This window comes from Escherichia sp. HH26CH (assembly GCF_009820205.1).
GTDB lineage: Bacteria > Pseudomonadota > Gammaproteobacteria > Enterobacterales > Enterobacteriaceae > Escherichia > Escherichia coli_F.
Window position 1 is genome coordinate 1 of the sequence record NZ_VNXM01000019.1, and the last position, 57671, is coordinate 57671.

Annotated in this window: 53 protein-coding genes, 1 tRNA gene and 1 pseudogene (1 of these 55 running past the window's edge); 32 read left to right on the forward strand and 23 right to left on the reverse strand. The window is 51.2% G+C overall.

Annotated features, from left to right (window positions below):
- Positions 1-171: 171 nt before the first annotated feature.
- Both eco and FQ015_RS07010 read right to left on the reverse strand, forming a co-directional pair.
- Positions 172-660 (reverse strand): serine protease inhibitor ecotin, encoded by a 489-nt coding sequence (gene eco, locus FQ015_RS07005; protein WP_000849212.1) that lies wholly within the window; start codon positions 658-660, stop codon positions 172-174.
- A gap of 133 nt (positions 661-793) precedes the next feature.
- Positions 794-958, reverse strand: coding sequence for a hypothetical protein (locus tag FQ015_RS07010; RefSeq protein ID WP_032303389.1), 165 nt, complete (start codon positions 956-958; stop codon positions 794-796).
- A gap of 108 nt (positions 959-1066) precedes the next feature.
- On the opposite strand from FQ015_RS07010, the gene napF reads away from it, so the two are divergent.
- From napF to ccmH, 15 genes are read left to right on the forward strand one after another with little or no spacing between them, the layout of a single operon-like run.
- Positions 1067-1561, forward strand: a complete 495-nt coding sequence (gene napF, locus FQ015_RS07015; protein WP_000686723.1) for a ferredoxin-type protein NapF — start codon at positions 1067-1069, stop codon at positions 1559-1561.
- Positions 1551-1814 carry a chaperone NapD gene (gene napD, locus FQ015_RS07020; RefSeq protein ID WP_000557378.1) on the forward strand — a complete coding sequence of 88 codons (264 nt, stop codon included), beginning with the start codon at positions 1551-1553 and terminating at the stop codon, positions 1812-1814. Before napF ends, napD begins: the two co-directional genes overlap by 11 nt.
- The gene (napA, locus tag FQ015_RS07025; protein WP_000778067.1) at positions 1811-4297 is read left to right on the forward strand and encodes a periplasmic nitrate reductase subunit alpha; all 2487 of its coding nucleotides are present in this window, start codon (positions 1811-1813) and stop codon (positions 4295-4297) included. Before napD ends, napA begins: the two co-directional genes overlap by 4 nt.
- Positions 4298-4303: 6 nt before the next feature.
- Complete coding sequence (gene napG, locus FQ015_RS07030) at positions 4304-4999, forward strand: ferredoxin-type protein NapG (protein ID WP_001567742.1); 696 nt, start codon at positions 4304-4306, stop codon at positions 4997-4999.
- Complete coding sequence (napH, locus tag FQ015_RS07035; RefSeq protein ID WP_000013499.1) at positions 4986-5849, forward strand: quinol dehydrogenase ferredoxin subunit NapH; 864 nt, start codon at positions 4986-4988, stop codon at positions 5847-5849. The genes napG and napH overlap by 14 nt, the downstream gene beginning before the upstream one ends.
- Positions 5846-6295 (forward strand): nitrate reductase cytochrome c-type subunit, encoded by a 450-nt coding sequence (gene napB, locus FQ015_RS07040; RefSeq protein ID WP_000835174.1) that lies wholly within the window; start codon positions 5846-5848, stop codon positions 6293-6295. Before napH ends, napB begins: the two co-directional genes overlap by 4 nt.
- Positions 6296-6304: 9 nt before the next feature.
- Positions 6305-6907: a cytochrome c-type protein NapC gene (gene napC, locus FQ015_RS07045; protein ID WP_000528376.1), complete on the forward strand. Its 603-nt coding sequence runs from the start codon at positions 6305-6307 to the stop codon at positions 6905-6907.
- Positions 6908-6919: 12 nt separating this feature from the next.
- Positions 6920-7543, forward strand: a complete 624-nt coding sequence (gene ccmA / locus FQ015_RS07050; RefSeq protein ID WP_332218553.1) for a cytochrome c biogenesis heme-transporting ATPase CcmA — start codon at positions 6920-6922, stop codon at positions 7541-7543.
- On the forward strand, positions 7540-8202 hold the full coding sequence (gene ccmB / locus FQ015_RS07055) for a heme exporter protein CcmB (RefSeq protein ID WP_000971730.1): 663 nt from the start codon (positions 7540-7542) through the stop codon (positions 8200-8202). The genes ccmA and ccmB overlap by 4 nt, the downstream gene beginning before the upstream one ends.
- Before the next feature lie 41 nt (positions 8203-8243).
- A complete protein-coding gene (gene ccmC / locus FQ015_RS07060) occupies positions 8244-8981 on the forward strand; it encodes a heme exporter protein CcmC (RefSeq protein WP_001295447.1) in 738 nt (245 codons plus the stop codon).
- Positions 8978-9187, forward strand: coding sequence for a heme exporter protein CcmD (gene ccmD, locus FQ015_RS07065; protein WP_000186540.1), 210 nt, complete (start codon positions 8978-8980; stop codon positions 9185-9187). The genes ccmC and ccmD overlap by 4 nt, the downstream gene beginning before the upstream one ends.
- Complete coding sequence (gene ccmE, locus FQ015_RS07070) at positions 9184-9663, forward strand: cytochrome c maturation protein CcmE (RefSeq protein ID WP_001026418.1); 480 nt, start codon at positions 9184-9186, stop codon at positions 9661-9663. Before ccmD ends, ccmE begins: the two co-directional genes overlap by 4 nt.
- Positions 9660-11603 (forward strand): cytochrome c-type biogenesis heme lyase CcmF, encoded by a 1944-nt coding sequence (gene ccmF, locus FQ015_RS07075; protein ID WP_160523889.1) that lies wholly within the window; start codon positions 9660-9662, stop codon positions 11601-11603. The genes ccmE and ccmF overlap by 4 nt, the downstream gene beginning before the upstream one ends.
- Positions 11600-12157, forward strand: coding sequence for a thiol:disulfide interchange protein DsbE (dsbE, locus tag FQ015_RS07080; RefSeq protein WP_000824443.1), 558 nt, complete (start codon positions 11600-11602; stop codon positions 12155-12157). Before ccmF ends, dsbE begins: the two co-directional genes overlap by 4 nt.
- The gene (gene ccmH / locus FQ015_RS07085; RefSeq protein WP_160523890.1) at positions 12154-13206 is read left to right on the forward strand and encodes a cytochrome c-type biogenesis thiol:disulfide oxidoreductase CcmH; all 1053 of its coding nucleotides are present in this window, start codon (positions 12154-12156) and stop codon (positions 13204-13206) included. Before dsbE ends, ccmH begins: the two co-directional genes overlap by 4 nt.
- Positions 13207-13418: 212 nt before the next feature.
- Here the strand turns inward: ccmH and narP are convergent, their stop codons facing one another.
- Positions 13419-14066 carry a nitrate/nitrite response regulator protein NarP gene (gene narP / locus FQ015_RS07090; protein ID WP_001113637.1) on the reverse strand — a complete coding sequence of 216 codons (648 nt, stop codon included), beginning with the start codon at positions 14064-14066 and terminating at the stop codon, positions 13419-13421.
- Between the two features lie 318 nt (positions 14067-14384).
- Here narP and yejO point away from each other — a divergent pair.
- Positions 14385-16978 (forward strand): annotated as a pseudogene (gene yejO / locus FQ015_RS07095) (autotransporter YejO).
- Between the two features lie 101 nt (positions 16979-17079).
- On the opposite strand, the gene FQ015_RS07100 reads toward yejO, so the two are convergent.
- The 3 genes from FQ015_RS07100 to FQ015_RS07110 form a co-directional block, all read right to left on the reverse strand.
- A tRNA-Pro gene (locus FQ015_RS07100) sits at positions 17080-17156 on the reverse strand.
- 74 nt (positions 17157-17230) lie between these two features.
- The gene (gene yejM, locus FQ015_RS07105; protein WP_160523891.1) at positions 17231-18991 is read right to left on the reverse strand and encodes an LPS biosynthesis-modulating metalloenzyme YejM; all 1761 of its coding nucleotides are present in this window, start codon (positions 18989-18991) and stop codon (positions 17231-17233) included.
- Between the two features lie 19 nt (positions 18992-19010).
- Positions 19011-19238, reverse strand: coding sequence for a YejL family protein (locus FQ015_RS07110; RefSeq protein ID WP_001135667.1), 228 nt, complete (start codon positions 19236-19238; stop codon positions 19011-19013).
- A gap of 181 nt (positions 19239-19419) precedes the next feature.
- Here FQ015_RS07110 and yejK point away from each other — a divergent pair, with 181 nt between their 5' ends.
- Positions 19420-20427, forward strand: coding sequence for a nucleoid-associated protein YejK (gene yejK / locus FQ015_RS07115; protein WP_000050789.1), 1008 nt, complete (start codon positions 19420-19422; stop codon positions 20425-20427).
- Between the two features lie 140 nt (positions 20428-20567).
- On the opposite strand, the gene rplY is transcribed toward yejK, so the two are convergent.
- Together rplY and FQ015_RS07125 are read right to left on the reverse strand one after the other, a co-directional pair.
- The gene (rplY, locus tag FQ015_RS07120; RefSeq protein ID WP_000494197.1) at positions 20568-20852 is read right to left on the reverse strand and encodes a 50S ribosomal protein L25; all 285 of its coding nucleotides are present in this window, start codon (positions 20850-20852) and stop codon (positions 20568-20570) included.
- A 124-nt stretch (positions 20853-20976) separates the two neighbouring features.
- Entirely contained in the window at positions 20977-22737 is a 1761-nt protein-coding gene (locus FQ015_RS07125) for a DEAD/DEAH box helicase (RefSeq protein WP_000578096.1), read from the reverse strand.
- A 149-nt stretch (positions 22738-22886) separates the two neighbouring features.
- Between FQ015_RS07125 and rsuA the strand changes: the two genes are divergently transcribed.
- The 3 genes from rsuA to FQ015_RS07140 all read left to right on the forward strand — a co-directional run bounded on the left by rsuA (position 22887) and on the right by FQ015_RS07140 (position 25477).
- Complete coding sequence (gene rsuA / locus FQ015_RS07130; protein ID WP_088541301.1) at positions 22887-23582, forward strand: 16S rRNA pseudouridine(516) synthase RsuA; 696 nt, start codon at positions 22887-22889, stop codon at positions 23580-23582.
- A gap of 27 nt (positions 23583-23609) precedes the next feature.
- The gene (gene bcr, locus FQ015_RS07135; protein WP_000213385.1) at positions 23610-24800 is read left to right on the forward strand and encodes a multidrug efflux MFS transporter Bcr; all 1191 of its coding nucleotides are present in this window, start codon (positions 23610-23612) and stop codon (positions 24798-24800) included.
- A 332-nt stretch (positions 24801-25132) separates the two neighbouring features.
- Entirely contained in the window at positions 25133-25477 is a 345-nt protein-coding gene (locus FQ015_RS07140; RefSeq protein WP_000202798.1) for a YejG family protein, read from the forward strand.
- Positions 25478-25480: 3 nt separating this feature from the next.
- Here the strand turns inward: FQ015_RS07140 and yejF are convergent, their stop codons facing one another.
- The 10 genes from yejF to yeiP all read right to left on the reverse strand — a co-directional run bounded on the left by yejF (position 25481) and on the right by yeiP (position 37921).
- The gene (gene yejF, locus FQ015_RS07145) at positions 25481-27070 is read right to left on the reverse strand and encodes a microcin C ABC transporter ATP-binding protein YejF (RefSeq protein WP_160523892.1); all 1590 of its coding nucleotides are present in this window, start codon (positions 27068-27070) and stop codon (positions 25481-25483) included.
- A gap of 1 nt (position 27071) precedes the next feature.
- Positions 27072-28097 carry an ABC transporter permease gene (locus tag FQ015_RS07150; RefSeq protein ID WP_000088899.1) on the reverse strand — a complete coding sequence of 342 codons (1026 nt, stop codon included), beginning with the start codon at positions 28095-28097 and terminating at the stop codon, positions 27072-27074.
- Positions 28097-29191: a microcin C ABC transporter permease YejB gene (locus FQ015_RS07155; RefSeq protein ID WP_000501604.1), complete on the reverse strand. Its 1095-nt coding sequence runs from the start codon at positions 29189-29191 to the stop codon at positions 28097-28099. Before FQ015_RS07155 ends, FQ015_RS07150 begins: the two co-directional genes overlap by 1 nt.
- Positions 29192-31006 carry an extracellular solute-binding protein gene (locus FQ015_RS07160; RefSeq protein ID WP_039020516.1) on the reverse strand — a complete coding sequence of 605 codons (1815 nt, stop codon included), beginning with the start codon at positions 31004-31006 and terminating at the stop codon, positions 29192-29194.
- Between the two features lie 81 nt (positions 31007-31087).
- A complete protein-coding gene (locus FQ015_RS07165) occupies positions 31088-32644 on the reverse strand; it encodes a cyclic di-GMP phosphodiesterase (protein WP_039020517.1) in 1557 nt (518 codons plus the stop codon).
- A 180-nt stretch (positions 32645-32824) separates the two neighbouring features.
- Complete coding sequence (gene mepS, locus FQ015_RS07170; protein WP_000241011.1) at positions 32825-33391, reverse strand: bifunctional murein DD-endopeptidase/murein LD-carboxypeptidase; 567 nt, start codon at positions 33389-33391, stop codon at positions 32825-32827.
- Positions 33392-33803: 412 nt separating this feature from the next.
- Entirely contained in the window at positions 33804-34517 is a 714-nt protein-coding gene (lpxT, locus tag FQ015_RS07175; protein WP_001354773.1) for a Kdo(2)-lipid A phosphotransferase, read from the reverse strand.
- 38 nt (positions 34518-34555) lie between these two features.
- On the reverse strand, positions 34556-35542 hold the full coding sequence (gene yeiR, locus FQ015_RS07180) for a zinc-binding GTPase YeiR (protein ID WP_000198827.1): 987 nt from the start codon (positions 35540-35542) through the stop codon (positions 34556-34558).
- Between the two features lie 117 nt (positions 35543-35659).
- A complete protein-coding gene (locus FQ015_RS07185) occupies positions 35660-37126 on the reverse strand; it encodes a mannitol dehydrogenase family protein (RefSeq protein WP_160523893.1) in 1467 nt (488 codons plus the stop codon).
- 222 nt (positions 37127-37348) lie between these two features.
- On the reverse strand, positions 37349-37921 hold the full coding sequence (gene yeiP / locus FQ015_RS07190; protein ID WP_001136827.1) for an elongation factor P-like protein YeiP: 573 nt from the start codon (positions 37919-37921) through the stop codon (positions 37349-37351).
- Positions 37922-38075: 154 nt separating this feature from the next.
- Between yeiP and FQ015_RS07195 the strand changes: the two genes are divergently transcribed.
- Positions 38076-38330 carry a YkgJ family cysteine cluster protein gene (locus tag FQ015_RS07195; RefSeq protein ID WP_000389030.1) on the forward strand — a complete coding sequence of 85 codons (255 nt, stop codon included), beginning with the start codon at positions 38076-38078 and terminating at the stop codon, positions 38328-38330.
- On the opposite strand, the gene setB is transcribed toward FQ015_RS07195, so the two are convergent.
- Positions 38327-39508: a sugar efflux transporter SetB gene (setB, locus tag FQ015_RS07200; protein ID WP_000551977.1), complete on the reverse strand. Its 1182-nt coding sequence runs from the start codon at positions 39506-39508 to the stop codon at positions 38327-38329. The two genes, FQ015_RS07195 and setB, sit on opposite strands and share 4 nt — an antisense overlap.
- A 367-nt stretch (positions 39509-39875) precedes the next feature.
- Between setB and fruB the strand changes: the two genes are divergently transcribed.
- The 6 genes from fruB (at position 39876) to FQ015_RS07230 (ending at position 47287) form a co-directional block, all read left to right on the forward strand.
- Entirely contained in the window at positions 39876-41006 is a 1131-nt protein-coding gene (gene fruB, locus FQ015_RS07205) for a fused PTS fructose transporter subunit IIA/HPr protein (RefSeq protein ID WP_000487253.1), read from the forward strand.
- A complete protein-coding gene (fruK, locus tag FQ015_RS07210) occupies positions 41006-41944 on the forward strand; it encodes a 1-phosphofructokinase (RefSeq protein ID WP_000091263.1) in 939 nt (312 codons plus the stop codon). The genes fruB and fruK overlap by 1 nt, the downstream gene beginning before the upstream one ends.
- 16 nt (positions 41945-41960) lie before the next feature.
- A complete protein-coding gene (gene fruA, locus FQ015_RS07215; RefSeq protein WP_000854458.1) occupies positions 41961-43652 on the forward strand; it encodes a PTS fructose transporter subunit IIBC in 1692 nt (563 codons plus the stop codon).
- A 423-nt stretch (positions 43653-44075) separates the two neighbouring features.
- On the forward strand, positions 44076-45017 hold the full coding sequence (locus FQ015_RS07220) for a pseudouridine kinase (RefSeq protein WP_039020520.1): 942 nt from the start codon (positions 44076-44078) through the stop codon (positions 45015-45017).
- Positions 45005-45943 carry a pseudouridine-5'-phosphate glycosidase gene (gene psuG, locus FQ015_RS07225; protein WP_001292440.1) on the forward strand — a complete coding sequence of 313 codons (939 nt, stop codon included), beginning with the start codon at positions 45005-45007 and terminating at the stop codon, positions 45941-45943. Before FQ015_RS07220 ends, psuG begins: the two co-directional genes overlap by 13 nt.
- A 93-nt stretch (positions 45944-46036) precedes the next feature.
- Positions 46037-47287: a NupC/NupG family nucleoside CNT transporter gene (locus FQ015_RS07230; protein WP_039020521.1), complete on the forward strand. Its 1251-nt coding sequence runs from the start codon at positions 46037-46039 to the stop codon at positions 47285-47287.
- Between the two features lie 68 nt (positions 47288-47355).
- Here FQ015_RS07230 and FQ015_RS07235 read toward each other — a convergent pair whose 3' ends face one another.
- Positions 47356-48054, reverse strand: coding sequence for a transcriptional regulator YeiL (locus FQ015_RS07235; protein ID WP_000658615.1), 699 nt, complete (start codon positions 48052-48054; stop codon positions 47356-47358).
- 129 nt (positions 48055-48183) lie between these two features.
- Here FQ015_RS07235 and rihB point away from each other — a divergent pair, with 129 nt between their 5' ends.
- A complete protein-coding gene (gene rihB / locus FQ015_RS07240) occupies positions 48184-49125 on the forward strand; it encodes a ribosylpyrimidine nucleosidase (protein WP_000415429.1) in 942 nt (313 codons plus the stop codon).
- 99 nt (positions 49126-49224) lie between these two features.
- On the forward strand, positions 49225-50475 hold the full coding sequence (locus FQ015_RS07245; RefSeq protein ID WP_160523894.1) for a NupC/NupG family nucleoside CNT transporter: 1251 nt from the start codon (positions 49225-49227) through the stop codon (positions 50473-50475).
- A gap of 55 nt (positions 50476-50530) precedes the next feature.
- Here the strand turns inward: FQ015_RS07245 and FQ015_RS07250 are convergent, their stop codons facing one another.
- From FQ015_RS07250 to FQ015_RS07260, 3 genes are all read right to left on the reverse strand, one after another.
- A complete protein-coding gene (locus FQ015_RS07250; RefSeq protein ID WP_039020522.1) occupies positions 50531-51619 on the reverse strand; it encodes a sugar kinase in 1089 nt (362 codons plus the stop codon).
- A gap of 2 nt (positions 51620-51621) precedes the next feature.
- A complete protein-coding gene (gene nfo, locus FQ015_RS07255; protein ID WP_039020523.1) occupies positions 51622-52479 on the reverse strand; it encodes a deoxyribonuclease IV in 858 nt (285 codons plus the stop codon).
- A 73-nt stretch (positions 52480-52552) separates the two neighbouring features.
- Complete coding sequence (locus FQ015_RS07260) at positions 52553-53602, reverse strand: YeiH family protein (protein ID WP_000182053.1); 1050 nt, start codon at positions 53600-53602, stop codon at positions 52553-52555.
- A 98-nt stretch (positions 53603-53700) separates the two neighbouring features.
- On the opposite strand from FQ015_RS07260, the gene yieE reads away from it, so the two are divergent.
- The 3 genes from yieE to cirA form a co-directional block, all read left to right on the forward strand.
- The gene (gene yieE, locus FQ015_RS07265) at positions 53701-54582 is read left to right on the forward strand and encodes a DNA-binding transcriptional regulator YeiE (protein WP_032218944.1); all 882 of its coding nucleotides are present in this window, start codon (positions 53701-53703) and stop codon (positions 54580-54582) included.
- Positions 54583-54786: 204 nt separating this feature from the next.
- Positions 54787-56256: a lysine-specific permease gene (gene lysP, locus FQ015_RS07270; RefSeq protein WP_000253276.1), complete on the forward strand. Its 1470-nt coding sequence runs from the start codon at positions 54787-54789 to the stop codon at positions 56254-56256.
- 292 nt (positions 56257-56548) lie between these two features.
- Positions 56549-57671, forward strand: the 5' portion of a protein-coding gene (gene cirA / locus FQ015_RS07275) for a catecholate siderophore receptor CirA (RefSeq protein ID WP_160523895.1). The gene runs 857 nt beyond the window's last position; only the first 1123 of its 1980 coding nucleotides appear in the window; it begins with the start codon at positions 56549-56551; its stop codon lies beyond the right edge, outside the window.

Genomic DNA, 57671 nt, shown 5'->3' on the forward strand with positions numbered 1-57671 from the left:
TGTCGGATGCGGCGTGACCGCCTTATCCGACCTACGGGGTGGAGCACTTCACAGCGGTGTAGGCCTGATAAGACGCGTCAGCGTCGCATCAGTCAACCGGCTTGGGCGTTAGATGTCGGATGCGGCGTGACCGCCTTATCCGACCTACGGGGTGGAGCACTTCACGGCAGTTTAGCGGACTACCGCGTTGTCAATTTTCTCTTCCGCCTTCCAGATGCGGTATTTCACATCTACATTGTCTGGCGTATACACCACGATCGGCAGCTTGCTGTTGTAACGCAGCATTCCAGCATCGCCCAGATACGCGGTGACAAATTTCTTCTCTTTCTTGCCATCCGGGCAGGCCATCATCGTGGAAACCGGCGAGCTAACTTTATCAAAGACGTAATAATCATAGCCCCAGCCTTCCAGCGTTTTGCTTTCCAGCTTCCCGCCGAGACGATGCAAATTGCAATCGACTTCCAGCGTCTGACCGATTAACAGTTCTACTTTCAGGGTAGATTCATCTTCTTGCGGGGTTAACTGAATCACCTGACGCTTCATGCCTTTTTCAGCTTGCGGATAAGGCGCGATTTTTTCCAGTGGCTGGACGCTCTCTGCCGCCCAGGCGGAAGTGGTAGCGAAAGCGGCAAACAATACTGCAGGTAGAATGGTCTTCATTGTTGTATTCCCTTCGTCATTTATAGGTTTTCACCGATGATGTCGCTGAAGGTTAACATATTCATCAGATTTATTAATTTGCTTTATGAATAACTAAAAGAACATTCAGACAATTTTACCTTCTCTTTTAGTGTTAAATTCTGAGGAGTGGTAAAGCCTTGAGAAATATCTCTGGCGAATTAATCGCTATATAAATATGTTTATAACCATTTGAAATGTGAGCAAAAGCCCGTTTTTGCCACTCTTCCCACCACTCTTTTGATCCTGCTACAGGTTTTACCCCGATCGGGGTATGCATCTTTGACACATCCTTTAATATCTTAGCGGCTATAAAAATGGCTTATTAATTATGCGGTTTATTTGGTCGCTCTCAATTTTCAGAGCGTATTAATGATGGAAGGTCAATGTGAAGATTGATGCATCCCGTCGGGGCATACTCACTGGTCGCTGGCGCAAAGCCAGTAACGGTATCCGTCCGCCCTGGTCCGGTGATGAATCTCATTTTCTGACCCATTGCACCCGCTGTGACGCCTGTATTAATGCTTGTGAAAACAACATTCTGCAACGCGGCGCGGGGGGCTATCCGAGCGTTAATTTCAAAAATAACGAGTGCAGCTTCTGTTATGCCTGCGCGCAAGCTTGCCCCGAATCGCTATTTTCTCCGCGCCACACCAGGGCCTGGGATTTGCAGTTCACCATTGGGGACGCGTGCCTGGCGTATCAGTCAGTTGAATGCCGCCGCTGTCAGGATAGCTGTGAGCCAATGGCAATTATCTTTCGCCCGACGCTCTCCGGGATCTACCAGCCGCAACTTAATAGCCAACTTTGCAACGGATGTGGAGCATGTGCAGCCAGCTGTCCGGTATCAGCCATAACTGCGGAGTATCTCCATGCACACTAACTGGCAAGTTTGCAGCCTGGTCGTGCAGGCCAAAAGCGAACGAATTTCAGACATCAGCACCCAACTGAACGCCTTTCCCGGCTGTGAAGTCGCTGTCAGCGACGCGCCGAGCGGTCAGTTGATTGTGGTGGTGGAAGCAGAAGACAGCGAAACGCTGATCCAAACCATTGAGTCAGTACGCAACGTAGAGGGCGTGCTGGCGGTGTCGCTGGTTTATCACCAGCAGGAAGAGCAAGGTGAGGAAACACCATGAAACTCAGTCGTCGTAGCTTTATGAAAGCTAACGCCGTTGCGGCCGCTGCGGCGGCTGCCGGTCTCAGCGTGCCGGGCGTTGCCCGCGCCGTTGTTGGTCAGCAGGAAGCCATTAAATGGGATAAAGCACCATGCCGTTTCTGCGGTACTGGTTGTGGCGTTCTGGTCGGAACGCAGCAGGGGCGTGTGGTGGCCTGTCAGGGCGACCCGGACGCACCGGTTAACCGTGGTCTGAACTGCATTAAGGGCTATTTCCTGCCCAAAATCATGTACGGTAAAGACCGTTTGACGCAGCCGCTTCTGCGTATGAAAAACGGTAAATATGACAAAGAAGGCGAGTTCACCCCAATCACCTGGGATCAAGCCTTCGATGTGATGGAAGAAAAATTCAAAACTGCCCTGAAAGAAAAAGGGCCGGAATCGATCGGTATGTTCGGTTCTGGTCAGTGGACTATCTGGGAAGGTTATGCCGCGTCCAAGCTGTTCAAAGCGGGCTTCCGTTCGAACAACATCGACCCGAACGCGCGTCACTGTATGGCGTCGGCGGTAGTTGGCTTTATGCGTACCTTTGGTATGGATGAGCCGATGGGCTGCTATGACGACATCGAACAGGCTGACGCATTTGTGCTGTGGGGCGCTAACATGGCGGAGATGCACCCGATCCTCTGGTCGCGCATTACCAACCGTCGTCTCTCTAACCAGAACGTCACCGTGGCGGTGCTTTCTACCTACCAGCATCGTAGCTTCGAGCTGGCGGATAACGGCATCATCTTTACGCCACAGTCTGACCTGGTGATCCTGAACTACATCGCCAACTATATCATTCAAAACAACGCGATAAATCAGGACTTCTTTAGCAAACACGTTAACCTGCGCAAAGGGGCGACGGACATCGGCTACGGTTTACGTCCGACCCATCCGCTGGAAAAAGCAGCGAAGAATCCGGGTTCTGACGCCTCCGAACCGATGAGCTTTGAAGATTACAAAGCCTTCGTTGCTGAGTATACGCTGGAAAAAACCGCTGAAATGACCGGCGTGCCGAAAGACCAGTTAGAACAACTGGCGCAGCTGTATGCCGATCCGAACAAGAAAGTCATCTCCTACTGGACGATGGGCTTCAACCAGCATACCCGTGGTGTGTGGGCCAACAACCTGGTCTACAACCTGCACCTGCTGACCGGCAAAATTTCCCAGCCGGGTTGCGGTCCGTTCTCCCTGACCGGGCAGCCTTCCGCGTGTGGTACTGCGCGTGAAGTGGGCACCTTTGCTCACCGTCTGCCTGCGGACATGGTGGTGACCAACGAGAAACACCGTGATATCTGCGAGAAGAAGTGGAATATCCCGAGCGGCACCATTCCGGCGAAAATCGGCCTGCACGCGGTGGCACAGGACCGTGCGCTGAAAGACGGCAAGCTGAATGTTTACTGGACCATGTGTACCAACAACATGCAGGCCGGGCCGAACATCAATGAAGAGCGTATGCCGGGCTGGCGCGATCCGCGCAACTTTATCATCGTTTCCGATCCGTATCCGACGGTCAGTGCGCTGGCAGCGGACTTGATCCTGCCGACCGCAATGTGGGTAGAAAAAGAGGGTGCTTACGGTAACGCCGAACGCCGTACTCAATTCTGGCGTCAGCAGGTACAGGCACCGGGCGAAGCGAAATCGGATCTCTGGCAGTTAGTTCAGTTCTCCCGCCGCTTCAAAACTGAAGAAGTGTGGCCGGAAGAGTTGCTGGCGAAGAAACCGGAACTGCGTGGCAAAACGCTGTATGAGGTTCTGTATGCCACCCCGGAAGTGAGCAAATTCCCGGTATCCGAACTGGCAGAAGATCAGTTGAACGATGAATCCCGCGAGCTGGGCTTCTATCTGCAAAAAGGGCTGTTCGAAGAGTATGCATGGTTTGGTCGCGGTCACGGTCACGATCTCGCGCCGTTCGATGACTACCACAAAGCGCGCGGTCTGCGCTGGCCGGTGGTTAACGGTAAAGAAACGCAGTGGCGTTATAGCGAAGGTAACGACCCGTACGTGAAAGCGGGTGAAGGCTACAAGTTCTACGGTAAACCGGATGGCAAAGCGGTGATCTTCGCACTGCCGTTTGAACCGGCGGCGGAAGCACCGGATGAAGAGTACGATCTGTGGCTCTCTACCGGGCGTGTCCTGGAGCACTGGCACACCGGCAGTATGACTCGCCGTGTACCGGAACTGCACCGTGCCTTCCCGGAAGCGGTCCTGTTTATTCATCCGCTGGATGCGAAAGCGCGCGATCTGCGTCGTGGCGACAAAGTGAAAGTGGTTTCTCGCCGTGGCGAAGTGATCTCGATTGTTGAAACGCGCGGTCGTAACCGTCCGCCGCAGGGCCTGGTGTATATGCCGTTCTTCGACGCCGCACAGCTGGTTAACAAACTGACGCTGGATGCGACCGATCCGCTCTCGAAAGAGACGGACTTCAAGAAGTGTGCGGTCAAACTGGAGAAGGTGTAAGCCATTATGTCCCGGTCAGCGAAACCTCAAAATGGTCGCCGCCGCTTTCTGCGCGATGTCGTTCGCACAGCTGGCGGGCTGGCTGCCGTGGGTGTGGCGCTGGGGTTACAACAGCAAACCGCACGCGCATCTGGTGTGCGGTTGCGCCCACCCGGAGCCATAAACGAGAACGCCTTTGCCAGTGCCTGTGTACGTTGCGGTCAGTGTGTTCAGGCTTGCCCTTACGACACCTTAAAACTGGCGACACTGGCCTCTGGCCTGTCGGCAGGTACGCCGTACTTTGTCGCGCGGGATATTCCTTGCGAAATGTGTGAGGACATTCCGTGCGCCAAAGTGTGCCCGAGCGGTGCGCTGGATCGAGATATCGAATCGATCGACGACGCGCGGATGGGGCTGGCGGTGCTGGTGGATCAGGAGAACTGCCTCAACTTTCAGGGGCTGCGCTGCGATGTTTGCTATCGCGAATGCCCGAAAATTGATGAGGCAATCACCCTGGAGCTGGAGCGTAACACGCGTACCGGTAAGCACGCCCGTTTTCTGCCAACGGTTCACAGCGACGCCTGTACCGGCTGCGGTAAGTGCGAAAAAGTGTGCGTGCTGGAACAACCCGCAATCAAGGTGTTACCGCTGTCACTGGCGAAAGGGGAGTTAGGTCACCATTACCGCTTCGGCTGGCTGGAGGGGAACAATGGCAAATCGTAAACGTGACGCTGGGCGCGAGGCGCTGGAGAAAAAAGGCTGGTGGCGCAGCCACCGTTGGCTGGTGTTGCGTCGCCTTTGTCAGTTCTTCGTGCTGGGGATGTTTTTGAGCGGCCCGTGGTTTGGTGTGTGGATCTTGCACGGCAACTACAGCAGTAGCCTGTTATTCGACACCGTTCCACTGACCGATCCGCTGATGACGTTGCAAAGTCTTGCCAGCGGTCATCTGCCTGCCACGGTGGCGCTGACCGGTGCAGTGATTATCACCGTGCTCTACGCCCTGGCAGGAAAGCGATTATTTTGCAGCTGGGTCTGCCCGCTGAACCCGATTACCGACTTAGCAAATTGGTTACGCAGGCGTTTTGACCTCAATCAGTCTGCGACGATCCCTCGCCACATTCGCTACGTGCTGTTGGTGATCATTCTGGTGGGATCGGCCTTAACTGGCACGCTCATCTGGGAATGGATCAACCCCGTTTCCCTGATGGGGCGTAGCCTGGTAATGGGCTTCGGCAGCGGCGCGCTGCTTATTCTCGCGCTGTTTTTATTTGATCTACTGGTCGTTGAACACGGCTGGTGCGGGCACATTTGTCCGGTTGGTGCACTGTATGGCGTGCTGGGTAGTAAAGGTGTGATTACCGTTGCGGCCACCGATCGGCAGAAATGTAACCGCTGTATGGATTGTTTTCATGTTTGCCCGGAACCGCATGTGCTACGTGCCCCGGTGCTGGATGAACAAAGCCCGGTGCAGGTCACCAGCCGCGATTGCATGACGTGCGGTCGCTGCGTGGATGTCTGTTCTGAGGATGTATTTACAATAACTACACGATGGAGTTCGGGAGCGAAATCATGAAAAGCCATGACCTGAAGAAAGCGCTGTGTCAATGGACGGCGATGCTGGCCCTGGTGGTAAGCGGCGCGGTTTGGGCGGCTAATGGCGTCGATTTTAGCCAGTCGCCGGAAGTATCCGGGACGCAGGAAGGGGCCATTCGGATGCCAAAAGAGCAGGATCGGATGCCGCTGAACTATGTGAATCAGCCGCCAATGATCCCGCATAGCGTTGAAGGTTATCAGGTAACGACCAATACCAACCGCTGCTTGCAGTGCCACGGTGTCGAAAGCTATCGCACCACTGGCGCGCCGCGCATTAGTCCTACTCACTTTATGGACAGCGACGGCAAAGTGGGCGCAGAAGTGGCTCCGCGTCGTTATTTCTGTCTGCAATGTCACGTACCGCAGGCCGATACCGCGCCAATCGTGGGGAATACCTTTACCCCATCAAAAGGTTACGGGAAATAAGAGGTTATTATGGGAAATTCTGACCGTAAGCCTGGTCTGATTAAGCGCCTGTGGAAATGGTGGCGTACCCCCAGCCGTCTGGCACTGGGGACGCTGCTGTTGATCGGCTTTGTTGGCGGTATCGTTTTCTGGGGCGGCTTTAACACCGGGATGGAAAAAGCTAACACTGAAGAGTTTTGCATTAGCTGCCACGAAATGCGTAACACGGTGTATCAGGAATACATGGATTCCGTGCACTACAACAACCGTAGCGGCGTCCGTGCGACCTGTCCGGATTGTCACGTTCCGCACGAGTTTGTGCCGAAGATGATACGCAAGCTCAAAGCAAGTAAAGAGCTGTATGGTAAAATTTTTGGCGTTATTGACACGCCGCAGAAATTTGAAGCTCATCGCCTGACGATGGCACAGAATGAGTGGCGGCGCATGAAGGACAATAACTCGCAGGAGTGTCGTAACTGTCACAACTTCGAGTATATGGATACAACCGCCCAGAAATCAGTTGCCGCTAAGATGCACGACCAGGCGGTGAAAGATGGGCAAACCTGTATTGATTGCCATAAAGGGATAGCGCACAAGCTGCCCGATATGCGCGAAGTCGAGCCAGGTTTTTAACAGGGTTATTGCGTGGGTATGCTTGAAGCCAGAGAGTTACTTTGCGAGCGGGATGAACGAACCTTATTTAGTGGCTTGTCATTTACGCTGAACGCAGGCGAGTGGGTACAAATCACCGGTAGCAACGGCGCGGGGAAGACAACGCTTCTCCGTTTGCTGACGGGGTTGTCTCGCCCTGACGCAGGCGAGGTTCTCTGGCAAGGGCAGCCCTTGCATCAGGTACGCGACAGCTACCATCAAAACCTGTTATGGATAGGCCATCAGCCGGGGATCAAAACCCGGCTGACGGCGTTAGAAAATCTGCACTTTTATCATCGCGATGGCGATACCGTACAATGTCTGGAAGCCCTGGCGCAGGCCGGGCTTGCCGGATTCGAAGATATTCCTGTAAATCAACTTTCTGCCGGGCAACAACGCCGCGTCGCTTTAGCGCGTCTGTGGCTGACCCGTGCCACGTTATGGATACTCGACGAGCCTTTTACCGCGATTGACGTTAACGGCGTCGATCGTCTGACCCAGCGTATGGCGCAGCATACGGAGCAGGGGGGGATTGTGATTCTGACTACCCACCAGCCGCTCAACGTTACTGAAAGTAAAATCCGCCGCATTTCACTGACGAAAACGAGGGCCGAATAATGTTCTGGCGAATTTTCCGTCTTGAACTGCGCGTGGCGTTTCGTCATAGCGCCGAAATCGCTAACCCGCTGTGGTTCTTCCTGATTGTAATTACCCTTTTTCCGCTCAGTATCGGTCCGGAGCCGCAACTGCTCGCGCGTATTGCGCCGGGCATTATCTGGGTTGCAGCGCTGCTTTCATCCTTGCTGGCACTGGAACGACTGTTCCGTGACGATTTGCAGGACGGCAGTCTTGAACAATTGATGTTGTTGCCGTTACCCTTGCCCGCCGTTGTGCTGGCGAAGGTGATGGCGCACTGGATGGTAACAGGTCTGCCGTTACTCATCCTTTCGCCTCTGGTAGCAATGCTACTGGGAATGGATGTTTATGGCTGGCAAGTGATGGCGCTGACGCTGCTGCTGGGAACCCCAACGCTTGGTTTTCTCGGTGCACCGGGCGTGGCGCTGACAGTGGGACTTAAGCGCGGTGGTGTGCTGCTCAGCATACTGGTATTACCGCTGACTATCCCATTACTCATCTTTGCCACCGCCGCGATGGACGCGGCTTCCATGCATTTGCCCGTTGACGGGTATCTGGCAATTTTAGGCGCGTTGTTGGCAGGCACCGCGACATTAAGTCCTTTTGCGACGGCGGCAGCGTTACGAATCAGCATTCAATAACGCTGGATTACTGATTTTTGTTCGAGTCTGGTATCGAAACTATGTGGAAAACACTGCATCAACTGGCGATCCCACCACGGCTGTATCAAATCTGTGGCTGGTTTATACCGTGGCTGGCAATTGCCAGTGTGGTCGTGCTTACCGTCGGCTGGATCTGGGGATTCGGCTTTGCTCCGGCTGATTATCAGCAGGGAAATAGCTACCGCATTATCTACCTGCATGTGCCTGCGGCGATCTGGTCGATGGGCATTTATGCATCAATGGCGGTGGCAGCGTTTATTGGCCTGGTCTGGCAGATGAAAATGGCCAACCTGGCGGTGGCGGCGATGGCCCCCATTGGTGCCGTGTTTACCTTTATTGCCCTGGTTACCGGCTCTGCATGGGGAAAACCGATGTGGGGCACCTGGTGGGTATGGGATGCACGTCTGACTTCTGAACTGGTGCTGCTGTTTCTGTATGTTGGTGTCATTGCCCTGTGGCACGCCTTCGACGACCGTCGTCTGGCGGGCCGTGCGGCAGGTATCCTGGTGCTGATTGGCGTGGTGAATCTGCCGATTATTCATTACTCCGTGGAGTGGTGGAACACCCTGCATCAGGGATCAACGCGGATGCAGCAAAGTATCGATCCGGCGATGCGTTCGCCGCTGCGCTGGTCGATTTTTGGCTTCCTGCTGCTGTCTGCCACGCTGACGCTGATGCGGATGCGTAATTTAATTTTGCTGATGGAAAAACGCCGTCCGTGGGTGAGTGAACTGATACTGAAAAGAGGCCGTAAATGACCCCTGCATTTGCTTCCTGGAATGAATTTTTCGCAATGGGCGGTTACGCCTTTTTTGTCTGGCTGGCGGTGGTGATGACCGTTATTCCGCTGGTGGTTTTGGTCGTGCACTCGGTGATGCAGCATCGCGCAATTCTGCGTGGCGTGGCGCAACAGCGGGCGCGTGAGGCGCGTTTACGTGCTGCGCAACAGCAGGAGGCTGCATGAATATTCGCCGTAAAAACCGTTTGTGGATTGCCTGTGCCGTGCTGGCGGGGCTGGCACTGACTATCGGCCTGGTGTTGTATGCGCTGCGCTCGAATATCGATCTTTTTTATACGCCGGGGGAAATTCTCTACGGCAAGCGTGAAACTCAACAGATGCCGGAAGTCGGTCAGCGTCTGCGCGTTGGCGGGATGGTGATGCCGGGTAGTGTGCAGCGCGATCCCAATTCGCTGAAAGTAACGTTCACCATTTACGACGCTGAAGGTTCAGTAGATGTCTCTTACGAAGGCATTTTGCCGGATCTGTTCCGTGAAGGGCAGGGCGTAGTGGTGCAGGGCGAACTGGAAAAAGGTAATCATATCCTCGCGAAAGAAGTACTGGCGAAACACGATGAAAACTACACGCCGCCAGAAGTCGAGAAAGCGATGGAAGCTAATCACCGTCGCCCGGCGAGTGTTTATAAGGACCCAGCATCATGATGCCAGAAATTGGTAACGGACTGCTGTGCCTGGCGCTAGGAATTGCGCTGTTGCTGTCCGTGTATCCGCTATGGGGCGTGGCGCGCGGGGATGCGCGCATGATGGCTTCTTCGCGCTTGTTTGCCTGGCTGCTGTTTATGTCTGTGGCTGGCGCATTTCTGGTGCTGGTCAATGCTTTCGTGGTCAACGACTTTACCGTCACCTATGTTGCCAGCAACTCCAATACCCAGCTTCCGGTGTGGTATCGCGTAGCGGCAACCTGGGGTGCGCATGAAGGCTCGCTACTGCTGTGGGTGCTGCTGATGAGCGGCTGGACATTTGCGGTGGCGATTTTTAGTCAGCGTATTCCGCTGGATATTGTGGCCCGTGTACTGGCGATAATGGGGATGGTCAGTGTCGGCTTTTTGCTGTTCATTCTCTTTACCTCTAACCCGTTCTCACGCACGTTGCCGAACTTCCCGATTGAAGGGCGCGATCTTAACCCGCTGTTGCAGGATCCAGGGCTGATCTTCCATCCGCCTCTGCTCTATATGGGGTACGTCGGTTTCTCGGTGGCGTTTGCTTTTGCCATTGCTTCTTTGCTGAGTGGGCGTCTGGACAGCACTTACGCACGCTTTACCCGTCCGTGGACGCTGGCGGCGTGGATCTTCCTGACGCTCGGCATTGTGCTCGGTTCCGCATGGGCCTATTACGAACTCGGCTGGGGCGGCTGGTGGTTCTGGGATCCGGTAGAAAACGCCTCGTTTATGCCGTGGCTGGTGGGGACTGCGCTGATGCACTCACTGGCGGTCACTGAACAACGCGCCAGCTTCAAAGCGTGGACATTACTGCTGGCAATCAGTGCCTTCTCGTTGTGTCTGTTGGGGACTTTCCTCGTGCGTTCCGGCGTGCTGGTATCGGTACACGCGTTTGCGTCTGATCCGGCGCGCGGTATGTTTATCCTCGCTTTTATGGTGCTGGTGATTGGCGGTTCGCTGCTGCTGTTTGCCGCGCGTGGACACAAAGTTCGCTCACGCATAAACAATGCGCTGTGGTCGCGGGAATCTCTGCTGTTAGCGAACAACGTTTTGCTGGTCGCCGCAATGCTGGTGGTATTGCTGGGGACGCTGCTGCCGCTGGTGCATAAGCAACTTGGGCTGGGCAGTATTTCGATAGGTGAACCGTTCTTCAACACTATGTTTACCTGGCTGATGGTGCCGTTTGCGCTACTGCTTGGTGTCGGTCCACTGGTGCGCTGGGGGCGCGATCGCCCACGTAAAATCCGCAATTTATTGATTATCGCCTTCATCTCTACGCTGGTGCTGTCTCTGCTGTTGCCGTGGCTGTTCGAAAGTAAAGTTGTGGCGATGACGGTGCTCGGCCTGGTAATGGCCTGCTGGATTGCAGTGCTGGCGATTGCGGAAGCTGCGCTGCGTATTTCACGCGGCACGAAAACCACCTTTAGTTATTGGGGCATGGTGGCGGCTCACCTGGGGCTGGCGGTAACAATTGTTGGTATTGCCTTTAGCCAGAACTATAGCGTTGAGCGTGATGTGCGCATGAAGTCCGGTGATAGCATCGATATTCATGAATATCGCTTCACCTTCCGTGATGTCAAAGAAGTGACTGGTCCGAACTGGCGTGGTGGTGTGGCGACTATCGGCGTAACGCGAGAGGGTAAACCGGAAACGGTGCTGTATGCGGAAAAACGTTATTACAACACTGCCGGGTCGATGATGACCGAAGCGGCGATTGACGGCGGCATCACGCGTGACCTGTACGCAGCTCTCGGTGAAGAGCTGGAAAACGGCGCGTGGGCTGTGCGTCTTTACTACAAACCGTTTGTTCGCTGGATTTGGGCGGGCGGGCTGATGATGGCGTTGGGCGGGCTGCTGTGCCTGTTTGATCCTCGCTATCGTAAGCGCGTAAGCCCGCAAAAAACTGCGCCGGAGGCTGTATGAAGCGCAAAGTATTGTTAATTCCTTTGATTATCTTCCTGGCGATTGCCGCGGCGTTGCTGTGGCAGCTGGCACGTAATGCCGAAGGGGATGATCCGACCAATCTGGAATCGGCGCTCATTGGCAAGCCGGTGCCAAAGTTTCGCCTCGAATCACTGGACAATCCGGGGCAGTTTTATCAGGCGGATGTGCTGACTCAGGGCAAACCAGTGCTGCTTAACGTCTGGGCGACCTGGTGTCCGACCTGCCGTGCGGAACATCAATATCTGAATCAGCTTTCTGCGCAGGGCATCCGAGTGGTCGGCATGAACTATAAAGACGATCGCCAGAAGGCAATCAGCTGGCTGAAAGAGCTGGGCAATCCTTACGCACTAAGCCTGTTTGATGGCGACGGCATGTTAGGGCTGGATCTCGGTGTCTATGGTGCACCAGAAACGTTCCTCATCGACGGCAACGGCATCATTCGCTATCGCCATGCGGGTGATCTCAATCCCCGCGTCTGGGAAGAAAAGATCAAGCCGTTGTGGGAGAAATACAGTAAGGAGGCCGCACAATGAGGTTTTTATTGGGCGTGCTGATGCTGATGATCTCCGGCTCAGCGCTGGCGACCATCGACGTGTTGCAGTTTAAAGATGAAGCACAGGAACAACAGTTTCGTCAGCTTACTGAAGAACTGCGCTGCCCGAAATGCCAGAATAACAGCATTGCCGATTCCAACTCGATGATTGCCACCGACCTGCGCCAGAAAGTGTACGAACTGATGCAGGAAGGTAAAAGTAAGAAAGAGATTGTCGATTATATGGTGGCGCGCTATGGCAACTTCGTCACTTACGATCCGCCGTTAACGCCGCTGACCGTTCTGCTGTGGGTGCTACCGGTAGTCGCTATTGGCATTGGCGGTTGGGTTATTTACTCCCGCTCGCGGCGTCGGGTACGCGTGGTGCAGGAAGAGTTTCCTGAACAAAGCGTGCCGGAAGGTAAGCGTGCCGGATATGTTGTTTATCTGCCGGGTATTGTGGTGGCGTTAATTGTGGCTGGCGTCAGCTACTACCAGACCGGCAATTATCAGCAGGTGAAAATTTGGCAGCAGGCCACGGCACAGGCGCCAGCGTTACTGGACAGGGCGCTGGATCCGAAAGCTGAGCCGCTCAACGAAGAAGAGATGTCGCGCCTGGCGCTGGGGATGCGTACTCAACTGCAAAAAAATCCGGGAGATATAGAAGGCTGGATTATGTTGGGACGCGTTGGCATGGCGCTGGGTAACGCCAGTATCGCCACCGATGCATACGCCACTGCGTATCGCCTCGATCCGAAGAACAGTGATGCTGCACTCGGATACGCTGAAGCGTTGACACGTTCATCTGATCCCAATGACAACCGCCTGGGTGGTGAACTGCTACGCCAGTTGGTGAGAACGGACCATAGCAATATCCGTGTGTTAAGCATGTATGCGTTTAATGCCTTTGAGCAGCAGCGATTTGGCGAAGCCGTTGCCGCGTGGGAGATGATGTTGAAACTCTTACCTGCCAACGATACTCGCCGTGCGGTGATTGAACGCAGTATCGCGCAGGCGATGCAACACTTATCACCACTGGAGAGTAAATAAGAACAAGCCCGATGGTGATGCCATCGGGCCAGACTGATGGCAAAGTGCGCTTTGTTTATGCCAGATGCGGCGTAAACGCCTTATTCAGCCTACAAAATCGTGCGAACTCAATACATTGCTCGATCCGCGTAGGCCTGATAAGCGTAGCGCATCGGGCAGTTTTGCGTTTGTCATCAATATCAGCCCGAGGGTAAATCCATCGGGCTATTTTTTTATTGCGCCCCACGTTGTTGCAGGAACAGAATAGTGGCCGCCACGCGTGAGCGGACATTGAGTTTACGCAGCAGATTACGAATGTGTACTTTTACTGTCTGCTCGGAAATATTCAACACCGAGGCAATCTGTTTATTTGACAGCCCCTGTGCCAGCTCGTGCAGAACATCCAGCTCGCGTTCTGTCAGCACGCTGAAGGGGTCTTCTTCCGCGCCAAACATTTCACGTTCACGTAAGTACTGATTGACGCGTTCGCTAAAGACTTTGCTGCCTTTTGCTCCGGCGCGAATCGCTTCCAACAACACTTCCGGATCGCTGTCTTTCAACAGATAACCGTCTGCGCCTGCGTCTATCAGCGCAAACACATCGCTGGAGGCATCTGATACGGTCAGGATAATAATTTGCGCGGTAACGCCATCCCTGCGCAAGGCATTGAGGGTATCCAGGCCACTCATACCTTTCATATTGAGATCCAGCAAGATCACGTCGATATCCAGTCTATTCGCCAGATCGATAGCACTTGCGCCGTCGCCCGCTTCGGCGACCACTTCAAAGCCAGGATCAAGCTCCAGTAACTGGCGAACACCGCGTCGCATAAGTGGATGATCATCCACAATCATCACCTGAAAAGGCGTTGCTTCAGGCATAGTAGTCTCCTGAGGTTTTATTAGAATCATTATGTTTGAGCGTAGCGTTGGAAACGCTACCAGGCGCGTGAATGTTACCCCATTTTATGTATGGACATGTAGTGAAAAGTACAGCTCAGTAGTTCACCCTCGCATCATTTTCATTATAAAGACGGAATTTTGCATCAGCTTCTCATCAAGAAAAACAACTAAAAAATCAATCACAATACTTGTGCATTTCTTTAAACAGTTTTTAAAAACTGACTCCGGGTATGGCGCTATGGGTATTTTCAGTACCCAATGCTTTTACAGCAATTAATTTCATAGGATGAAAGATTAATGCATCACTCTGGTTCTGTTTCTCTTTGTCGTTCCGCAATATCTGTTCTGGTGGCTACAGCGTTATATTCTCCCATAGCATTGGCATCAACTGTTGAGTATGGACGACTGTTGATGGTGTTGTCCTGGAAAAAGATATCCAGCTGGTTTATGGGACCGCAAATAATACGAAAATCACTCCCAGCGGAGAACAGCATATAAAAGAATGTGGTGTAAGTAATAATGCTGAAATCAACGGAGGGTATCAGTACATTGAAGCATATGGCTCAGCAGAATACTCAGTATTAAATGATGGTTATCAAATTGTTCAATTGGGTGGTGCAGCAAACCAAACTACCATCAATAATGGTGTGTTACAGGTTTATGGAGCTGCTAATGAAGCCACTATTAAAGGCGGGCGCTTACTCGTTGAAACCGAAGGCATTGCCATCTTCGCCGTTATCGAAAAGGGAGGACTACTGGAGGTTAAAGATGGCGGATTAGCATTTGCGGTAGATCAGAAAGCAGGCGGTGCGATTAAAACAACCACGCGGGCCATGGAGGTATTCGGAACAAACCGTCTCGGTCAGTTTGATATCAAAGTTGGGGTTGCTAACAATATGCTGTTGGAAAACGGCGGAAGTTTGCGGGTTGAAGAGAATGACTTCGCTTATAATACCACTGTGGATAGTGGTGGTTTACTGGAGGTTATGGATGGCGGGACTGCAACTGGCGTTGACAAAAAAGCAGGCGGAAAATTAATTGTTTCAACGAATGCGCTGGAAGTGAGTGGTACAAACAGTAAAGGCCAATTTAGTATAAAAGATGGTGTGTCAAAAAATTATGAACTGGATGATGGTTCCGGGCTAATTGTTATGGAGGGCACTCAGGCAATTGACACTATCCTTGATGAGCATGCAACCATGCAATCGTTGGGAAGAGATACTGGTACGAGAGTGCAGGCACATGCAGTTTATGATCTTGGTCGGTCAGTGCAGAATGGAAGCATAAAATATTCCTCAAATGCTATATCTGAAAATATGGTTATCGATAATGGTCGCGCTAATGTCTGGACTGGCACAATGGTTAACGTAACAGTCAGAGGAAATGAGGGCATTATTGATGCAATGGCGCTGGAATTAAATTTTTATACACCGGCTACATTATTAGGTGACGTGGTGGTTTCTGATGGTGCATCTTTAAGAACGCATGGCGCAGTGGATACCAGTAAAGCAGATGTTTCTATCGAAGAGAGTTTTTGGGCTATTATTGCCGATATCAATAATATAAACCAAAACACCCGTCTCAATTTAGCAAACCTGGTGATGTCAGACGGAACTGTCGTTATGATGGCTGAGCCAGTGACTCGTTCATCTGTGACGGCAAGTGCGGAAAATTTCACTACGTTGACCACCAATACCCTATCGGGAAACGGCAATTTTTATATGCGTACCGATATGGCTAATCATCAGAGCGATCAGCTTAACGTCACCGGTCAGGCTACAGGTAATTTCAAAATCTTCGTTACGGACACCGGTGCCAGCCCGGCAGCAGGAGATAGCCTTACACTGGTAACAACGGGCGGCGGTGATGCTGCATTTACCTTGGGCAATGCCGGAGGCGTTGTTGATATCGGTACGTATGAATATATCTTGCAAGATAATGGCAACCATAGCTGGAGTCTGGCAGAGAATCGCACGCAAATAACTCCTTCAACCACTGATGTGTTGAATATGGCGGCAGCACAACCGCTGGTATTTGATGCAGAACTGGATGTCGTACGTGAGCGTCTTGGTAGTGTAAAAGGCGTTAATTACGATACGGCGATGTGGAGTTCGGCAATTAACACCCGCAACAACGTAACCACTGATGCGGGAGCTGGCTTTGAGCAAACATTGACGGGGCTGACGCTCGGTATCGATAGCCGTTTCTCCCGTGAAGAAAGCAGCACAATTCGTGGCTTATTCTTTGGTTACTCTCATTCTGATATTGGTTTTGATCGCGGCGGTAAAGGTAATATCGATAGCTATACTCTGGGTGCTTATGCCGGTTGGGAGCATCAAAACGGTGCCTATGTTGACGGGGTGGTGAAAGTTGACCGTTTTGCCAACACCATCCATGGCAAGATGAGTAATGGGGCAACAGCGTTTGGCGATTACGATAGTAACGGCGCGGGTGCTCATGTCGAGAGCGGGCTCCGTTGGGGGGAGGGGCTGTGGAATGTAAGGCCTTATCTGTCCTTTACCGGCTTTACCACTGATGGTCAGGACTATACGTTATCAAATGGTATGCGTGCGGATGTGGGAAATACCCGCATATTACGCGCTGAAGCGGGAACGGCGGTAAGCTATCACATGGACCTGCAAAACGGTACAACGCTGGAACCCTGGCTGAAAGCCGCCGTGCGTCAGGAATACGCCGATTCTAACCAAGTGAAAGTTAATGACGACGGCAAATTTAATAATGACGTGGCTGGAACCCGTGGCGTTTATCAGGCTGGGATAAGGTCATCGTTTACCCCGACGTTAAGCGGTCATTTGTCAGTCAGCTATGGCAATGGCGCGGGGGTAGAATCACCGTGGAATACCCAGGCGGGTGTCGTCTGGACGTTCTGATAACAGAAAATAAACAGGCCGTAATGTGTCGCGGTCTGTTTATCAAATTAATCGCAGATATAAAAAAACCAACCGCAATAGATTGGTTTTCTTGGGATTTTTGGTCGGCACGAGAGGATTTGAACCTCCGACCCCCGACACCCCATGACGGTGCGCTACCAGGCTGCGCTACGTGCCGACTCGTGGCTGCTAATACTACCGTTTTCCACAACGAATGCAAGTAAGATATTTCGCTAACTGATTTATAATTAATCAGTTAGCGATAAAACGCTTCTCGTCTGTCAGCACCTGCAATAACAAACTTAACTGTGGTTTTTCATCTTTCACTCTTTCACCACGTAAGTTGTAAGTACGGTATTTACCGTTATTGTTCAGCACCAGCGTCTTTTTCGGGGTGGTAATTGCCAGCGTATCGTTATCCGCAGCGGTAACCCAGTAATGACGGCGTTGAGGGTTGAACAAATCCTGACCTTGCGAATATTCGCTGGCAGGTGTGCTGACATGTAGCAGGCGTTGCATCAGTGTCGTCATCAGATCGGTATGATCGGTCAGGGCATTAATACGCTGCGCCGGTGTGCCGGGCCAGTGAATCACTAATGGCACCTGAAGATGACCGTGGGACCAGTCAAAGGTTTCTTCCCCTTCGTTCAGCGGAATACCCCGACCGGCAGTGATAATCACTACCGTATTGTCCAGTTTGCCGGAATCACGCAGCGCATTTAGCACGCGGTTGATCTGGTCATCAACATTGCCTGCCGCCCGGCTATATTTCCGTGCAAATGCCAGCTGATTGCTGTCGTCAATGTTAGTGCCATTGAAAGCCACCCACGAGAACCAGCGGTTATCTTCTTGTGCGTAGCGGCCCAGCCAGTTGATCCACTGCGTGGCGGTCTGCTCGTCGGATTGGGTACGTACGCTCGGCATCGAGAAATCTGACAACAATGCCTGGCGATACAGCGGGCTGGTAAAGCCATCTGATGAGAATAACCCCAGCTGATAGCCTTGCTGGTTAAGCGCAGTAATTAACGCCGCAGGCGTACGGGTCGACAGAATGCCGTCCATATAGCTTGGCGAGATGCCATAGAACAGGCCAAAGATGCCGTTGTCTGTAGTGTTGCCGGAACTCATATGACGTGTGAACGAAATATTTTGCTCAGCAAAACCTGCCAGTGCAGGCATCTGTTTCTCGAAGCGTGAGTAATTCAGGCCATCGACAGTGATCAACAGCACATTCTGCCCGGTGCCCATATCGCGATAGCGCAGCTCGCTTAACGGATACTGAACGGAAACAGCGTCTGGGTTACCTTGCTCAATGAGACGGCGTTGATACTCCTGCGCATCAAGCAGACCATGCTTCTCAAGAAAACGTCGCGCCGTCATCGGGTACGAAAGCGGCAGGTTAGCGCGCTGCATGGTGATCGGGCGATAGAAGTTGGCATCGGCCCAGATATACACCACATGCGAGGCAATAAAAGCGATAAATAAGAATGCGGCCAGCGGGCGCGCGAAGCGCCGACGACGCGTCAGGCTGCGTAGCTTTTGCCAGCTCCACGTCGCAAACACCAGTTCAAGCAATAAAATAACCGGCACGCTAATGAACATCAGCTGCCAGTCGCGCGCCATCTCATTTTCGTCTGGGTTGATAACCAACTGCCAGACGATGGGATTAAGATGGAGATGGAAACGAGTAAAGACTTCGCTATCGATCAGTAATAGCGTCATTCCCGCCGTTGCTAAAATGACGGACAAAAACCTCATCAGCCTCTGGGAGCCGACGATAAAAGTCAGCGGGAAGAGGATCAGCAAGTAGGTGGCGAACACCAGGAAGCTGAAATGGCCGATAATGCTTACGTAGGAATAAATACGACCAGCAAGCGTTGTCGGCCAGTCGGCGATAAACAGGTAACGGCTGCCAATGACGAGCGAAAGCAGAATATTGAACAGTGCAAACCAGTGCCCCCAACTGACCATCTGGGAGACTTTTTCACGGTAGCGCTGACGATGAGTTACCATAACCTGTTATCTGTTTCCCTTAGTGCGCTTTGTCTTCGTTGATAGAGGACTGTAAGGCGCGGGCAAAAGAGTTGGCAATTGCCTGGCGTTGGGCCGGGGCAATGCTGGTGTTGATAAGGTTAGTGACCATGTTGCCTAACACCATCAGGGAAAGGTCGGTCGGAGCCTTATGTTTTTCCAGTACGTTGAGCAGCTCTGCGAGCAATTGTTCAACCTGTTCATCACTGTAGCGGGAAATTTGTGGCATAAATCGAAATCAGTTAGTTGATGAAAGGGCAACATATTACCGTAGCAACGGTTTTTTTTCTGCTTTTTTATGCGTTAAATCATTCTCGTTACGCCGCCTTCTGTAAAATGACCGCCATCTTTTATTGCGTCGCTTTACCGGCGGTGGTTGAATACCGGCCGGTCTTAAAGGAGAGTTTATCATGAGTCTGGATATCAACCAGATTGCTCTGCACCAGCTTATCAAGCGTGATGAGCAGAACCTTGAGCTGGTGTTGCGCGATTCATTGCTGGAACCGACAGAAACCGTCGTAGAGATGGTGGCAGAACTGCATCGGGTCTATAGCGCCAAAAATAAAGCATACGGCTTGTTCAGCGAAGAGAGTGAACTGGCGCAGACGCTACGCTTACAGCGTCAGGGCGAAGAGGACTTTCTGGCCTTTAGCCGCGCGGCAACCGGTCGCCTGCGTGACGAATTAGCGAAATATCCTTTTGCTGACGGTGGCTTCGTGCTGTTTTGTCACTACCGTTATTTAGCTGTCGAATATCTGCTGGTGGCGGTTCTGAGCAACCTGAGCAGTATGCGCGTTAACGAAAATCTCGACATCAACCCGACCCATTATCTTGATATCAATCATGCGGATATTGTTGCGCGTATTGATTTAACCGAATGGGAAACCAATCCAGAGTCGACCCGGTATCTCACTTTCCTGAAAGGGCGAGTCGGGCGCAAAGTGGCCGATTTCTTCATGGACTTCCTCGGTGCCAGCGAAGGGTTGAACGCGAAAGCGCAAAACCGCGGATTATTGCAGGCGGTTGATGATTTCACTGCCGAAGCACAACTGGATAAAGCAGAACGGCAGAACGTGCGTCAACAGGTCTACAGCTACTGTAATGAGCAATTGCAGGCGGGTGAAGAGATCGAGCTTGAATCGCTGTCGAAAGAGCTGGCGGGCGTCAGCGAAGTGAGCTTCACGGAATTTGCGGCTGAAAAAGGCTACGAACTTGAAGAGAGCTTCCCGGCAGACCGTAGCACGTTGCGTCAGTTGACGAAGTTTGCCGGTAGCGGTGGTGGCTTGACCATTAACTTTGATGCGATGCTGTTAGGTGAGCGCATTTTCTGGGACCCGGCGACCGATACCCTGACCATTAAAGGCACGCCGCCGAACTTGCGCGATCAATTGCAGCGCCGGACGTCTGGCGGCAATTAATCGGTTTGGTGTTATGAATGCCAGATGCGGCGTGAACGCCTTATCTGGCCTACAAAAAATAGCAATACCGTAATCAGGCATAATTTGCAGATACAAAAAACCCCGCCGGAGCGGGGTTTTTTTTACAACTTATTCAGCGATTAAGCGCGAACGAAGTCGATGTGCAGCAGCTTAGGTTTGTACGGGTGGCGCTGTACGTCCTGAGCTTTAACTTTGATTTCTTTACCGTCAACAACGATGGTCAGAACTTCGCTGTAGAATTCAGCTTTAACTTGCATGTTCATGACTTTGTCGTGATCCAGAGCAACAGCCAGCGGCGCTTCGTTGCCACCGTAGATGATTGCCGGGAATTTGTTAGCGGTACGCAGGCGGCGGCTCGCACCCTTACCCTGCTCGTTACGTACTTCTGCGTTGATAGTAAACATTTCTTTCTCTCTTAAATTAATCCTGCTACAGGCGACCCAGCAACAGGCAAATGATCTGCTTTGCGTATGCAAAAGCGGGCGAGATTCTATACTCAATCGCCTTGCACATCAATTAAAACTACCATTAACCGCGTAATTCGTGCGCCCGACGAAAACGACCTTCGTAATCAAACACTTTTTCACGCACTTGCCAGTACTGGCCTTTCATTCGTGCGACGACGAAATCCGGATGGCGCAGCAACGCTTGTTGGGCGAGGATATCGGCAGCGGTGATCCAGCGCAGAGGGATGCCCGGTGTGCGCGTATGCGGGCGGATAAAAAGCTGCTCGAAGGCGGTACGCTGGGCAGGTGTTTGCAGACGGAAACGCTCACTCACATCCGCGCCGTCTTCATCGTAATAGGTGATTTTCAACCATTCGCCTTTCTCGTCGTGCCCATGTTGCAAAGACATGCCGCTACAGCGTAATACCAGCGCGTCTTTCAGTCGTAGCGCCGCTTTTAACATGTCGTCTGGATCAACCAGTATGGTGTCACATTCGCGGCAGCGGCGGGCGGCAATATCATTTTCTGCGTTACATTGCGGGCAATTTTTAAAACGGAAACGGAAGTCACACTGTTCGCGATGACCGTCGTCATCTTCAAACCATCCCTGACAACGACGACCAAAGTGTTCAATCAATGTCCCGTCGGCGGTCGTTTTCCCCCAAAAGGTGTTGGCAAAACCGCAGGCAGGGCAGAAAACCTGTACCGGAACGTTGTCACTTTTGCCTTTCGGTGTACCGACCTCCGGCGCGTAGAGATCGTGAGGATTACCCGCATAATCAAGAATTAAGCAATCAGTCTTGCCTGGAGCCAGACGCAGACCGCGCCCGACAATTTGTTGGTAAAGACTCACCGATTCGGTAGGGCGCAGAATAGCAATAAGATCGACGTGCGGGGCGTCAAATCCGGTGGTCAGTACCGCGACGTTGACCAGATAGCGAAAACGCTGGGCTTTAAAATCTTCAATTAATACATCGCGTTCAGCGCCTGGCGTGTCGCCGGTAATAAGTGCTGCATCCTCAGCGGGCAGCAAGCCGACAATCTCTTTTGCGTGTTCGACTGTCGCAGCGAAAATCATCACCCCTTTGCGCGTTGCGGCGAACTCCATAATCTGGCTGATGATGTGCGGGGTAATACGTTGCTGTTTTTTCAGCTCGCGGTTGAGATCGGCTTCGCTGAACAGCCCGTTACTCTGTGCCTGCAATCGGCTGAAATCGTATTGCACTACTGGCATATCCAGTCGTTCTGGCGGCGTCAGATAGCCGTGTTTAATCATATAACGCAGCGGCAGCTCATAAATACAGTCGCGGAAAAGGGCTTTCTCATCGCCGCGTACCATGCCGTGATAATGAAACTGATAAATCCAGCCTTTGCCCAACCGAAAAGGCGTGGCAGTCAGCCCTAACAGGCGTAAGCGGGGATTCACTTTTGTCAGGTGAGTGAGGATTTGCTGATACTGGCTCTCTTCATCGTCACCAATACGATGGCATTCATCGACAATCAACAGTGAAAATTCACCCTGAAAGGCATCAAGGTTACGGGCGACCGATTGCACGCTGCCAAATACTACTTTACCGTGGCTCTCTTTACGCTTCAGCCCGGCGGCAAAAATATCGGCTTCCAGCCCCAGCGCCTGATATTTTGCATGGTTTTGCGCCACCAGCTCTTTAACGTGTGCCAGCACCAGAACACGACCACGCGCCAGCCGCGCCAGTTCCGCTATCACCAGGCTTTTACCGGCACCGGTGGGCAGCACGATAACGGCAGGGGTTTTATGACGACGAAAATGGTTGAGCGTGGCATCCACGGCTTCTTGCTGATATGGACGGAGTGTAAAAATCATGGTCTCGCGTAGGTAGATTATTCTGCTAATAGTATGCCACGGATCTTTTTCCCTTGAGGGAAGTAATTAGACCGCTATACTGGGCAGACAACAGTTCAGATTTTCGGGTCATTACCCGACCTCCGTTTTTTACAGGCAAAATCACACACATGCGACTTGATAAATTTATCGCACAGCAACTCGGCGTTAGCCGTGCTATTGCCGGGCGTGAAATCCGCGGCAATCGTGTCACCGTCGATGGCGAAATCGTCCGTAACGCAGCGTTCAAACTTCTACCTGAACATGAAGTCGCTTACGATGGCAACCCGCTGGTGCAGCAACATGGTCCTCGTTACTTCATGCTCAATAAGCCTCAGGGCTATGTTTGCTCAACTGATGACCCGGATCACCCAACGGTGCTCTATTTTCTGGATGAACCTGTGGCGTGGAAACTGCATGCAGCAGGTCGACTGGATATCGACACCACCGGTCTGGTGCTGATGACTGATGATGGTCAGTGGTCGCACCGCATTACTTCTCCGCGCCATCATTGCGAGAAGACCTATCTGGTGACGCTGGAATCACCCGTAGCTGACGATACGGCAGAGCAATTTGCTAAAGGCGTGCAGCTGCATAACGAAAAAGATCTCACTAAGCCGGCGAGGCTGGAAGTGATTACCCCAACGCAGGTTCGTCTGACCATCAGCGAAGGGCGTTATCATCAGGTGAAACGCATGTTCGCCGCCGTGGGTAACCACGTGGTTGAGCTGCATCGTGAACGTATTGGCGGCATTACGCTGGATGCTGATTTAGCCCCCGGTGAATATCGTCCGTTAACTGAAGAAGAAATTGCCAGCGTCGTCTAACTTTTTAATGACTTTCAGGAGCCCGTTGTGACCACCCGACAGCATTCGTCGTTTGCTATTGTTTTTATCCTTGGCCTGCTGGCCATGTTGATGCCGCTGTCGATTGATATGTATCTGCCCGCGCTACCGGTAATTTCAGCTCAATTTGGCGTACCTGCGGGCAGTACGCAGATGACCCTCAGTACTTATATTCTGGGCTTTGCGTTGGGGCAGTTAATCTACGGGCCGATGGCAGACAGTTTTGGGCGTAAGCCGGTGGTTCTTGGCGGTACGCTGGTGTTTGCCGCCGCCGCGGTGGCGTGTGCGTTGGCACAAACCATCGATCAGCTGATTGTGATGCGTTTCTTCCACGGTCTGGCTGCGGCTGCGGCCAGCGTGGTTATCAACGCTTTAATGCGTGATATCTACCCGAAGGAAGAGTTCTCACGGATGATGTCGTTTGTCATGCTGGTGACGACCATTGCACCGCTGATGGCACCGATAGTTGGCGGCTGGGTGCTGGTGTGGCTGAGCTGGCATTACATCTTCTGGATCCTCGCCGTAGCGGCGATTCTGGCTTCGGCAATGATCTTCTTTCTGATCAAAGAAACCTTACCACCGGAGCGTCGCCAGCCTTTTCACATTCGTACCACTATTGGTAACTTTGCGGCGCTGTTTCGTCATAAGCGTGTCCTGAGTTATATGCTGGCCAGCGGTTTCAGCTTTGCCGGAATGTTCTCGTTCCTGAGCGCCGGACCGTTTGTCTACATTGAAATTAACCACGTCGCGCCGGAAAACTTTGGTTATTACTTTGCGCTAAACATTGTTTTCCTGTTCGTGATGACCATCTTTAACAGTCGCTTCGTCCGCCGTATTGGCGCGTTAAATATGTTCCGCTCGGGGTTGTGGATACAGTTTATTATGGCGGCGTGGATGGTCATCAGTGCGCTGCTGGGGCTGGGATTCTGGTCGCTGGTAGTTGGCGTTGCGGCGTTTGTGGGCTGCGTGTCGATGGTGTCATCTAATGCGATGGCGGTCATTCTTGATGAGTTTCCCCATATGGCGGGAACGGCATCTTCGCTGGCAGGAACCTTCCGTTTTGGCATAGGGGCAATTGTTGGCGCATTGCTTTCTCTTGCGACCTTTAACTCTGCATGGCCGATGATTTGGTCAATTGCATTCTGCGCAACCAGCTCCATTCTCTTCTGTCTGTACGCCAGTCGGCCGAAAAAACGGTGATCTATTGCACAACGAGGAAGCTAAAAGGCTTCCTTTGTTGATGCATGTCAACCACAAATCCATCATTCCCCCGATATATGTTTATTTTATGTAAAATCAATTTATGTAAAAAGTCACATCATTGTAGTTAAAAAGGTTGAGTTAGATCGCAGAAACGGGTACATATAGCCCCGCAAACGTGACCACGCCCGCAGATATTATTTAAATCAGAGCCATAGAGGCCACGCTGGCGAGGCATCAATCTTTACGATCTGTATAAAGACGGATTGTTGATGATGTGTTAAAATTGATGTAAACAAATTGTGAAGTAAATGTGCTTCCGGGGAAAATAAGTGACTTCATTACAACTCTCAATCGTCCATCGACTGCCGCAGAACTATCGCTGGTCTGCTGGTTTCGCAGGTTCGAAGGTTGAACCGATTCCGCAAAATGGACCGTGCGGTGACAACAGCCTGGTGGCGCTTAAATTGCTTAGCCCGGATGGTGATAATGCATGGTCGGTGATGTACAAACTAAGCCAGGCGTTAAGCGACATCGAAGTTCCATGTTCGGTACTGGAGTGTGAAGGTGAGCCGTGCCTGTTTGTAAATCGCCAGGACGAGTTTGCTGCAACATGCCGATTGAAAAATTTTGGTGTGGCCATTGCCGAACCTTTCTCAAACTACAATCCTTTTTAAGCGTCAGCTCAACGCCAGTAGCTGACGCGTATACTCCTGCTGCGGTGCGGCAAACACGCGCGCGCACGGTCCTTGTTCCACTACTTCCCCTTGTCGCAGTACGATAACCTGATGACATAACGCGCGGACAACGTGCAAATCGTGACTGATAAACAAATAGGCCAATTGATGCTTTTGTTGCAATGATTTCAATAGCGTCAATATTTGCGCCTGTACCGTTTTGTCGAGCGATGATGTTGGTTCATCAAGAATGATCAGCGAGGGCTTAAGAATTAACGCCCTGGCAATCGCAATACGTTGCCGCTGACCACCAGAGAACTCCGCCGGATAACGGTGGCGTGTTTCAGGATCTAATCCCACTTCATGCATCACGGCTATCACTTGTTGTTCGCGTTGCACGGCAGAAAGCATCGGCTGGTGAACCCGTAAACCTTCCTCGATAATTTGCAAAACGTTGAGTCGTGGGTTGAGCGAGGAGTTAGGATCCTGAAATACCACCTGAATGCGATGGCGAATAGGTAATAGCTGACGGCGGTTTAAATTTTGCAATGGCTGACCGTCAAAAACGATGCTGCCCTGAGAGTTAATCAGTCGCAGCAGCGCCAGTCCCGTCGTGCTTTTCCCGGAACCGGACTCGCCCACTAAACCCAGTGTTTCACCCGCCCGTAGCGTAAAACTGATGTTTTTCACCACCACATTATGATCCACAATGCGCTTCAAAATCCCTTTGCGAATGGGGAAGGCAACCTGAAGCTGTTCAACATCTAGCAACGTTGAGGCAGGTTCTGGCAATGGGACCGGGTCGCCTGATGGTTCACTGTTGAGTAGCTTTTGTGTGTAGGGATGAGTGGGTGAGGCAAATAGCGTAGCAGCGTTATTTTGCTCGACACAGCGACCGTTTTGCATTACCGCCACGCGGTGAGCCAGTTTTCTGACAATACTGAGGTTATGAGTAATAAACAGCATGCCCATATTCAGCTCGCCTTGCAGTTCGCGCAACAGCTGTAAAATCTGCGCCTGGACAGAGACGTCCAGCGCGGTGGTCGGTTCATCGGCAATTAATAATTCCGGTCGCGTTAACAGCGCCATCGCAATCATCACCCGCTGGCGTTCGCCGCCGGAGAGCTGATGCGGATAATCTGTCAGCCGTTTTGCCGCCTGGCGGATACCGACGCGATCAAGGCAGTTAAGAATTTCGCCACGAGCCGCTTCCCGACGCATTCCGCGGTGGAGTGAAAGCACTTCATAAAGCTGTTTTTCCAGGGTATGCAATGGATTTAACGACACCATCGGTTCCTGAAAAATCATGGCAATCTTATTACCGCGTACACCGCGTAACGTTTGATCGCTGGCATGAAGCAGCGATTCGCCATGAAAACGAATATCGCCGGAGAGATATTCAACCGGCGGGGAAGGGAGCAGGCGTAAAATTGACAGCGCGGTAACGCTCTTACCTGAACCAGACTCACCCACCAGCGCCAGCGTTTCGCCAGCCTCAATCTGTAGTGAAACATCATTGACTACTGTGCGTACGGTTTGCTGATGGCGAAAACCCACCGACAAATTTTCAATCGCTAACAGAGTTTGCGTCATGCTACACCGCCTTATTAGGATCAAATGCGTCGCGGACGGCTTCACCAATAAAGATCAGCAAAGACAACAATATCGCCACCGACAAGAAGGCGGTGATCCCAAGCCACGGGGCCTGAAGGTTATTTTTCCCTTGTAACAGCAGTTCGCCGAGTGACGGTGAACCGAGCGGCAGACCGAAGCCGAGGAAATCGAGTGAGGTCAGGGTGGTGATCGAACTACATAAAATAAACGGTAAAAAGGTGAGGGTAGCGACCATGGCATTTGGCAACATATGACGCAGGATGATACTGCGATCGCTGACGCCAAGCGCCTGCGCCGCACGGATGTAGTCGAAATTACGGGTACGTAAAAACTCCGCCCGCACCACGCCGACCAGACTCATCCAGCCAAACAAGACGGTAATTGCCAACAGCCACCAGAAGTTAGGCTGTACGACGCTGGAAAGTAAAATAATCAAAAACAGCGTCGGCATCCCCGACCATACTTCAATAAAACGTTGCCCCCAGAGATCGACTTTACCGCCGTAATAGCCTTGTAGCGCCCCCGCCAACACGCCCATCACGCTGGAGCAGAGGGTCAGCATCAGGCCAAACAGAACTGAGATCCGCGTGCCATAGAGAATGCGCGCCAGCACATCGCCGCCATTGGCATCCGTTCCCAGCCAGTTTTGCCGGGAGGGTGGAGAAGGGAAGGGCTTATCGGTAGCAAAGTTGATACTGGTAGCACCAAAGCGAATCGGTGCCCACAGTACCCAGCCTTTATCTTCCAACCGCTGTTTCAGCCACGGGTCCTGATAATCAGCCTGGCTTGCCAGCGGGCCGCCAAAATCGCTTTCGCTGTAGTTTTTCAATAACGGGAAATACCAACTGCCGTCATAACGTACCAGCAACGGTTTATCGTTGGCGATAAGTTCAGAACACAAACTCAAACCAAATAAGACGAGGAAAATCCATAACGACCAGTAGCCGCGACGGTTATGACGAAAACGCGCCCAACGGGCCTGATTGACGGGGCTGAGTCGCGACATTAACGTCCCTCAAAATCTATACGCGGATCGACCAGCGTATAGCTGATATCACTGACAATATTCAGCAGCAGGCCAATAAGGGTGAAAATATACAAGGTACCAAACATTACAGGATAATCGCGCGAGACGGTCGCTTCGTAGCCCAGTAAGCCAAGACCATTGAGTGAAAACATCACCTCAATCAGCAGCGAGCCGGTAAAAAACATGCTGATAAACGTCGCCGGAAAACCGGCAATCACCAGCAGCATGGCGTTGCGGAACACATGTTTCCAGAGAATATTTTTTTCACTTACCCCTTTCGCACGGGCGGTCACCACGTATTGCTTGCGCACTTCATCAAGGAATGAGTTTTTTGTCAGCATGGTCAGCGCCGCAAAGCCGCCAATCACCGTCGCCAGCACCGGCAGCGTGATATGCCACAGATAATCGGTGATTTTCTGATACCACGGCAGCGAATCAAAGTTAGCGGAAACCAGGCCGCGCAGAGGGAACAGGTCGAAATAGCTGCCGCCCGCGAAGAAGACAATCAGCAGGATGGCAAACAAAAAGGCCGGAATGGCGTAGCCGATGATGATAAATGCGCTACTCCAGACGTCAAAGCGGCTACCATTATAAACAGCTTTACGAATGCCTAACGGAATCGACACCAGATAGATAATCAGCGTGCTCCACAATCCGAGGGTGATGGAAACCGGCAGACTGTCTTTAATCAGCGTCAGCACCGAGGCGCTGCGAAACAGGCTATCGCCAAAATCAAAGCGGATGTAGTCCCAGAGCATTTTGAAGTAACGTTCGTGGATCGGCTTATCAAAACCGTAGCGATGAGTGATCTCGGCGATCACTTCTGGATCTAATCCGCGTCCGCCACGGTAATTACTGTCGCTGATATTGCCGACGCCCGTTTGTGCATGGCTGGCACGAACACCTTCACCGCCAGCGCCGGGTAATACTCCGGCATTACCAAACTCAATGGCGGCGATGGCCTGGTCGACCGGACCGCCAGGCGCAATTTGCACGATGAAAAAGTTGATAGTGATAATCGCCCATAACGTTGGGATCACCAGCAACAGACGGCGAATCAGATAAGCGCCCATCTACTCTCCCTGTTGTCTGGCTGACGGCAGTTTCGTCGCTTTATTAACGTCATACCACCAGGTATCGATACCCAGGCTGTAAACAGGGCGCACTGCGGGTTGAGAGAATTTATCCCACCAGGCGAGACGGTCTTCCGCCATATACCACATTGGCAGCATGTAATAATTCCACGTTAATACGCGATCCAGTGCTCGCCCCAACGGCAGTAATTTTTCTTTATTTCCCTGCGCGGCAATAATTTGGTTGATCAGCGAGTCGATAACCGGACTTTGCACGCCGGGGGCATTATAAGTGGAGTTGATATATTCCGATGACCAGGAAATCTGTAAATCGGAACTGGGCCACGGCATCGCCCGCCATACGCGCGGCATCATGTCATAGTCGCGACTGCGCATGCGGTTGGTGATTTGCGAGTTATCCACCTTGCGAATGTCCATGTTGATACCCAGCCGTTGCAGGCTGTGCTGGAACGGTAATACCCACTGACTATTGCTGCTTGCGGGAAGCAATAATTCAAAGCTGAGAGGCTGACCCGTTGTGGCATTAACGCGTTGCTGACCCTTCAGCACCCAGCCCGCTTCATTGAGAAGTTTGTCGGCTTTTAACAGGTTGTCACGATCGTAGCCATCGCCTTTCGATACCGGCGGCTGGTAGATTTGTGTGAAGACTTCTGGCGGAAGATCTTTTTTCATTGGTGCCAGAAGCACCAGCTCCGCGGCGTCGGGGTAATTTCTGGCTGCGTATTCGGTATTCTGAAAATAACTGTTCGTGCGACTCCAGGCATTGTAAAACAACGCCTTGTTCATCCATTCAAAGTCAAAGGCGAGAGTGATCGCTTCCCGGACCCGGCGATCGCTGAATACCGGACGTTGGATATTAAACGCCAGCCAGCGCGTATCCTGGGCTGATTCGTTCTTTTGCTCATCTTTGATGATGTATTTCTTATCGAAATTTTTACCGGTATAGCGCGTGGCCCAGTTTTTGGCGTCGTTTTCCATACGCAAATCAAAGGCACCGGCTTTAAACGCTTCAAAGGCGACATTATCATCGAGGTAGTAATCGTAGCGAATGGTGTCGAAATTCCAGCGTCCACGGTTTACCGGTAAGTTTGCTGCCCAGTAATCTTTCACGCGGGAATAGACAATATTTTGCCCCATTTTCCAGGACGTAATTCGGTACGGACCACTGGCAAGCGGAGGCGTGGCGAGCGGATCGCTAAGTTTGTGATTCTTCCAGTACTTTTCTGGAAATACCGGCAGCGAAAACAGACTCAACATATCTTCTTTGCCGGGTTTCGCTAACTCAATACGCACGGTTAATGGTGCAATGGCTTTGACGGTGGTGCCTTTGTAGACCAGACGAAATTGCGGCACGCCTTCGGTCATAAATTTTTGAAAAGTAAACTCTACATCGCGGGCAGTAATGGGGGAACCATCATGAAAACGGGCGCGCGGATTAATAGCGACCTCCACCCAGGAATAATCGTCAGCATAGCGCGCACTTTCGGCAATCAGCGGATAATAACTGCCTGGCTCGTCATCGGAAGTAGTAAATAGCGTGTCGTACAACTGCTCGGTGCGTGCGCCCGGGTTGCCGCGCAGTGCATAGCGGTTGAAATTATCGAAGGTGCCGAGGGCTGACAACGTTATCTGCCCACCTTTTGGCGCGGCGGGGTTCACATAATCAAAATGGTTGAAATTAAACGCGTACCGGGGTTCGCCCAGTACCGCAAAGGCATAGCTTTCCTTGATAGCCTGCGCCTGCACACCAAAGGTGAACAGAGCGATAAACAGCAGCAGTATGCGCACAATCATCTGCAACAGATTTCCTTTTACTCATCATTAGCCGCAAACCGGCATGCTTTCACTATGAATAATAAGGGACGTAAGCACGCCTTACCACTGCGGCGTATACGGTTTCTTCAGCCAGCGGACAAAATCGTCCAGCGGTAATGGGCGACTGATCCAGTAGCCTTGCATGAAATTAACGCCGCGTTCGCTTAGCCATCGCGCCTGTTCCGGCGTTTCAACCCCTTCAGCAACCGTCAGCATATTGAGACGTTTCGCCAGCGTCAGCACCGCGTCAAGTACGGGTGAAGTGATCGTTTCCGTACCGATGGCGTTGATAAATCCACGATCAATTTTCAGATAATCGAGCGTAAAACGCTCAAGATAGATAAGCGCGCTGTGCCCGGTGCCAAAGTCATCAATAGCAATTTCAACGCCGACTGAATGCAACCAGGCGAAGAGTTGCGTGGCTTCTTGCTCTTTCAACATATCGCGCTCGGTAATTTCCAGCACAATCTGGAAATGATGTGCGGGCAGGGAAGTGAGCAATTTTTGGATATCAGCTTTAAAGCTTTCGCTATGCAGATGGTCCGGCGCAATGTTAATGCCAAATTTGACGCCTACCGGCAGTACTTTTTCTAATTCTGCGGCATCACGGGCAATCAACTCAAACAGGTGCTGAGTCAGCGGCACAATCATCTTTTGCGATTCGGCAAAGTTAATGAAGGCATCCGGGGGAATTTCTCCCGCTACAGGATGCCGCCAGCGTAGCAGTACTTCCAGGCCTGTTACCCGCAAAGCTTGTGTATCAACCACTGGTTGATATACCACGTAAAATTGTTCGCGCTTGATGGCGGTCATGATTTCTCTGCCCGGTCGCATACGCACGCTCATCAGGTAATAGCAGAGAAGTCCAACCATTGTTCCACTCATGCCGCCCAGTAAAAATGCATACCACACATCGTTCCATGTCCAGTCATCCGCATAAAGCCGAACTGTCAGAGGAATGCCCGCAATTTTAGTTTCACGGACCGGCATGTCGGTTAATTCATTAACATTCATCAAACGTGACGAAAAGGTAGATAGCGCAGTATTGCCAATAATGAGGGCGACGCCATCGTAATCTTCTTGCCGTGAGCTATAGAAGAGAGAAGGCGTCAGATTGAGATTCAGAGCGGCAAACACGCCGCTATTTTTCAGCAAAGGGTTGCGATACCAGATGACGATTGCGGGTTTGTTCGGCACCATCGGCGTGCCGGGTAAGATCGCCATATCGACGTTTTTATTAATGTCGAGCGCCGGAATCAATTCATTGAGTGGAATGTCCATCTCACCAGTCGCAGATGAACAGAATGTTTTTTTATCTTTTACCAGCACAAACGTACGGACATTCATACTAAACGCCGCACGGGCGGTCAGTTCGGGGTTAGCTTGCTGACAAGTATCTAAGGTCAGCGGCTGGAGCCGGTCAGTAGTGGATTTCAGGTCGGCAAAATAGGTATCGAGATACTTTTGTACGTCGGTAATCAGTGTGTCGTATTTGACTTCGTGCTTATGCCAGGCCACTAAAAACTGAAGGCAGCTCACCAGTAGCGCAATCATCACGCCTGCAACGATGCAGGTAAGCATAAGCTTACGTCCAGAATTGGGAGCGCGTATGAACATGATTCCGTTAATTTCCTGAAATTACGACAACATTTAAAAGATAACAATGACCGGACTATAGCCTGGATCAAGACGCGGAAACATCATTTTCTCTGATGAATGAAAACAAAAAAGCACTGCCTAAGCAGTGCTTTCAGTTAACTCGTCAGGATAGCCAAGGGATTGCATCCAAACGGTTTATTAGCTGCGGCTGAGAACCCGGCGTGCTTCGTTGTAACGCTTCTTCCAGTACGGTTCATTCATGCTGGAAATAATAACACCACTGCTGGTGGAAGCATGGACAAACTGATTGTTGCCGATATAAATACCGACATGGCGTCCCGTTGAACCGGCGCGGAACAGAACTAAATCACCCGTACGCAAATTACTGCGGGAAACAGATTTACCCATTTCCTGCTGTTCGTAAGTCGAACGCGGAAGTTCTAAGCCAAATTGCTCACGGAATGTACGCTGTACGAAACCAGAACAATCGATACCTTTTTTAGTGCTGCCGCCCAGACGATAGCGTACGCCTTTCCAGTCAGCATACTGATCCATAATTCGCGATTTTACGTCGACATTACGAACCAGGTTTTCAAATTCATCCTGAGAAGCTTGCAGTGATGATGTTTCACTACCCACTGCACGTGTCTCAGGATGCATATTCTTTGCGGTGTTATTTGCACTACATGCAGAAAGCAGAACCGCTACTGCAATCGCGGGGATCCCGCGCAAGATATATCTCAAAATCGGTTGAGATTTGACCATGTTGTTTGTTTTCCCTTGAAGTCCTTAACGACAAATATCGTTATAAAAAAATGCCAAGCGACACGAGACTAATTACCTGGGCATGTTGAAACAATTCCTTAAGGCCAAATCTGTGGACTAACGCACAAAATTATATGCTGTGAGGATAATCTACCGCCGAGGCAAAACGAGTTCGAGATTACCCGATTGGTGCGGTCTTGGCGAGTGGTTTTACATGATTTTTTATAAGAAAAAGTGATACAGAAAGTTAATAAGCGGGATTGGTCAATTAAAGTACGATTGAGTGAAACGCATACAATCCATTCATTTACTTAGGGAATGATTTTTGTGTTCGATGAAAGAAAGCAAAGGCGCACATCATCAGGAATATCCTTACTATAAAAATAAACCTGATGATGTTAATTACCGTGAGTTATTTGTTTTGGAAATGTTTGTTTTTTCCCGGTAGTGATTTGTCAAAAAAGGTGATTAATCGATCACTTAATGGCGTCAGCAACATCCAGGGCAAACCAATCAATATCACGGTCATCGAACCAACAATGATGTCAGTAAACCAGTGTGCACCAATCATTACTCTGGGAAATGCAAAAACCACAAAAATAATAAGGGCGATAAGGCCTGCGACTTTGCCGAAATAACGCCACATGAATGCCGAAAAAATAAGCAGCATCATGCCGTGATCGCCGGGAAAGCTGTCTCGTGAGGCATCTTTCGTGGGGATAGGGAGCAGTTCGCTGACGCGGTTAATATTGGCAAAAGTTAATGTTGGGCTGGCCCGTTTTACAGGAATTAATGCCTGTCCCAGTTGGTTTAAGACCACTGCAGTTAATAGCATGACCAGACCAATAATCACGATACGTCGTCTGCCTGGGGCGTTTTCTTTCAGCCAGAAACTCAGCATCAACATTCCCATTGCCAGCAGTGAACAACCGTCGAAGGCACGATTATTGGTCAATGCAACCAGCCACAAAAAGGCCTTACTTTCGACCAGTTTCTGATTAAAGAAATAAAAAATATCCGCATCAATCGGCAACCAGAATCCATGATTAACGGGAATATACCAGGAAAGAAACAGCGCGAGGCCGACAATATTCAACAACACTATTTGCGGCAAATTTTTAATCATATTTTCTCTAATTATCTTACTGAAAAACGCAGGCAACCTTACGCGGTAGTCGCTAAACGAAGCTTCAACAGCGCGCTCTGCAAAGCATTCCAGTCAGCTTCGCTGCTGGAAATCAGCTCAATACGACTGTCCGGTGGCGCAACGTTTTGCGTTTCAATGTGCAGGTCATCGCCCTGACGGTTGATTCGCACCAGCCCTTCGGGAATACGCATCACGCCTTTGACGCGTTCCACCGGTGCAAGTCGCGCCCATTCCAGAATGCCAATGGTGTCGAATACCGTATCAGCGTCGAATATCCAGCCACAGGCCTGATGCCCTTGTCCACTGTTCAGACTGCGACGCCAGCGTTGATGCTCTGGCAGGCTTAACGCTGCTAACCCTTTTTTCACGCTATGCTGATGAGAATGCGCCGCGCTGGCGGGCAACTCGGCTAAATTGCGACGTGGCAAATCCAGAAGATGACCGTCAATTTTCCCATGCTCGCTGTGAATTAATTGCCGATCGCCACCATTTTGCTGCCACCAGCTCTGTAGCGCTTGCTCACTTTCGGGCGTCGCACGGTCGGATTTATTGGCGACAATAATGTCTGCGGCAGCCAGCTGGTCACGGAAGTTTTCATTGCTGGCGCTTTTTTCGTCCAGCAGCAGGCGTGGATCGAGAATGCACAACGTGGCGCGCAGATCTATCCACGGTTCATACACGGGCGCGGTTAAGAGATCGAGGATCTGTTTCGGATGGCCCAGCCCGGTCGGCTCTATCAACAAGCGGTCTGGTTTTCCCTGACGCAGTAAGGTATTCAACCCTACCTGCATGGGTAAACCATTAACGCAGCACATACAGCCGCCGGGGATCTCTTTCAACAATGCGCCGCTATCGGCGAGCAAAGCACCATCAATTCCGACTTCCCCAAATTCATTAACCAGTACCGCCCATTTTTCGTTGGGATCTTTATGGGCTAACAGATGAAGAATCGACGTAGTTTTCCCGCTGCCGAGAAAACCGGTGATGAGGTTGGTCCTGGTCACAACGGCTCCGCAATACTCTTAAAAGTTAACTGAGCGTTAATCCTGGCTAAAAAAGGCAGAAAAGAGAAGGGGAGAGCGGACGAAGGCGAGCTTCATCCGCTTTAACCGCAGAAATCGTTAAATTTTGAGGGTGTTTAATAGCGCCTGATGCGCGCCGAATTGTGCGATTTGCTGCCAGGCTTGTTCGATAGCCTGCACAAAATGCGGGTTATCTGGCAGATCATCACCGAAAACTTCACGCAGAGAAAGCAGGGCGGTTACGCGTTGTTCACTGCTACTGCCCGCAACAAGTTCGCAAATTTTATCGCTAAGCGGATCGCGAACATCAATGGCATTTCCGGCATCATCAACGCCGCTGACGTAACGCATCCAGCCTGCAACTCCTAATGCCAGCAACGACCAGTCCGTTTCGCGCGCCAGATGTATGCGAATACCAGCCAGCATACGTTGCGGTAATTTCTGGCTACCATCCATTGCGATTTGCCAGGTCTTATGTTTCAGCGCCGGGTTAGCAAAACGTGCAATTAACTTATCTGCATATTGTGTTAAATCGACATCTTTAATTCGCAGTGTCGGCGCTTGCTCATCCAGCATTAATGCTCTGGCGGCATGGCGAAATGCGCGATCCTGCATGCAATCACTGATGTGCGCGAATCCTGAGAGGTAACCCAGATAAGCGAGAAAAGAGTGGCTGCCATTAAGCATACGCAGTTTCATCTCTTCCCATGGCAGGACATCATTCACCATTTGTACACCTGCGACTTCCCAGGCAGGACGCCCAGCGACGAAGTTATCTTCCACCACCCACTGGATAAACGGTTCGCAGCTAATCGCGCAGGGATCATTCACCCCCAGATGTTGGCTGATTTCCGCCAGTGATTCGTCGGTTGCTGCCGGAACAATACGGTCGACCATGGTTCCCGGAAAACTGACGTGTTCTTTTATCCACCCGGCGAGTTCTGGTGAACGTTTTTCCGCCATCCCCTGCACCGCGTTTTTCACCACATGGCCATTGTCGGGAATATTGTCGCAGGAGAGTACGGTAAACGGTGCAAGGCCGCGTTCACGGCGTCGTTTCAGTGCTTCGACGAGAATACCCGGCGCGGAGTGAGGTTCTTCAGGATTTTGAAGATCGTGAATAATCCGCGGATTGCTGGTGTCGAGTGCACCGGTGGCCGGGTCAATACAATAGCCTTTTTCGGTAATCGTCAGGGAAACAATTGCCACCTGTGGCTCGCAAAATTTCTCAATAATTGCCACTAAGGAATCCAGTTTTGCATTCAGGCATTCGTGAACGGCACCGACAATTATCGCCTGATTGCCGTCCGCACCTTTCTCCAGCACGGTATATAAATGGTTCTGTGCGCGGAGCTGGCTCATCAGTTGATCGCCGCTGAACAAGCTGATTTCACAGATCCCCCAGTCACCGCCCTGGGCATTCAGCACACGATCGGTCAGTAACGCCTGATGTGCGCGGTGAAAGGCTCCAAAGCCAAAATGAACGATACGTGATTGCAACTGCTGGCGATCGTAGCGTGGAGCGTGTACATGATGCGGGAGCGTAACGGAGGCGATTGTATTCATAGGAGTCACGTCTTAGTAACGATTAATTAACAACGACAGTGTAAAGTTATATGACAGCAATTGAAATTGGTCTGGATTGTTAATGCGATGAAGTGTGAGGGCGATCAATCAACGAGTGAATATTGCGGGCGTAAGGTGTTCAGGAAGCGCAAAATAGAAGATTGGTATAATAAATTAAAAAAGGGACAGCCTGAGCTATCCCTTTTCTGCATGCGGCTGAAGTTAGTCAGCACGCCCCATATAACGGCGTTCTTCGATATGGATACGAATTTTTTCGCCCGGGCTTAAGTATTCTGGTACCTGAATCACCAGACCAGTGCTCAATGTCGCCGGTTTGTTACGGGCGCTGGCAGATGCCCCTTTGATGCCTGGTGCGGTTTCAACGATTTCCAGATCAACGGTCTGCGGCAGCTCAAGCGCCAGCAATTGACCGTCCCAGGTCAGCACCTGCATGTCCGGCATGCCGCCCTCTGGCATAAACAGCAACTCTTCTTCAATCTGATCTTTGGTGAAGGTATACGGGGTATAGTCTTCTTTATCCATAAAGACATATTCGTTGCCATCGACATAGGAGAAGTCAACGTAACGGCGGGTCAGCGTCACGGTGTCAACGATATCATCTCCTTTGAAACGCTCTTCTACTTTCAGCCCGGTACGGACATCAGAAAAACGCATTTTGTACAGCGTAGCGGCACCACGGGCAGTGGGCGACTGAATATCAATGTCCTTAACCAGCAGCAGTTTGCCGTTGTAATTCAGTACCATACCTTTTTTAATTTCGTTCGCTCTTGGCATCGAAAAATTCCTGTAGTCGAAAATGTCAAAAATATCGCGACAAAGTACTCGCGACGGGCCTTTCGGGCAAGTGGTATTCGCACTTTTGCTGGTGCAAAAAAGGTGGTACTGTGCGCGCTCATCAATCCGGTGGTTAACCTTAAGAGAACAACGTATGGAATGCCGTCCGGGTTGCGGGGCGTGTTGCACTGCCCCTTCAATTTCCAGCCCTATTCCCGGTATGCCAGATGGCAAGCCCGCCAATACGCCCTGCATTCAGCTTGATGAACAGCAACGCTGTAAAATTTTCACCTCGCCACTGCGGCCGAAAGTCTGTGCAGGCTTACAAGCCAGCGCTGAAATGTGCGGTAACTCGCGTCAGCAGGCAATGACCTGGCTTATCGATCTGGAAATGCTGACCGCGCCTTAAACATCTTTAATCCGCAGTAAGCAAAACAGAGTGGCGATAATCATCACCATCGCAAACCAGAACACAGCGTGATAATTCCAGATCTCGGCGACGATGCCCGCCACAGATCCTGCGATGATCCAGCCCACGCGCGACGTGTTGGTATAGAGCGTGGTGGCTGAACCTGCCTGACCGGGCATCAAATCCTGAAAATAGAGCATCCCGATGCCGCCCAGAATGCCAATAAAAATAGCATTTAGCAGCTGCAAGCCCAACAGAATGACAGGTGAATGCGCCATCAGCATTCCTGCGTAAAAACAGACGCCACCCACGGCAGCAACGCGCATTAAGAAACGCTTACCCAGACGTTTGGCAAAATATCCGGCAATCAACATGGTCGGGATTTCCAGCCCGGCGGCGGTCCCCATCATCACACCGGCCAGTTTCTCGGGAAGATGCAGTTCGTTGATAATAAATAGCGGCATGTTGATGATGTACAGGCTGTTCGAGCCCCACATCAATGTACAAATGACAAACAGCAGCAGCGTATCGCGACGGTTACGGCGCGGCGCTTCAACCGTGCCGGTCGCCAGCGGAAGCTCTTTTTGCATCGACGGTAAAAACAGCCACACCATCACGCCGCAAACAATAAACGCTACCGCTGCGCTCAGATACATTACCGTAAAGCTGAAACCCATCGCTAAGGCATAAGCCAGCGGCGGGCCAATGACCCATGCCAGTGAAACCTGAGCGCGTAAAAAAGAGCTGAACATCACCGCCTCACGTCCGGTTTTGTCGGCATGTTCACGTGCAAGGGCAAACATTTGCGGGTTAGCGGTCGAGCCAAAGCTGCTAAGAAAGACGCCAACGAATAGCAAAACAAAGTAGTTGCGATTCCAGGCAAAAAGGGTGCAGGCCAGCACGCCTAACAGGCAGCAAAAGACAATCAGCGATTTGCGATCGCCGCGCTTATCAGAGCGCCCGGCGAGAAACTGACTGACCAGAATCCCAATGACAGCGCTGCCGGTAAAGAAGAATCCCACCATCGCCGGACGGGCATGTACTTCATCGGTAAGGAAAATACTGAGTGTCGGGGTTTGCAGAGCGCCCGCAATACCGGTGAGAAAGGCAACGATTAAAAACGCCGTCGAGGTCAGGTCAAACGATTTCGCGCTGGAGACTGCGGGGGAGTTATGCATGCTGGTCGATCACTGGAAGATGAAGACGCGGAGTTTACGCTGCTTGTCAGTAAATAAACAGACAGCAAAATCAAAAGCGCCACGAATAATCAAAATGCCATTTCACTCTTGCTGATTGTCTGCTGACGCTGCTGAATTGAAATTACTGACCACGGATTTTCCCATCAGCAATTCGGAAAAATGACAAAAAATTGTGCAGCACATCAAACTTTTGTTCATAACTTTACGGCTTTCCTTGCGTGCTGAAACAGAAGTATTATGCTTTCTTGAAACGTTTCAGCGCGATCTTGTCTTTAACCCTAAGCCAGGTTGGCGCTTTTTTTCTCATAGAAGCTGAATCGTTTCAATTCAGCAAGAGAGGAGAACTATGTTCCAGTTATCCGTACAGGACATCCATCCGGGCGAAAAGGCCGGAGACAAAGAAGAGGCGATTCGCCAGGTCGCTGCGGCGCTGGTGCAGGCCGGTAATGTAGCTGAAGGCTACGTCAATGGCATGCTGGCGCGCGAACAGCAAACCTCTACGTTCCTCGGCAATGGTATTGCTATTCCACACGGCACTACCGACACCCGCGATCAGGTGCTGAAAACCGGCGTTCAGGTATTTCAGTTCCCGGAAGGCGTCACCTGGGGTGACGGCCAGGTAGCGTACGTGGCGATCGGTATTGCTGCCAGCTCGGATGAACATCTGGGTCTGTTACGCCAGCTGACCCACGTACTGAGCGATGATTCCGTTGCTGAACAGCTGAAGTCAGCAACGACAGCAGAAGAACTTCGCGCATTGCTGATGGGCGAAAAGCAGAGTGAGCAGCTGAAGCTCGATAACGAAATGCTGACGCTGGATATTGTCGCCAGCGATCTGCTGACGCTTCAGGCGCTTAATGCTGCGCGTCTGAAAGAAGCAGGGGCAGTTGACGCCACCTTCGTCACTAAAGCTATCAATGAACAACCGCTGAACCTCGGACAGGGCATCTGGCTGAGCGATAGCGCTGAAGGCAATTTGCGTAGCGCGATTGCGGTAAGCCGTGCGGCAAATGCTTTTGATGTGGACGGCGAAACGGCAGCCATGCTGGTGAGTGTGGCGATGAATGACGATCAGCCCGTCGCGGTTCTTAAGCGTCTCGCTGATTTGTTGCTCGACAATAAAGCTGACCGTTTGCTGAAAGCGGATGCGGCAACGTTGCTGGCGCTGCTGACCAGCGATGATGCGCCGACCGACGACGTGTTAAGCGCGGAGTTTGTGGTGCGCAATGAACACGGCCTGCATGCTCGTCCAGGTACCATGCTGGTTAATACTATTAAACAATTTAACAGTGATATTACCGTGACAAACCTTGATGGCACCGGCAAACCGGCAAACGGACGTAGTCTGATGAAAGTTGTGGCACTTGGCGTTAAGAAAGGTCATCGCCTACGCTTTACCGCCCAGGGTGCAGATGCTGAGCAGGCGCTGAAAGCCATTGGCGACGCTATCGCTGCTGGTCTTGGGGAGGGCGCATAATGAGCAGACGTGTTGCTACTATCACCCTTAATCCGGCTTATGACCTTGTTGGTTTCTGCCCGGAAATTGAACGCGGCGAAGTGAACCTGGTGAAAACCACCGGTCTGCATGCGGCGGGTAAAGGCATCAACGTGGCCAAAGTATTAAAAGACCTGGGAATTGATGTCACCGTTGGCGGCTTCCTCGGTAAAGACAATCAGGATGGTTTTCAGCAACTGTTCAGCGAGCTGGGCATTGCCAACCGTTTCCAGGTTGTACAGGGGCGCACCCGAATTAACGTTAAGCTGACGGAAAAAGACGGCGAAGTGACCGACTTCAACTTCTCGGGTTTTGAAGTTACCCCCGCCGACTGGGAACGCTTTGTGACTGATTCTCTGAGCTGGCTCGGTCAGTTCGATATGGTCTGTGTCAGCGGAAGCTTACCGTCAGGCGTCAGCCCGGAAGCGTTCACCGACTGGATGACTCGCCTGCGTAGTCAGTGTCCTTGCATTATCTTTGATAGTAGCCGTGAAGCGTTAGTGGCAGGTTTGAAAGCGGCACCGTGGCTGGTGAAACCTAACCGCCGCGAGCTGGAAATCTGGGCGGGCCGTAAACTGCCTGAAATGAAAGATGTGATTGAAGCTGCGCATGCGCTGCGTGAACAAGGTATCGCGCATGTCGTTATTTCACTGGGTGCCGAAGGCGCGCTTTGGGTTAATGCCTCCGGCGAATGGATCGCCAAACCACCGTCAGTCGATGTCGTAAGCACCGTTGGCGCAGGGGATTCTATGGTTGGTGGCCTGATTTATGGCTTGCTGATGCGTGAATCCAGTGAACACACACTGCGTCTGGCGACAGCTGTTGCAGCCCTGGCGGTAAGTCAAAGCAATGTGGGTATTACCGATCGTCCGCAGTTGGCCGCAATGATGGCGCGCGTCGACTTACAACCTTTTAACTGACAGCAGGAGAGGCATAATGAAAACGCTGCTGATTATTGACGCTAATCTCGGTCAGGCACGCGCCTATATGGCGAAGACCCTGCTGGGCGCGGCGGCGCGAAAAGCAAAACTGGAAATCATCGACAATCCGAACGACGCTGAAATGGCGATTGTTCTCGGTGATTCCATCCCGAACGACAGCGCGCTGAACGGTAAAAATGTCTGGCTGGGCGATATTTCCCGGGCAGTTGCGCACCCTGAGCTGTTCCTGAGTGAAGCTAAAGGCCATGCGAAACCTTACACTGCACCGGTCGCTGCGACAGCACCAGTTGCCACCAGCGGTCCGAAACGCGTAGTTGCGGTGACAGCTTGCCCGACTGGCGTAGCACACACATTTATGGCGGCTGAAGCCATTGAAACCGAAGCGAAAAAACGTGGCTGGTGGGTGAAAGTTGAAACCCGTGGTTCTGTTGGCGCGGGTAATGCGATCACCCCTGAAGAAGTAGCCGCAGCGGATCTGGTGATTGTGGCGGCAGATATCGAAGTGGATCTGGCGAAATTTGCTGGTAAACCGATGTATCGCACCTCTACCGGTCTGGCGCTGAAGAAAACCGCGCAGGAACTGGATAAAGCGGTTGCTGAAGCAACGCCGTATGAACCGGCGGGCAAAGCTCAAACAGCGACCACTGAAGGTAAGAAAGAGGGTGCAGGCGCTTACCGTCACTTGCTGACGGGCGTCTCTTACATGCTGCCGATGGTCGTTGCAGGTGGTCTGTGTATCGCGCTTTCTTTTGCTTTTGGTATCGAAGCGTTTAAAGAGCCGGGTACGTTGGCAGCGGCGCTGATGCAGATTGGTGGTGGTTCAGCCTTTGCGCTGATGGTGCCGGTACTGGCAGGTTACATTGCCTTCTCCATTGCCGATCGTCCGGGTCTCACGCCGGGTCTGATTGGCGGTATGCTGGCGGTCAGCACCGGTTCTGGCTTCATTGGGGGTATTATTGCGGGCTTCCTGGCTGGTTACATTGCGAAGTTAATCAGTACGCAACTGAAACTGCCACAGAGTATGGAGGCGCTGAAACCGATCCTGATCATTCCGCTAATTTCCAGTCTGGTGGTCGGTCTGGCGATGATCTACCTGATCGGTAAACCGGTTGCTGGCATTCTCGAAGGGTTGACTCACTGGCTGCAGACCATGGGGACTGCGAATGCGGTTCTGCTGGGGGCGATCCTCGGTGGCATGATGTGTACTGACATGGGCGGTCCGGTAAATAAAGCAGCGTACGCATTCGGTGTGGGTCTGCTGAGTACTCAAACCTATGGCCCGATGGCGGCGATTATGGCGGCAGGTATGGTGCCACCGCTGGCAATGGGTCTGGCAACAATGGTGGCGCGTCGCAAATTCGACAAAGCGCAGCAGGAAGGTGGCAAAGCCGCTCTGGTTCTTGGTCTGTGCTTTATTTCGGAAGGTGCAATTCCGTTTGCTGCTCGTGATCCGATGCGTGTGCTGCCGTGTTGTATCGTTGGTGGGGCGCTGACTGGCGCAATCTCAATGGCGATTGGTGCGAAACTGATGGCACCGCACGGTGGTCTGTTTGTTCTGCTGATCCCTGGCGCTATTACGCCGGTACTGGGTTACCTGGTAGCAATTATTGCCGGTACGCTGGTGGCGGGTTTGGCCTATGCCTTCCTGAAACGTCCGGAAGTGGACGCAGTAGCGAAAGCAGCGTAATAAAAGGTGTGTTACAGGGCAGAAATTTCCTGCCCTGTAACATTTGATGAGCGCAAAGGGAATGACCAGTTTGTGAATGTAATTTTATGAATTTAAATGGTTTTATCTTTCAGTAGAAACCTGAAATGTTCATCAAACACTAAGGTTATTTCCTCAAGGGCAGATTATTTTCTGCCCTTTTTTAGTGTTCCTGTTCTGTGCATCCCGTCACAAATTTCTCACTTTTGTAATTCAGGCATTTAATCGCATTTTGTGAGCCTGCTCAAATCTGCCCATTTTGCCTCTCTGGCGGCAATTTACTTTACGTAAAACATGCATACTATGAGCACATGTTTAAATATGAACACATGTTTAAACCGTCTTTGCAGTATCTATATTCTTGTGGATTGACAGGGTTGGTAATTTTTTACCAGAGGACGTGCTATGCGCGAAAAGGATTATGTCGTAATTATAGGCTCGGCGAATATTGATGTCGCCGGATATTCACATGAATCATTAAATTATGCGGATTCAAATCCAGGTAAAATAAAATTTACGCCTGGTGGGGTAGGGCGCAATATTGCACAAAACCTGGCGTTGCTGGGTAATAAAGCCTGGCTACTGAGCGCCGTAGGCAGTGATTTTTATGGTCAATCGCTGCTAACGCAAACCAATCAATCTGGCGTTTATGTCGATAAATGCCTGATTGTGCCGGGAGAAAATACGTCGAGCTATTTATCATTACTCGATAATACCGGTGAAATGCTGGTTGCTATAAATGACATGAATATTAGCAACGCTATTACAGCTGAATATCTCGCACAGCACCGTGAATTTATTCAGAGGGCAAAGGTCATTGTCGCGGACTGTAATATCAGTGAAGAGGCACTGGCATGGATTCTGGATAATGCCGCCAACGTACCCATATTTGTCGATCCTGTTTCTGCGTGGAAATGTGTCAAAGTGCGCGACCGTCTAAATCTGATCCACACTCTCAAGCCAAACCGCCTTGAAGCGGAAACCCTGAGTGGGATTGCGCTGTCAGGGCGTGAAGATGTGGCAAAGGTTGCCGCCTGGTTCCATCAACATGGCCTGAACCGACTGGTATTGAGCATGGGCGGCGACGGCGTTTATTACAGTGATATCAGCGGTGAAAGTGGTTGGTCTGCGCCGATTAAAACCAATGTCATTAATGTTACCGGAGCGGGCGATGCCATGATGGCGGGACTTGCTTCGTGTTGGGTAGACGGAATGCCGTTTGCCGAATCTGTTCGTTTCGCACAGGGATGTTCGTCAATGGCGCTCTCCTGTGAATACACCAATAACCCCGATTTATCGATTGCCAACGTTATATCGTTAGTGGAGAACGCAGAATGTCTGAATTAAAAATTTCCCCTGAATTATTACAAATTTCCCCGGAAGTGCAGGACGCTTTAAAAAACAAAAAACCGGTTGTGGCACTGGAATCGACCATTATTTCTCACGGGATGCCATTCCCGCAAAATGCTGAGACGGCAATTGAAGTAGAAGACACAATTCGTAAGCACGGTGCTGTACCTGCAACAATCGCCATTATTGGTGGTGTCATGAAAGTAGGTTTGAGCAAAGAAGAAATTGAATTGTTAGGCCGTGAAGGACATAACGTGACGAAAGTCAGTCGCCGTGATTTACCTTTTGTCGTTGCCGCAGGAAAAAATGGCGCGACCACCGTTGCTTCAACGATGATTATCGCGGCACTGGCAGGAATTAAAGTATTTGCAACGGGGGGGATTGGTGGTGTGCATCGCGGTGCGGAACATACATTCGATATTTCTGCCGATTTACAGGAGCTGGCAAATACTAATGTCACCGTTGTTTGTGCCGGTGCAAAATCTATTCTCGATTTAGGATTAACAACAGAATATTTAGAAACCTTCGGTGTACCGTTAATTGGCTATCAGACAAAAGCGCTGCCTGCGTTTTTCTGCCGTACCAGCCCATTTGAAGTCAGTATTCGCCTTGATAGTGCCACGGAAATTGCTCGTGCAATGGCAGTGAAATGGCAAACCGGTTTGAACGGCGGCCTGGTAGTGGCGAATCCGATCCCGGAGCAGTTTGCGATGCCGGAGGAATCTATCAATGCAGCCATAGATCAAGCCGTCGCCGAAGCCGAAGAGCAGGGCGTTATTGGTAAAGAAAGTACACCGTTCCTGTTGGCGCGTGTTGCTGAACTGACCGGTGGTGACAGTCTGAAATCCAACATCCAACTGGTGTTCAATAACGCCATTCTGGCGAGCGAAATTGCCAAAGAATACCAGCGTCTCGCGGGTTAATTTCTGACGGGCAGAAAGCCGTCGCCCGTACTGATCATACATACCAAAACCTGGCGCTAACGCCGGGTTTACTGGCATGAAAGGAAAATCATTATGGATATAATGAGAAGTTTGGTGGGTATGGTGGTATTGCTGGTAATTGCATTCTTATTGTCAGTGAATAAAAAAGGTATCAGCATACGCACGGTCGGGGCTGCATTGCTGCTGCAAATCGCTATTGGTGGCATTATGCTCTACTTCCCACCGGGAAAATGGGCAGTAGAGCAGGCGGCATTAGGCGTGCATAAAGTGATGTCTTACAGTGATGCCGGTAGCGCCTTCATTTTTGGTTCGCTGGTTGGGCCGAAAATGGATGACCTGTTTGATGGCGCGGGCTTTATCTTCGCCTTTCGCGTACTTCCGGCAATTATTTTCGTCACAGCGCTCATCAGCCTGCTGTACTACATTGGCGTGATGGGGCTGCTAATCCGCATTCTTGGCAGTATTTTTCAGAAAGCCCTCAACATCAGCAAAATCGAATCTTTTGTTGCGGTTACCACTATTTTCCTTGGGCAAAATGAGATCCCGGCGATCGTAAAACCGTTTATCGATCGCATGAATCGCAACGAGCTATTTACGGCAATTTGTAGCGGGATGGCGTCCATTGCCGGTTCGATGATGATTGGTTATGCCGGAATGGGCGTACCAATTGACTACCTGTTAGCGGCATCGCTGATGGCGATCCCTGGTGGTATTTTGTTTGCACGTATTCTTAGCCCAGCCACCGAGCCTTCGCAGGTGACATTTGAAAATCTGTCGTTCAGCGAAACGCCGCCAAAAAGCTTTATCGAAGCGGCGGCGAGCGGTGCGATGACCGGGTTGAAAATCGCCGCTGGTGTGGCGACGGTGGTAATGGCGTTTGTGGCAATTATTGCGCTGATCAACGGCATTATCGGCGGAATTGGTGGCTGGTTTGGCTTTTCCAATGCCTCTCTGGAAAGTATTTTTGGCTATGTGCTGGCACCGCTGGCGTGGATCATGGGCGTGGACTGGAGTGATGCCAACCTTGCGGGTAGCCTGATTGGGCAGAAACTGGCGATTAACGAATTCGTCGCTTACCTGAGTTTCTCCCCATACCTGCAAACGGGCGGCACGCTGGAAGTGAAAACCATTGCGATTATCTCCTTTGCGCTTTGTGGTTTTGCTAACTTTGGTTCTATCGGTGTTGTCGTTGGGGCGTTTTCGGCTATTTCGCCAAAACGTGCGCCGGAAATCGCTCAGCTTGGGTTACGGGCGTTGGCAGCAGCAACGCTTTCCAACCTGATGAGCGCGACCATTGCCGGGTTCTTTATTGGTTTAGCTTGAGTTTCATTACCGGATGTACGCGCTTATTAAGCGTTGCATCCGGCAATCGCGCTATTCCAGATTATTTTTTACTGCATCATCCCGGAGAATTTATTCTCCGGATCCATCTCCAGCGCCAGCCCTAACAACTGCTTTCTGTTTTTAATTAAATACCCTTTCTTACTTTTAATTAATAAACCGTCGTGAATGAGTTGAGCGATCACATATAGCAAGTGACGATAAGTAACACCTAAATACTCTGCCGCCTGGGTATGTTTTTCGTGATAAAGATCACCTTCCTGCGAGAGTAATATAAATGCTGCCAGGCGATTCACTAACGGAAATGATTGATTCTGAGTTAAAGAAACAATATTACGATAATTTTTATGACTTAAGGTGACGCAGAGTTTTCGTAAAAATAGCGTATCGTTTAATAACAGCGGGCGGTAATGTTTCATAGGGAGCGCAAGGCACCAACACTCTTCAATCGCCTGTACCGCTCGTGGTTCATGATCTTTATCGATTAACTCAATCTCGCCAATAAAACAGGGTGCAGCAAAGAAATCAATCAGCGACACGCGACCATTGGCAAGCGTGGCGTAAAGCCTGGCGCGGCCTCGCGTCAGGTAAAACAGCCATGACGGCTGTTGCCCTTCCTGCACAATGTAGTCACGCGCTAAAAAATGAAACAGCCGTGTATCGGCTGAAACATCCGTTGAAAAGCAATCCTTATACGCGGACTCACTCATCAATTGCTGCTTAAGATCATTATTGTGGATTTCTTTCACGATGTTTATCCGCTATGAGATTTCTCATATTTAGCATACGTACGCTGTTGTTAAGATTCAATCATCGGCCCGGTCGAATTTTCTTTGCTGTAGAAAAAATAACGCAACTGGAAACAGAGGAAATAAACAATGGAAAAGAGAAAAATTATTCTGGATTGTGATCCGGGTCATGATGATGCTATTGCCATAATGATGGCCGCGAAACATCCGGCGATTGATTTATTAGGTATCACTATTGTGGCGGGGAATCAAACCCTCGATAAAACATTAATTAATGGCCTGAATGTTTGCCAGAAACTGGAGATTAATGTTCCGGTTTATGCGGGGATGCCGCAACCTATTATGCGTCAACAAATCGTTGCCGATAATATTCACGGTGAAACCGGACTTGATGGCCCGGTATTCGAGCCGCTGACCCGCCAGGCAGAAAGTACCCATGCGGTGAAATATATCATCGATACCCTGATGGCAAGCGATGGCGATATCACTCTGGTGCCGGTTGGTCCGCTTTCAAATATCGCGGTGGCAATGCGTATGCAACCCGCAATCCTGCCAAAAATCCGTGAAATTGTGCTAATGGGCGGCGCTTACGGTACTGGCAACTTCACCCCATCTGCCGAGTTCAACATCTTTGCTGACCCGGAAGCGGCGCGAGTGGTGTTCACCTCCGGCGTTCCATTAGTGATGATGGGCCTCGATCTCACCAACCAGACCGTTTGCACTCCGGACGTGATTGCTCGGATGGAAAGGGCAGGCGGCCCTGCCGGAGAGTTGTTCAGCGACATCATGAACTTCACTCTGAAAACCCAGTTCGAAAACTACGGTCTGGCTGGCGGCCCGGTACATGACGCCACCTGTATCGGTTATCTGATTAACCCCGATGGCATTAAAACCCAGGAGATGTACGTCGAAGTGGACGTCAACAGTGGCCCTTGTTACGGACGTACCGTCTGCGACGAGCTGGGCGTTCTTGGCAAGCCCGCCAATACAAAAGTCGGCATCACTATTGATACCGACTGGTTCTGGGGATTAGTCGAAGAGTGCGTGCGCGGCTACATCAAAACCCATTAAGTGTTGATAACAAGCCGGGACAGTATCGCAAGATGCAGGCCCGGCTATTTCTGATGGGCAGAAAGCCGTCGCCCAAAATGACATGAAGAGATAATAACTATGGATGTCATGAGAAGTGTTCTGGGAATGGTGGTACTGCTGGCAATTGCGTTTTTGCTGTCAGTAAACAAGAAGAAGATCAGCCTGCGTACTGTCGGTGCGGCGCTGGTATTACAGGTCGTGATTGGCGGCATTATGCTTTGGTTACCACCAGGGCGTTGGGTCGCAGAAAAAGTCGCTTTTGGCGTCCATAAAGTGATGGCGTACAGCGATGCAGGTAGCGCTTTTATCTTCGGTTCTCTGGTCGGACCGAAAATGGACACCTTATTTGATGGCGCAGGATTTATCTTTGGTTTCAGGGTATTACCGGCAATTATCTTCGTCACTGCATTGGTGAGTATTCTCTACTACATCGGTGTGATGGGGATCTTAATTCGCATTCTCGGCGGTATATTCCAGAAAGCATTGAATATCAGCAAGATCGAGTCATTCGTCGTGGTCACTACCATTTTCCTCGGGCAAAACGAAATTCCGGCAATCGTCAAACCTTTTATCGATCGTCTGAATCGCAATGAATTATTTACGGCTATTTGCAGCGGCATGGCCTCGATTGCTGGTTCGACAATGATTGGTTACGCCGCACTGGGCGTGCCTGTGGAATATCTGCTGGCGGCATCGTTAATGGCGATCCCTGGCGGGATCTTGTTTGCCCGCCTGTTAAGCCCGGCTACCGAATCTTCGCAGGTTTCCTTTAATAACCTCTCTTTCACCGAAACACCGCCAAAAAGCATTATTGAAGCCGCCGCTACAGGGGCAATGACCGGGCTGAAAATCGCCGCAGGTGTGGCGACAGTGGTGATGGCATTTGTTGCAATAATTGCGTTGATTAACGGTATTATCGGCGGCGTTGGCGGCTGGTTTGGTTTTGAACATGCCTCGCTGGAGTCCATTTTAGGTTACCTGTTGGCTCCGCTGGCGTGGGTGATGGGGGTTGACTGGAGTGATGCGAATCTTGCCGGGAGTTTGATTGGACAGAAACTGGCGATTAATGAATTTGTCGCTTACCTCAATTTCTCACCTTATCTGCAAACAGCTGGCACTCTGGATGCTAAAACCGTGGCGATTATTTCCTTCGCGTTGTGCGGTTTCGCTAACTTTGGTTCTATCGGGGTGGTGGTTGGCGCATTTTCTGCGGTTGCGCCACACCGTGCGCCGGAAATCGCCCAGCTTGGTTTACGCGCGCTGGCGGCGGCGACACTTTCTAACCTGATGAGTGCCACCATTGCAGGATTCTTTATTGGTTTAGCGTAGTGCGCGAGTTATGAGCCGGATAAGACGCGGTCAAGCGTCGAATCCGGCAAGATTGTTACACCATCGGCACTAATGAAAGCGCGTTATCGGCAGACAGGGTAGGGTTGTTTAAGCTGCCGCTGGCGCGTGAAATTGCCGCGCAGGCCATCGCAAAACGGGCACTATCACGGAAACTGCTTCCTTCCAGAAAGCTATACACCAGGCCCGCCATAAAACCATCGTCAGCACCAAAACTGTCTACCGTCGTATGCGCTGGCGCAGTCAGCAAAAATTGTTCGCCATCCTTTTGGCTGCAATAAACAGACTCATCGGGCAAATAAACAAACAATTGCTGAACGCCTTGTTGATGCAACGCATTCACTGCGGCATTACGATCAGCATCGCGGGTTATCGGCTGGCCCCATAAAATTTCCAGCTCCGGCAAAGTGGGTTTCAGAGTGTGAATATGCGCCAGCCAGTGTTTGATTTTGCCCGCTTTGAATTCTGAAACGGTATCGACAAACACCGGGATTTCATCAGCGAGGGTAAAGACCCACTCCAGCGCCTCGGCTGTCAGGTTGCAATCAGCCAGTACCACGCCCGCATGACGAAGTAAATCGCGCGACCCGTTCAGTAGTTGCGGTGTCAACTGATCCAGCAGATGGGTATCGTTAATCGCCAGCACGGTTTGATCGTCTCGATTGGCAATTGCCAGATACGTCGATGTGCTTTGACCATGTAAACGAACGCAGCCGGAGACATTCACGCCGGCGCGGCGCGTTTCTTCCAGGAGCATTTCGCCATAAAAGTCATCGCCAATCACTGAAAGCAAATGGACGTCGCGGCCTAACAGCGCCAGATTGTGGGCGATATTGCGTCCAACGCCGCCTGCCGAGCAATGAATTGTACCGGGATGAGAAGCCGCTTGCGGGTAACGGATATCCGCCACCCCGCGAATATCCATATTGATTGTCCCCACCACTACGCAGTATTCCTGCTCGGTGAGAATGTAACCTTTGCCTTTAATCCGACCTTTGCGCATTAAATCCATAATATGCGCTGCAACACGCGAACGGCTGATTTGCAGCATATCCGCAATTTCGTTCTGCTGAATCAGCGGGTTACGCCTTAATATTGCAAGGATCTCCTTCTCCCGGTTATTCATCTTCAGGCTACCGCTTTTTCAGTTTGTTGCGCTTTCAGCCAGGCGATCTCTTCTGCCCAGATATCCGGGTTGATGGTTTCAAGGATCAGCGGAATTCCGTCGAAACGGTCGTCCTGCATGATCCAGCGGAACGCATCATGACCGATATTGCCTTCACCGAGGCTATGATGGCGGTCAACGCGGCTGCCAAAGGTGCTTTTCGCATCGTTTAGGTGCATCCCGCGCAGATACTTAAAGCCGACAATACGGGCAAAATCCGCGAACGTTTTCTCGCATTCGGCTGGAGTACGCAAATCATACCCGGCAGCGAAAGCATGGCAGGTATCAATGCAGACGCCGACGCGGGATTTATCTTCCACGCCGTCGATAATCGCCGCGAGATGTTCGAATTTAAACCCTAAGTTGCTGCCCTGACCGGCGGTATTTTCAATCACCGCTGTCACACCTTGAGTTTTATCCAGCGCAATGTTGATGGATTCGGCAATACGCGCAAGGCAATCCTCTTCTGAAATCTGCATCAGATGGCTGCCAGGGTGGAAGTTGAGCAAAGAAAGCCCCAGCTGTTCGCAACGCTGCATTTCATCTATAAACGCATCGCGCGATTTTTCCAGAGCTTCAGCGACCGGATGTCCGAGGTTAATCAGATAACTGTCGTGGGGAAGAATTTGCGCCGATGTGTAGTGATATTTTTCACAGGCGGCTTTGAATTCATTGATGGTTTGCGTCGTGAGCGGTGCGGCACGCCACTGACGTTGGTTTTTGGTGAACAAGGCAAACGCGGTTGCGTCGATTTCGGCGGCGCGAATTGCGGCATTTGCCAGACCGCCAGCAGCACTAACGTGCGCTCCAATGTATTTCATGCGAGGACTCCTGTTAAACCCGCTGGAGGAAAACGGTAATGATAGCGGGTTAACAGGAGCAAGATGTAGTGGTTTATGCGATGACGCTTTGAATCACATAGTTAATCGCACCACCACCAACAATCAGCCAGGCAAACAGTACCAGAGCCATCAGCAGAGGTTTCGCCCCGGCTTTTTTCAGCGCGCTGACGTGAGTGGTCAGACCCAGCGCCGCCATCGCCATTGCCAGCAGGAAGGTATCCAGCGTTACCAGCATATTCACTACGCTCTGCGGTAACAGGTGGAACGAGTTAAAGATGGCAACTACGATGAACAAGATGGCAAACCACGGAATAGTGATTTTGCTTTTCTCGCCGCTGTTCGCCCCAGACAGCTGTTTAACACGCGCCGCCAGCAGGATGAGGAACGGAGCCAGCATCATCACGCGCAGCATTTTGGAAATAACTGCTGCGTTTTCTGCATCCGGGCTGATGGCATGACCTGCCGCCACCACCTGCGCCACTTCGTGCACAGTAGAACCAATGTAGATACCGAAAGTTTCCGGACTAAACCATTGAGACATCAGCGGATATATCGCCGGGTAGAGGAAAATCGCGACGGTCCCGAAGATAACGACGGTTGCAACAGCCACGGTTACTTTACTGGCTTCCGCTTTCACTACCGGCTCAGTCGCCAGTACCGCGGCAGCACCACAGATACTGCTACCGGCACCGATCAACCAGCTGGTGTGCTTATCCAGACCAAACACTTTCTGCCCCAGGAAACAAGCCAGCAGGAAGGTACTGGACAGCGTCAGCACGTCAATGATGATCCCACTGATACCGACATCGGCAATTTGCGAGAACGTCAGACGGAAGCCATAAAGAATGATACCCAGACGTAATAAATATTGCTTGGCAAACAGCACACCACCGTCACAGCTTTTCCAGATGTGCGGATAGATGGTGTTGCCTAAAACCATCCCCAACAAAATTGCGAGGGTGAGGGCACTAAACCCGGCACCCGCAACCGCGGGAATGGAACCACCCCACAGGGCGACCCCGGTGATAACTGCACTCAGGGCTAACCCCGGAATAAAATGCCACAGTGTACGATGTTGTTTCTGTAAGGTGATATTCGTCATAACCCTCTCCTTTAACCGGGTATAAGGTTACGACTAACTGGTTTAAAAATAAAATTGATTATATATTTATAATCAATCTTTATAAGTGGTAAGCGACTATGCACATCACCCTCCGGCAGTTGGAAGTTTTTGCAGAAGTATTGAAAAGTGGATCAACCACCCAAGCGTCGGTGATGCTGGCGTTGTCGCAATCAGCAGTGAGCGCAGCCTTGACTGACCTGGAAGGGCAGCTTGGCGTGCAACTGTTTGATCGCGTGGGGAAAAGACTGGTAGTTAATGAACACGGGCGGCTGCTCTATCCGCGAGCGTTGGCACTGCTTGAACAGGCGGTTGAAATCGAACAACTGTTTCGCGAAGACAACGGCGCGATTCGTATCTATGCCAGTAGTACTATCGGTAACTACATTCTGCCTGCAGTTATCGCCCGTTATCGCCATGATTATCCGCAGTTGCCGATTGAACTTAGCGTTGGGAACAGCCAGGACGTGATGCAAGCGGTGCTGGATTTCCGCGTTGATATTGGCTTTATTGAAGGCCCGTGCCACAGCACTGAAATCATTTCTGAACCGTGGCTGGAAGACGAGCTGGTGGTTTTCGCCGCCCCGACTTCGCCGTTGGCCCGTGGTCCGGTCACCTTAGAACAGCTGGCTGCCGCGCCGTGGATCCTGCGTGAACGCGGTTCCGGCACGCGGGAGATTGTCGATTATCTGTTGCTGTCACATTTACCGAAGTTTGAGATGGCGATGGAGTTAGGTAACTCCGAGGCAATCAAACATGCGGTGCGTCATGGATTGGGAATTAGTTGCCTGTCGCGACGGGTCATTGAAGATCAATTGCAGGCAGGCACGTTAAGTGAAGTTGCGGTCCCTCTGCCGCGCCTGATGCGTACGTTGTGGCGTATACATCATCGGCAAAAACACCTTTCCAACGCGCTACGGCGCTTTCTGGACTATTGCAATCCCGCGAATGTACCGCGTTAAGTTGCTGTACAAGAACATGCTGGTGCTGTGTCGATTTCGTGACGCAGCGCCCGCAGCATGCATTCGCCAGAAAAGAGATTGGCTGCTTTACTTATAATCCCGGGGCGATCATGAAGGTGTCTTATAACCGTGTATTTCTGCCGGAAGGATTGCCAATCGTCTGCTACAATCGCGCCTCATTTTTAAGATGGATAGCATTTTTGTATGGTTTCCGAAACTAAAACCACAGAAGCGCCGGGCTTACGCCGTGAATTAAAGGCGCGTCACCTGACGATGATTGCCATTGGCGGTTCCATCGGTACAGGTCTTTTTGTTGCCTCTGGCGCAACGATTTCTCAGGCAGGTCCGGGCGGGGCATTGCTCTCGTATATGCTGATTGGCCTGATGGTTTACTTCCTGATGACCAGTCTCGGCGAACTGGCTGCTTACATGCCGGTTTCCGGTTCGTTTGCCACTTACGGTCAGAACTATGTTGAAGAAGGCTTTGGCTTTGCGCTGGGCTGGAACTACTGGTACAACTGGGCTGTGACTATTGCCGTTGACCTGGTTGCTGCGCAGCTGGTTATGAGCTGGTGGTTCCCGGATACACCCGGTTGGATCTGGAGTGCGCTGTTCCTCGGCGTTATCTTCCTGCTGAACTACATTTCGGTCCGTGGCTTTGGTGAAGCAGAATACTGGTTCTCACTGATCAAGGTTACGACGGTTATTGTCTTTATTGTTGTCGGCGTGCTGATGATTATCGGTATCTTCAAAGGCGCACAGCCTGCGGGCTGGAGCAACTGGACAATCGGCGAAGCACCGTTTGCTGGTGGTTTTGCGGCAATGATCGGCGTGGCAATGATTGTCGGCTTCTCTTTCCAGGGTACCGAGCTGATCGGTATTGCTGCAGGCGAGTCCGAAGATCCGGCGAAAAACATTCCACGCGCGGTACGTCAGGTGTTCTGGCGAATCCTGTTGTTCTATGTGTTCGCGATCCTGATCATCAGCCTGATTATTCCGTACACCGATCCGAGCCTGCTGCGTAACGATGTGAAAGACATCAGCGTCAGTCCGTTCACCCTGGTATTCCAACACGCGGGTCTGCTCTCTGCGGCGGCGGTGATGAACGCTGTTATTCTGACGGCGGTGCTGTCAGCGGGTAACTCCGGTATGTATGCGTCTACTCGTATGTTGTACACCCTGGCGTGTGACGGTAAAGCGCCGCGCATTTTCGCTAAATTGTCGCGTGGTGGCGTGCCGCGTAACGCGCTGTATGCGACGACGGTGATTGCCGGTCTATGCTTCCTGACCTCGATGTTTGGTAACCAGACGGTATACCTGTGGTTGCTGAACACCTCTGGTATGACAGGCTTTATTGCCTGGCTGGGGATTGCGATTAGCCACTACCGCTTCCGTCGCGGTTACGTATTGCAGGGACACGACATTAACGATCTGCCGTACCGTTCAGGCTTCTTCCCACTGGGGCCGATCTTCGCATTCATTCTGTGTCTGATTATCACACTGGGCCAGAACTACGAAGCGTTCCTGAAAGACACCATTGACTGGGGCGGCGTAGCGGCAACATATATTGGTATCCCGCTGTTCCTGATTATCTGGTTCGGATACAAGCTGATTAAAGGAACTCACTTCGTACGCTACAGCGAAATGAAGTTCCCGCAGAACGATAAGAAATAAGTTTCCTCCCTTCCTTGCTAAGCCCTCTCAACCGAGAGGGCTTTTTTAATTCTATTTCCCTCACGAATCATGCGGATATAAATTTTAACATTTGGATTGATAATTGTTATCGTTTGCATTATCGTTACGCCGAAATCTAAAAAGGCTGACAAATCAGGGGCTGTTCCGGCTTTCTGGGATGATCACCTGCATACAAATAAGTCCACCGCGATGCTGCCGTACGCAAGGGGACGTGAAAAAGATGTGAGCGATAACCCATTTTATTTTCGTAGTTACCTCATGGAGATATGGAATGTTTAGGTTGAACCCCTTCGTACGGGTCGGGCTGTGTTTGTCCGCTATTTCTTGTGCATGGCCTGTGTTAGCGGTCGATGATGATGGCGAAACGATGGTTGTCACCGCATCTTCCGTTGAACAAAACCTGAAAGATGCACCAGCCAGTATCAGCGTCATTACCCAGGAAGACCTGCAGCGAAAACCAGTACAGAATCTAAAGGATGTGCTCAAAGAAGTGCCAGGCGTACAACTGACGAACGAAGGGGATAACCGTAAGGGCGTTAGTATTCGTGGTCTGGACAGCAGCTACACCCTGATTCTCGTCGACGGTAAACGCGTTAACTCCCGCAATGCCGTCTTCCGCCACAATGATTTCGATCTGAACTGGATCCCGGTCGATTCCATCGAACGTATTGAAGTGGTCCGTGGCCCGATGTCGTCGCTGTACGGTTCCGATGCGCTCGGCGGTGTCGTGAATATCATCACAAAAAAAATCGGTCAGAAATGGTCGGGTACCGTTACTGTCGATACCACCATTCAGGAACATCGCGATCGCGGTGATACCTATAACGGTCAGTTCTTTACCAGCGGACCATTAATTGACGGCGTGCTGGGAATGAAAGCTTACGGCAGCCTGGCAAAACGTGAAAAGGATGACCCACAAAACTCAACGACCACCGATACCGGAGAAACGCCGCGTATTGAAGGATTCTCCAGCCGCGACGGCAATGTGGAATTTGCCTGGACACCGAATCAAAATCACGATTTTACTGCCGGATACGGTTTTGACCGTCAGGATCGTGATTCCGACTCGCTGGACAAAAACCGCCTGGAACGTCAGAACTACTCCGTCAGCCATAATGGGCGTTGGGATTACGGCACCAGCGAACTGAAATACTACGGTGAGAAAGTCGAAAACAAAAATCCTGGCAACAGCAGCCCGATTACTTCCGAAAGCAATACGGTCGATGGTAAATACACGTTGCCACTGACGGCGATTAATCAGTTTCTCACGGTTGGCGGTGAATGGCGTCACGACAAACTTAGCGATGCGGTGAACCTGACCGGGGGAACCAGCTCCAAAACGTCTGCCAGCCAGTACGCGCTGTTTGTGGAAGATGAATGGCGGATCTTCGAGC

Excerpts from the sequence above, each read along its gene's own strand:
- FQ015_RS07250 (WP_039020522.1), bottom strand. The coding sequence starts at position 51,619 with ATGAATAACCGGGAGAAGGAGATCCTTGCAATATTAAGGCGTAACCCG.
- yieE (WP_032218944.1), top strand. The coding sequence starts at position 53,701 with ATGCACATCACCCTCCGGCAGTTGGAAGTTTTTGCAGAAGTATTGAAA.
- psuG (WP_001292440.1), top strand. The coding sequence starts at position 45,005 with ATGTCTGAATTAAAAATTTCCCCTGAATTATTACAAATTTCCCCGGAA.
- FQ015_RS07245 (WP_160523894.1), top strand. The coding sequence starts at position 49,225 with ATGGATGTCATGAGAAGTGTTCTGGGAATGGTGGTACTGCTGGCAATT.
- yejF (WP_160523892.1), bottom strand. The coding sequence starts at position 27,070 with ATGACGCAAACTCTGTTAGCGATTGAAAATTTGTCGGTGGGTTTTCGC.
- eco (WP_000849212.1), bottom strand. The coding sequence starts at position 660 with ATGAAGACCATTCTACCTGCAGTATTGTTTGCCGCTTTCGCTACCACT.
- napC (WP_000528376.1), top strand. The coding sequence starts at position 6,305 with ATGGGAAATTCTGACCGTAAGCCTGGTCTGATTAAGCGCCTGTGGAAA.
- lysP (WP_000253276.1), top strand. The coding sequence starts at position 54,787 with ATGGTTTCCGAAACTAAAACCACAGAAGCGCCGGGCTTACGCCGTGAA.
- FQ015_RS07220 (WP_039020520.1), top strand. The coding sequence starts at position 44,076 with ATGCGCGAAAAGGATTATGTCGTAATTATAGGCTCGGCGAATATTGAT.
- setB (WP_000551977.1), bottom strand. The coding sequence starts at position 39,508 with ATGCATAACTCCCCCGCAGTCTCCAGCGCGAAATCGTTTGACCTGACC.
- FQ015_RS07195 (WP_000389030.1), top strand. The coding sequence starts at position 38,076 with ATGGAATGCCGTCCGGGTTGCGGGGCGTGTTGCACTGCCCCTTCAATT.
- FQ015_RS07125 (WP_000578096.1), bottom strand. The coding sequence starts at position 22,737 with ATGATTTTTACACTCCGTCCATATCAGCAAGAAGCCGTGGATGCCACG.
- yeiP (WP_001136827.1), bottom strand. The coding sequence starts at position 37,921 with ATGCCAAGAGCGAACGAAATTAAAAAAGGTATGGTACTGAATTACAAC.
- ccmH (WP_160523890.1), top strand. The coding sequence starts at position 12,154 with ATGAGGTTTTTATTGGGCGTGCTGATGCTGATGATCTCCGGCTCAGCG.
- rsuA (WP_088541301.1), top strand. The coding sequence starts at position 22,887 with ATGCGACTTGATAAATTTATCGCACAGCAACTCGGCGTTAGCCGTGCT.
- ccmC (WP_001295447.1), top strand. The coding sequence starts at position 8,244 with ATGTGGAAAACACTGCATCAACTGGCGATCCCACCACGGCTGTATCAA.
- FQ015_RS07010 (WP_032303389.1), bottom strand. The coding sequence starts at position 958 with ATGCATACCCCGATCGGGGTAAAACCTGTAGCAGGATCAAAAGAGTGG.
- mepS (WP_000241011.1), bottom strand. The coding sequence starts at position 33,391 with ATGGTCAAATCTCAACCGATTTTGAGATATATCTTGCGCGGGATCCCC.
- fruK (WP_000091263.1), top strand. The coding sequence starts at position 41,006 with ATGAGCAGACGTGTTGCTACTATCACCCTTAATCCGGCTTATGACCTT.
- fruA (WP_000854458.1), top strand. The coding sequence starts at position 41,961 with ATGAAAACGCTGCTGATTATTGACGCTAATCTCGGTCAGGCACGCGCC.
- FQ015_RS07110 (WP_001135667.1), bottom strand. The coding sequence starts at position 19,238 with ATGCCACAAATTTCCCGCTACAGTGATGAACAGGTTGAACAATTGCTC.
- ccmD (WP_000186540.1), top strand. The coding sequence starts at position 8,978 with ATGACCCCTGCATTTGCTTCCTGGAATGAATTTTTCGCAATGGGCGGT.
- rplY (WP_000494197.1), bottom strand. The coding sequence starts at position 20,852 with ATGTTTACTATCAACGCAGAAGTACGTAACGAGCAGGGTAAGGGTGCG.
- FQ015_RS07185 (WP_160523893.1), bottom strand. The coding sequence starts at position 37,126 with ATGAATACAATCGCCTCCGTTACGCTCCCGCATCATGTACACGCTCCA.
- FQ015_RS07155 (WP_000501604.1), bottom strand. The coding sequence starts at position 29,191 with ATGGGCGCTTATCTGATTCGCCGTCTGTTGCTGGTGATCCCAACGTTA.
- napG (WP_001567742.1), top strand. The coding sequence starts at position 4,304 with ATGTCCCGGTCAGCGAAACCTCAAAATGGTCGCCGCCGCTTTCTGCGC.
- napA (WP_000778067.1), top strand. The coding sequence starts at position 1,811 with ATGAAACTCAGTCGTCGTAGCTTTATGAAAGCTAACGCCGTTGCGGCC.
- FQ015_RS07150 (WP_000088899.1), bottom strand. The coding sequence starts at position 28,097 with ATGTCGCGACTCAGCCCCGTCAATCAGGCCCGTTGGGCGCGTTTTCGT.
- napB (WP_000835174.1), top strand. The coding sequence starts at position 5,846 with ATGAAAAGCCATGACCTGAAGAAAGCGCTGTGTCAATGGACGGCGATG.
- FQ015_RS07160 (WP_039020516.1), bottom strand. The coding sequence starts at position 31,006 with ATGATTGTGCGCATACTGCTGCTGTTTATCGCTCTGTTCACCTTTGGT.
- FQ015_RS07165 (WP_039020517.1), bottom strand. The coding sequence starts at position 32,644 with ATGTTCATACGCGCTCCCAATTCTGGACGTAAGCTTATGCTTACCTGC.
- dsbE (WP_000824443.1), top strand. The coding sequence starts at position 11,600 with ATGAAGCGCAAAGTATTGTTAATTCCTTTGATTATCTTCCTGGCGATT.
- yejM (WP_160523891.1), bottom strand. The coding sequence starts at position 18,991 with ATGGTAACTCATCGTCAGCGCTACCGTGAAAAAGTCTCCCAGATGGTC.
- rihB (WP_000415429.1), top strand. The coding sequence starts at position 48,184 with ATGGAAAAGAGAAAAATTATTCTGGATTGTGATCCGGGTCATGATGAT.
- nfo (WP_039020523.1), bottom strand. The coding sequence starts at position 52,479 with ATGAAATACATTGGAGCGCACGTTAGTGCTGCTGGCGGTCTGGCAAAT.
- ccmF (WP_160523889.1), top strand. The coding sequence starts at position 9,660 with ATGATGCCAGAAATTGGTAACGGACTGCTGTGCCTGGCGCTAGGAATT.
- narP (WP_001113637.1), bottom strand. The coding sequence starts at position 14,066 with ATGCCTGAAGCAACGCCTTTTCAGGTGATGATTGTGGATGATCATCCA.
- ccmE (WP_001026418.1), top strand. The coding sequence starts at position 9,184 with ATGAATATTCGCCGTAAAAACCGTTTGTGGATTGCCTGTGCCGTGCTG.
- fruB (WP_000487253.1), top strand. The coding sequence starts at position 39,876 with ATGTTCCAGTTATCCGTACAGGACATCCATCCGGGCGAAAAGGCCGGA.
- napH (WP_000013499.1), top strand. The coding sequence starts at position 4,986 with ATGGCAAATCGTAAACGTGACGCTGGGCGCGAGGCGCTGGAGAAAAAA.
- napD (WP_000557378.1), top strand. The coding sequence starts at position 1,551 with ATGCACACTAACTGGCAAGTTTGCAGCCTGGTCGTGCAGGCCAAAAGC.
- yejK (WP_000050789.1), top strand. The coding sequence starts at position 19,420 with ATGAGTCTGGATATCAACCAGATTGCTCTGCACCAGCTTATCAAGCGT.
- FQ015_RS07230 (WP_039020521.1), top strand. The coding sequence starts at position 46,037 with ATGGATATAATGAGAAGTTTGGTGGGTATGGTGGTATTGCTGGTAATT.
- FQ015_RS07260 (WP_000182053.1), bottom strand. The coding sequence starts at position 53,602 with ATGACGAATATCACCTTACAGAAACAACATCGTACACTGTGGCATTTT.
- lpxT (WP_001354773.1), bottom strand. The coding sequence starts at position 34,517 with ATGATTAAAAATTTGCCGCAAATAGTGTTGTTGAATATTGTCGGCCTC.